General features: G+C 50.2%; 31 protein-coding genes. 6 read left to right on the top strand and 25 right to left on the bottom strand.

The window, feature by feature from the left end:
- Positions 1-238: 238 nt before the first annotated feature.
- The 11 genes from ACUNV4_RS29080 to ACUNV4_RS29030 form a co-directional block, all read right to left on the bottom strand.
- Positions 239-1,462 (bottom strand): hypothetical protein, encoded by a 1,224-nt coding sequence (locus ACUNV4_RS29080; protein ID WP_430882182.1) that lies wholly within the window; start codon positions 1,460-1,462, stop codon positions 239-241.
- 133 nt (positions 1,463-1,595) lie between these two features.
- The gene (locus ACUNV4_RS29075) at positions 1,596-2,831 is read right to left on the bottom strand and encodes a glycosyltransferase family 4 protein (protein WP_430882181.1); all 1,236 of its coding nucleotides are present in this window, start codon (positions 2,829-2,831) and stop codon (positions 1,596-1,598) included.
- Positions 2,815-3,783: a GDP-L-fucose synthase gene (gene fcl / locus ACUNV4_RS29070; protein WP_430882180.1), complete on the bottom strand. Its 969-nt coding sequence runs from the start codon at positions 3,781-3,783 to the stop codon at positions 2,815-2,817. The genes ACUNV4_RS29075 and fcl overlap by 17 nt, the downstream gene beginning before the upstream one ends.
- Positions 3,784-3,791: 8 nt before the next feature.
- Complete coding sequence (gmd, locus tag ACUNV4_RS29065; RefSeq protein WP_430882179.1) at positions 3,792-4,913, bottom strand: GDP-mannose 4,6-dehydratase; 1,122 nt, start codon at positions 4,911-4,913, stop codon at positions 3,792-3,794.
- Positions 4,914-4,937: 24 nt separating this feature from the next.
- Positions 4,938-5,288, bottom strand: coding sequence for a MarR family EPS-associated transcriptional regulator (locus ACUNV4_RS29060; protein ID WP_430882178.1), 351 nt, complete (start codon positions 5,286-5,288; stop codon positions 4,938-4,940).
- 250 nt (positions 5,289-5,538) lie between these two features.
- The gene (gene rfaH / locus ACUNV4_RS29055; RefSeq protein WP_430882177.1) at positions 5,539-6,039 is read right to left on the bottom strand and encodes a transcription/translation regulatory transformer protein RfaH; all 501 of its coding nucleotides are present in this window, start codon (positions 6,037-6,039) and stop codon (positions 5,539-5,541) included.
- A gap of 205 nt (positions 6,040-6,244) precedes the next feature.
- Positions 6,245-7,285: an MraY family glycosyltransferase gene (locus tag ACUNV4_RS29050; RefSeq protein ID WP_430882176.1), complete on the bottom strand. Its 1,041-nt coding sequence runs from the start codon at positions 7,283-7,285 to the stop codon at positions 6,245-6,247.
- A gap of 1,635 nt (positions 7,286-8,920) precedes the next feature.
- Positions 8,921-11,032 carry a calcium-binding protein gene (locus ACUNV4_RS29045; RefSeq protein ID WP_430882175.1) on the bottom strand — a complete coding sequence of 704 codons (2,112 nt, stop codon included), beginning with the start codon at positions 11,030-11,032 and terminating at the stop codon, positions 8,921-8,923.
- 264 nt (positions 11,033-11,296) lie between these two features.
- A complete protein-coding gene (locus ACUNV4_RS29040) occupies positions 11,297-13,408 on the bottom strand; it encodes a hypothetical protein (protein ID WP_430882174.1) in 2,112 nt (703 codons plus the stop codon).
- A gap of 479 nt (positions 13,409-13,887) precedes the next feature.
- On the bottom strand, positions 13,888-15,192 hold the full coding sequence (locus ACUNV4_RS29035; protein ID WP_430882173.1) for a glycosyltransferase 87 family protein: 1,305 nt from the start codon (positions 15,190-15,192) through the stop codon (positions 13,888-13,890).
- Between the two features lie 127 nt (positions 15,193-15,319).
- Positions 15,320-16,369 carry a glycosyltransferase family 2 protein gene (locus ACUNV4_RS29030; RefSeq protein WP_430882172.1) on the bottom strand — a complete coding sequence of 350 codons (1,050 nt, stop codon included), beginning with the start codon at positions 16,367-16,369 and terminating at the stop codon, positions 15,320-15,322.
- Between the two features lie 300 nt (positions 16,370-16,669).
- On the opposite strand from ACUNV4_RS29030, the gene ACUNV4_RS29025 reads away from it, so the two are divergent.
- Together ACUNV4_RS29025 and ACUNV4_RS29020 are read left to right on the top strand one after the other, a co-directional pair.
- Positions 16,670-17,563: a ChbG/HpnK family deacetylase gene (locus tag ACUNV4_RS29025; protein WP_430882171.1), complete on the top strand. Its 894-nt coding sequence runs from the start codon at positions 16,670-16,672 to the stop codon at positions 17,561-17,563.
- A complete protein-coding gene (locus ACUNV4_RS29020; RefSeq protein ID WP_430882170.1) occupies positions 17,505-18,002 on the top strand; it encodes a GtrA family protein in 498 nt (165 codons plus the stop codon). The genes ACUNV4_RS29025 and ACUNV4_RS29020 overlap by 59 nt, the downstream gene beginning before the upstream one ends.
- Before the next feature lie 66 nt (positions 18,003-18,068).
- Here the strand turns inward: ACUNV4_RS29020 and ACUNV4_RS29015 are convergent, their stop codons facing one another.
- The 6 genes from ACUNV4_RS29015 to ACUNV4_RS28990 all read right to left on the bottom strand — a co-directional run bounded on the left by ACUNV4_RS29015 (position 18,069) and on the right by ACUNV4_RS28990 (position 25,065).
- A complete protein-coding gene (locus ACUNV4_RS29015) occupies positions 18,069-19,748 on the bottom strand; it encodes a 6-pyruvoyl-tetrahydropterin synthase-related protein (RefSeq protein WP_430882169.1) in 1,680 nt (559 codons plus the stop codon).
- Positions 19,749-19,856: 108 nt separating this feature from the next.
- The gene (locus tag ACUNV4_RS29010) at positions 19,857-21,026 is read right to left on the bottom strand and encodes a glycosyltransferase family 2 protein (protein WP_430882168.1); all 1,170 of its coding nucleotides are present in this window, start codon (positions 21,024-21,026) and stop codon (positions 19,857-19,859) included.
- A 7-nt stretch (positions 21,027-21,033) separates the two neighbouring features.
- Positions 21,034-22,200, bottom strand: coding sequence for a glycosyltransferase (locus ACUNV4_RS29005; protein WP_430882167.1), 1,167 nt, complete (start codon positions 22,198-22,200; stop codon positions 21,034-21,036).
- A gap of 4 nt (positions 22,201-22,204) precedes the next feature.
- Positions 22,205-23,554, bottom strand: a complete 1,350-nt coding sequence (locus ACUNV4_RS29000; RefSeq protein WP_430882166.1) for an NAD(P)/FAD-dependent oxidoreductase — start codon at positions 23,552-23,554, stop codon at positions 22,205-22,207.
- Positions 23,555-23,556: 2 nt separating this feature from the next.
- Entirely contained in the window at positions 23,557-23,970 is a 414-nt protein-coding gene (locus ACUNV4_RS28995; protein ID WP_430882165.1) for a GtrA family protein, read from the bottom strand.
- Between the two features lie 933 nt (positions 23,971-24,903).
- Entirely contained in the window at positions 24,904-25,065 is a 162-nt protein-coding gene (locus ACUNV4_RS28990) for a transposase (RefSeq protein ID WP_430882164.1), read from the bottom strand.
- A 404-nt stretch (positions 25,066-25,469) separates the two neighbouring features.
- Between ACUNV4_RS28990 and ACUNV4_RS28985 the strand changes: the two genes are divergently transcribed.
- The gene (locus ACUNV4_RS28985; RefSeq protein ID WP_430882163.1) at positions 25,470-26,582 is read left to right on the top strand and encodes a glycosyltransferase family 4 protein; all 1,113 of its coding nucleotides are present in this window, start codon (positions 25,470-25,472) and stop codon (positions 26,580-26,582) included.
- 970 nt (positions 26,583-27,552) lie between these two features.
- On the opposite strand, the gene ACUNV4_RS28980 is transcribed toward ACUNV4_RS28985, so the two are convergent.
- From ACUNV4_RS28980 to ACUNV4_RS28970, 3 genes are read right to left on the bottom strand one after another with little or no spacing between them, the layout of a single operon-like run.
- A complete protein-coding gene (locus ACUNV4_RS28980) occupies positions 27,553-28,815 on the bottom strand; it encodes a glycosyltransferase family 4 protein (RefSeq protein WP_430882162.1) in 1,263 nt (420 codons plus the stop codon).
- Between the two features lie 3 nt (positions 28,816-28,818).
- The gene (locus ACUNV4_RS28975) at positions 28,819-29,943 is read right to left on the bottom strand and encodes a DegT/DnrJ/EryC1/StrS family aminotransferase (RefSeq protein ID WP_430882161.1); all 1,125 of its coding nucleotides are present in this window, start codon (positions 29,941-29,943) and stop codon (positions 28,819-28,821) included.
- 16 nt (positions 29,944-29,959) lie between these two features.
- Positions 29,960-31,000, bottom strand: a complete 1,041-nt coding sequence (locus tag ACUNV4_RS28970; protein WP_430882183.1) for a Gfo/Idh/MocA family protein — start codon at positions 30,998-31,000, stop codon at positions 29,960-29,962.
- A gap of 1,612 nt (positions 31,001-32,612) precedes the next feature.
- On the opposite strand from ACUNV4_RS28970, the gene ACUNV4_RS28965 reads away from it, so the two are divergent.
- Positions 32,613-34,973 carry a hypothetical protein gene (locus ACUNV4_RS28965; protein ID WP_430882160.1) on the top strand — a complete coding sequence of 787 codons (2,361 nt, stop codon included), beginning with the start codon at positions 32,613-32,615 and terminating at the stop codon, positions 34,971-34,973.
- Positions 34,974-35,306: 333 nt separating this feature from the next.
- Here the strand turns inward: ACUNV4_RS28965 and ACUNV4_RS28960 are convergent, their stop codons facing one another.
- From ACUNV4_RS28960 to ACUNV4_RS28945, 4 genes are all read right to left on the bottom strand, one after another.
- Positions 35,307-35,474, bottom strand: a complete 168-nt coding sequence (locus ACUNV4_RS28960) for a transposase (RefSeq protein ID WP_430882159.1) — start codon at positions 35,472-35,474, stop codon at positions 35,307-35,309.
- Between the two features lie 412 nt (positions 35,475-35,886).
- Complete coding sequence (locus ACUNV4_RS28955) at positions 35,887-37,380, bottom strand: hypothetical protein (protein ID WP_430882158.1); 1,494 nt, start codon at positions 37,378-37,380, stop codon at positions 35,887-35,889.
- Positions 37,381-38,231: 851 nt separating this feature from the next.
- A complete protein-coding gene (locus ACUNV4_RS28950) occupies positions 38,232-39,620 on the bottom strand; it encodes a hypothetical protein (protein WP_430882157.1) in 1,389 nt (462 codons plus the stop codon).
- A gap of 700 nt (positions 39,621-40,320) precedes the next feature.
- The gene (locus tag ACUNV4_RS28945) at positions 40,321-41,442 is read right to left on the bottom strand and encodes a glycosyltransferase family 4 protein (protein WP_430882156.1); all 1,122 of its coding nucleotides are present in this window, start codon (positions 41,440-41,442) and stop codon (positions 40,321-40,323) included.
- 1,312 nt (positions 41,443-42,754) lie between these two features.
- Here ACUNV4_RS28945 and ACUNV4_RS28940 point away from each other — a divergent pair.
- Positions 42,755-44,089 carry a lipopolysaccharide biosynthesis protein gene (locus tag ACUNV4_RS28940; RefSeq protein WP_430882155.1) on the top strand — a complete coding sequence of 445 codons (1,335 nt, stop codon included), beginning with the start codon at positions 42,755-42,757 and terminating at the stop codon, positions 44,087-44,089.
- A 52-nt stretch (positions 44,090-44,141) separates the two neighbouring features.
- Here the strand turns inward: ACUNV4_RS28940 and ACUNV4_RS28935 are convergent, their stop codons facing one another.
- A complete protein-coding gene (locus ACUNV4_RS28935; RefSeq protein ID WP_430882154.1) occupies positions 44,142-44,795 on the bottom strand; it encodes an acetyltransferase in 654 nt (217 codons plus the stop codon).
- 1,522 nt (positions 44,796-46,317) lie between these two features.
- On the opposite strand from ACUNV4_RS28935, the gene ACUNV4_RS28930 reads away from it, so the two are divergent.
- Positions 46,318-47,064 carry a DnaJ domain-containing protein gene (locus ACUNV4_RS28930; protein ID WP_430882153.1) on the top strand — a complete coding sequence of 249 codons (747 nt, stop codon included), beginning with the start codon at positions 46,318-46,320 and terminating at the stop codon, positions 47,062-47,064.
- Positions 47,065-47,188: the final 124 nt, after the last annotated feature.

The raw sequence follows: 47,188 nt of genomic DNA, 5'->3' as shown, positions 1-47,188 counted from the left end.
AAAGCTGCAATTTCCTGAAGACGATTAGCGCCAGAACCACTAGTTTTATAGGCTCAAACGAGTTATACAGGTCGAACGATTTAGGCGGAGCTGGGCGCAGGAAGTCGACCACGTTCGGGCAGGCAGCAAGTGCGGATGATGCACTGATGATAGACTACATGCGCCAGAACGCCAGCCCCATGTCGTGAACGGTTACCACCAAAGCAACTCGCTATAGAACTATAAATGTGTATTTCACTCAGCGAAACATCACCTTGAAACCCGTCAATCTCAATAACAGGGCCATAATAACAATACTCATTATCAGCTCAAGCTGACTCTTGGGTAGACCGTGGGCCGGCAAGCCGGCGTAAAAACTAAACGAAGAAGTAATTATATATGGATACCTAACTGAGAATTCACCCACTAAGATCATCATAATCATAACCAGAATAAAACTAGGGAAGAACCATTCGCTTCCAAACCCAAGTGCGACTTCTGACGGAAATGAAGCTGGAATTCCTGCCCCGAGTTCGGTGATGAAATACTGCTCCCTAAATACAAACGCACCCACGAGTGGACCTGAAGAAACAAAATTAGGCTTATTGGACCAAAAAACTCTGGGAATATAACCGTAGAAACCCCCGAATATCACTGTCCTAAGGGATGGGATTGTATCTCTCTCGCCATAATCATATATTCTTGCATCCTTCGCAGGGGATAGGCCATAGCCAGCTTCGTTATTATTTAGCTGCTCTATAATCAGTGATATGCCACTCTGCTCGCCTTTGCCTTTGCGAACCTCCGAAATTACGGACATCAACTGTACCAAAACTACCAATACGACTATGCTTCTCCCTGCTAGAAATAATTTGCCTTTCAGATCCTTCACACGCATGAATCTAAAGATCAAAATCGTGAGTATCGGCACTACAAAAACACCTCTACTGCTAGACATAAATCCGATAACCATTATCACCAGCAATGAAAGCATCGCTAGAACCACATGTGGATTCGACCTAGTTATTTTTGAAAAAGAGAAAACTATAACAGCGTGAAGCGTATATATTTTCAAAGCATAGTTGAGCGCATTCAACCATAACCCCCCCCCCCTAGATCGCTTCTGGCTTTCAAACGAATCAACGCCAGCCTGCGAGATCCAAAACACAATAATCACCATTAGAACTACCGTAGCCAGATAAAAATATCGCCTACCTTTTTTATCGAATCTAGCGTTATCAATACCTGAAGCATAATAACGGTCGATCCTGATTCTCCTCTTTCGAAAATACAAAGTCACCAGAAGCAGAGTGAAAAACCAACCAAACATTATCATGCCCACTAAATCGCCATTCCCCCCAGAAAAATCTGTGAATAGTGTAGCTATGATTATATTTGGGGCGAGAAATATTAAAGGCGAACTCCACCGCAACATAGACATAATGAAAAACACGCCTACTAGAGTCCATATTATGTTCAACATGACTAGTCTCGATTTCGGCCGACCGACTTAAAACAAAATTTTTCTGTAGCCCCAACAGCGCAGTTTAGCATCCGCGAATCACGAAATAAATATCACCACACATGTTATTGTCTATGCAAAAGCACCTAAGCGTTCAGCCACGAATTATATTTACCCATTGCTGCAGACCTTTATCACGATCGTAAAGAGTTTCGAATATCGAACGAGCGTAATACTCCTGCTCTTTTTTGTACTCTGAATCTTCTGACAGAAGCACAATTGAATTAGCTAAGCTGGCGTAATTACCTATTTCTACCGAGTTTCCACAATTATTAGTTAGAACCGTTGTGGCGATTTCTCCATCCGAGGCACCAATAAATATTGAGCTTCTACCGACAGCCGCTATTCCGTAAAACTTACTAGGAACAATCAAACCTTCCAGTTTCGGATTCAACGATACCAAATGCACATCAGCAGCACTCAGGCTTTCGCTCAGCTGTTCTCGCGGCTGATAAGGTCGAAATGCTATGGAACTTAAACCACGTCGGTTCGCTTCATTCTCCACAACCTCGCGCTGCGCACCGCCCCCGATAAAGAGAAATACAATATCGTCACGATGAGAAAGAATCTCTGCGGCGCCAAGAATCGTGTCGAATTCATGCACTCGCCCAAGATTGCCGGAATACCCAACCACGAACTTCCCGTCCAGCCCCCACTCACTTCGTAGCTTGTTCTCTTCTCTGGGTACCGGCTTGAGAGCCTGACCATCAGCCCAATTGGGTATGACTCGTATATTGATATCATCACCCGCCTCCTCACGAATGAATTGCTCCATTCGTGTACCCAGCACAACATTCATGTAGGCCGCTCGAAGAGTTGTGTTTCTTATACGCTTCAACAGAGCCAGAACTGGACCTCGCATGAACTTCACCCCAAGCTCTGCGGCAACTTCCGGGAAAACATCCTGCAGCCAGTTGACGAGCAATGCACCTCGTAGCTTAGTGACAATCGCAGCAACTACTGAAATGAGCGGGGGATCTGTCTTCGCAACCACTATCGTGTTCTTGTCCGTTCGGTCAAATAGCGTCCAGGCCGCTGTTACATAGAACGTCAAATAGTCGATTGCCCTTCCGGCAAGGTTTCCTCTACCAAAACGACTCGTCCAGACTCGGTGAACCAGCACTCCATTTACAGTCTCTGACTTGGAAAGCCGGGCTGTGGAATCATCGTATCTTAGCCTACTGGTCACAATCTCGACCTGGTATCCCTCGCGCACCAGGTCGAAGGCAAGATCACTCAATAGCTGACTGGTCGCCGAATGGTCGGGATAAAAGAATCTGTTGATGAACAGTACTTTCTTCTCAGGTGCTGATTCAGCTTCTTGCATCATTCAGATTTCGCAAATACCAGGCATATGCATCAGTCAAGCCCTGTTTGAGGTCAATGTCAGCTCGCCAATCCAGTTCACTCAAACGGCTTACATCCATCAGCTTTCTCATCGTGCCATCGGGTTTCGACGTATCGAAGACCAACGAGCCCTTGAAACCCGTCACATCAGCAATAGTCTCAGCCAGCTCACGAATCGTGCAATCGACACCTGTGCCAACATTCACATGACTTAGCATGGGCTCCGTGCTGGCCTTGTAGGTTTGCAGCGGCAGTTCCATCACATGCACGCTGGCAGCCGCCATGTCATCCACATGGAGAAACTCCCTCATGGGCTTGCCACTACCCCAGATGACAACCTCGCTCGACTGATTGATTACCGCCTCGTGAAAGCGGCGCAACATGCCCGGTATCACGTGGCTGTTTTCAGGATGAAAATTGTCGTTCGGGCCATAAAGATTGGTCGGCATCACGCTCCGATAGTCTCTACCATATTGCCGGTTGTAGCTCTCACACAATTTGATGCCAGCAATCTTGGCGATCGCGTAGGGCTCATTGGTCGGCTCCAAAATCCCTGTCAGCAATGCATTCTCGCGCATCGGCTGCTCTGCATTCTTCGGATAGATACAACTGGAACCTAGAAACAGCAATTTCTGTACATCAAACAGGTGAGCGGCATGTATCACATTGGCCTCCACCATCAGATTCTCGTAGATGAATTCTGCCGGGTAGCTATTGTTAGCCTGAATGCCACCTACCTTTGCCGCAGCCAGATAGACCTCTTCAATCTTCCTGTCCGCGAAAAATGTCTGTACTGCTGATGAATCCAGCAAATCCAGCTCAGACCGTGTAGCTGTAACAACATTTACGTAACCCAGCTTCTGCAACCGCCGGACTATCGCCGAACCTACCATCCCCTTGTGGCCAGCAACAAAAATATTCTTCTCGTGACTCATGGACTCTCTCAATTCTCCACCGACAAGGGAATGTCGAGCCCGTTCGCTTTGAGAAATGCGTGTCTCTGAGCCACCTTCAGATCTTCCGCAACCATCTCGGCACACATCTCCTGCGCCGTTATCTCAGGCACCCAACCCAGCTTTGTCTTGGCCTTCGCAGGATCTCCCAGTAGCGTCTCTACTTCGGCCGCTCTAAAATAACGCGGATCAACCTGCATGATCACATCGCCTTCCTTCAGCGCTGGCGCCTTGTTACCTTCGACTCTTGCAACGACTGCCTTCTCATCCTTGCCCTCACCCTCGAAACGTAGCGTCACACCCAACTCTGCGGCGGACCACTGGATGAACTCACGCACCGAATACTGCACCCCTGTGGCTATCACGAAGTCCTCTGCCACGTCCTGCTGCAACATCATCCACTGCATACGCACATAGTCTTTCGCATGCCCCCAATCCCGAAGAGCATCTATATTGCCCATGAATAAACACTTTTCCAGACCCTGCGCAATATTCGTCAATCCGCGAGTGATCTTTCGCGTAACGAAAGTCTCACCACGCCTCGGAGATTCATGATTGAACAATACGCCATTGCAGGCATACATCCCGTAGGCCTCACGGTAATTCACCGTAATCCAATACGCATACATCTTGGCAACCGCATAAGGGCTTCTGGGATAGAAGGGCGTTGTTTCCTTTTGCGGCGTCTCCTGTACCAACCCATACAGCTCAGAGGTGGATGCCTGGTAGAAACGTGTCTTTTTCTCGAGCCCTAGAAACCGAATACCTTCCAGCAATCTCAGCGTCCCAAGCGCATCCACATCTGCCGTATACTCCGGCGCCTCAAAGCTGACGGCCACATGGCTTTGTGCACCGAGATTGTAGACCTCATCAGGCCGCACCTGACTCAGGATTCGAGTCAAGTTCGATGAATCCGACAAGTCTCCATAATGCAGCTGGAATCGCTGATTACTGGTATGCGGATCTTCATAAATATGATCAACCCTTTGAGTATTCAAAGAGGAGGCACGCCTCTTGATACCGTGCACTTCGTAGCCCTTCTCCAGCAACAACTCAGCGAGATAGGACCCATCTTGCCCTGTGATACCAGTGATTAACGCGACTTTATTCATTGTTTGCTACTTCCCATTCGCACATCATTTCTCAATAGTCTCCTGCTGAAGCTGCTTGATTTCACTCCGCAGTAAGTCAAACGCTCTCTGTTTTTCGTTCAAGAAAGCCACAGCCAGTCGCAGCTTTTCTTCCATTCCACGTTGCGTCACTGTGTAACTGTAGGCAATCTTGTTGTTCTCATTCTTGTAGTTATGGCTCTTGATCAATCCTTCCCTCAACAAGGCCTGAACGCAGTAGTTCGCCTTGCCCAGACTCATTCCCAATTGCCTGGATATCTCCCTCTGACTTAACGAGGGATTGGCCTCAATAGCCCTCAATACGTTGAACTGGGCCTCCAACCTTGCGGATAAGCACTTGGATTGTCGACTAACCATGCGGATACAGCACCTCGCAGGGGTTTTCACAGTGAGATGTACACGACGAGAAACTGAATCACTCCGTTGCCTCGAATAGCGGAAAACACACGCTACCGCCCTTCCGTTGCACAAGCTAACCGGACAGGCTGTTGGGATATCACTGCTGACCTACTTCAATCAAAAGGTCTTTCGCCAAATAGTCTTACTGCGTTCAAATAATGAACACAGCGGCTATTAGGCCACGATCACACTGCCAAACACAAGCACATCAACTGACTTTCTTGATCAGATTCGGCGATACACTCACTTGCGTTTCATTGCCCAACACATTCAACAACAAGACGACGCGCTCCTGACTATTACGCGCCTTGAATATCGCCTTCATGCCTGCCAAGGGACCGCTGATCAATTGCACGTCTTCGCCAGGCACAAATACCGTAGCCGGATCAATAGCACCGTTACCGCGCTCCTGCTCCTGCCTCAGCGAATTCAACAATTTCTCCGGAAATGCCTGGAGTGTGGCACCAAGACGAACGAGCCGAATAACGCCACGTGTCGACCGAATGGGCGCTGTGTTCTGACGCTCCAGATCCAGTTTGATGAAAAGATAACCCGGGAACAGTGGCTCGCATGCCGGGCTCAATATCCCCTTTCGCGATTGCCGAGTACACAACATGGGAAGAAAAGTCTCAAAACTCTGGTTCGACAGGTTCTGAACGGCGATTACCTCATGCCTCACTTTTGTCTGCAGTACATACCACTGAGACATGAATTCCCTCCCAAGTACGAGCCGAAACAGCTGTATGAACGTGTTGAATAATCGCCGCGATTCAGCAATACAGACAATCAGGAATCTGTTACGCCATTTGCCCTGACTTATCGGTTGATGGCACTCATGGAGTGTGCTGCCCAGACGATGACACGGCTATGACGATCAGCAACTGCGAAACCTCTACAAAACCGAGTGCGAACATCTAGTCCGCCTCAAGCACCCCACCCGTTGCAGCTTTGAAATATCGCTTGCCGATAACAAAGTGCACTAAAACCAAGGCCACAAACGCCCAGAACAACCAGGTCTCGTTATCCGCATTGGAGCCGTTGATGGTGCCTACCAAAACCAGAGCAGAATGCATGGCCAACATCGCCAGTACAGTCGAGTTCACTGTCAACTGCCGATTTCTCAACCGATGATGCAAATGGTCCCTACCCGCTTGAAAGGGAGAACGCTTTTCAAGAACTCGCCCCATCATGACCACCACCGTGTCCATTAACGGTAATCCGAACATCCAGCCAGCGGCCACGGGTGAAAGCGATCTAGCGCTTCCCTGAGTCATCTCAACCAGATACCAGACCAGAATCAATCCGAGCATCATGCTGCCGGAATCTCCCATAAATACGGCGGCTTTACGTCTTACCACTCGGCTGTTGTAGAAGAGAAAGGCCAGCAAGCTTCCAGTGACAACAAACAGTGTCAGTGCCGTGCTCGTATCGCCGTGCACGAGGGCCAGGACCCCCATGGAAGACAGAGTCATCGAAAGCAGTGAACCGGACAACCCATCCAGCCCATCGATCATGTTGATGGCATTGATCACTCCCACCGTACAGACAACGGTGAACAGCACCGACGCAACGTATCCGAATTCGACGTCTGTGCCCCCTAGTACCGCGCCAACAGATTCAATGCGCACATCACCCAGCACCACCATCAGCAGGGCAACAGCAATCTGGAAACACAATCGGCACCTGGCGGACAAATCCTTGAGATCGTCTACCACCCCCAGAACGACCAGAAGCAGACAGAGCGCCAGCAATAGCGGCGGCATCAGTTGTCCTTGAGTAAGCACTTCACCCACAGCCAGGGTCAGGAAGATGGCAATACCCCCCACCAGAGGCACCTCTCCGACATGTCGTTTTCGGGAATCCGGCTTGTCAGTCAATCCATGCTCTATGGCAAGTCTGCCCAGGAAGGGAATGACCGCCACGCAAAACACTGTCGTAAAGGCAACAATCAGCATCTGTAATCCCATATTTCAAAGACTTCCCTTGTCGTTCAAGGCCCCTGAATGAGGCCAATGGCGTACCGGTCACTTGTGGATGACCGAGGCTTCTTGCACTGCAAAATACAAAATCAGAAAACTATACAAACGACCAATCTCGATCGGTACGCTCGCTCGACACGCAGGGAGAAAGCTGAATATCTCTATTCAGATTCCATCAACACGTGAAAAAAATCAAACTCAAGTCGAAACAAAGTCTTATGCCCACAAGGACTTTGCAACACGATCTGAATTAATTGCTGGCGAGGGTAGCGAGGCCTACCCACAGCATCAAGGTAGGCATTCTTACCTATCAAAAATGGCGTTGCCGAAGCGGGTGAAAGATGTTGCCAGATATAACTATCCTTAGGTAGCAACTTTTTCTCGAATCGTGTAGCCCCCCCCCCACACAGCAGCAGCTCTGTCCATCCCAGGGCAGAGTCCTTGGGGAGCGTTGGTAACGAAAAGGAAGGTCAACACCTCCTCGAGATTCTGCAGCGATTCGGAAGGTTTGAGCTCATGTCATCAACTACGCCAGCCGGATGAGCTCAAGGCCAGCAGCAAGACTGCACAGTAGCCTTTGATGAGGGACTGAATGAACATGCTAGAGCATCCAGTGTTCAGAATATCCGATCAGGTTCCTCACTCCTCAGCCAGCCCCATGGCCAATGCGCCAAGCACTCTGACTCTTCAATGATGAGAACTGATATCAGCAAGTAAGATGATTGTCTCATTCACGCTGATGGCAGTGATACATTCTGAAACAACCGACTATCGCAGCGAATTCGACCAGAACAAGGTTGTACACATGAACAATTCATTGACCGTCCAGCGAGCCAGCGTGGACGTGCAGGAAAGCTACCGGACCCAGAAGAGATTTGAGCCGCACCCAAATGATACGAACGACAACCAGAAAACCACGAGATAAGCTGCTGGATAATACATGAAGTCAGAACACCAGAACATGGAAAACCAGCTACGCCCAAACCTCTCCGAGCTCATATGCATGCAGTGCATCAGTACCATCGCAGTGGCAACAAATTGCTGAATCCCTGTTCACGAACGTAAATAGACAACAAGTGGATAGCCTGTCGTTTTTAACAAGTACAGATCAAAGCAGCTACTTGTGCCATTTCAGATAAACACTTATTTAGGCCATGTCAAATTGGAAAGATTGTTGTGAAACACATCACACTCTTGATTGTGTTCCCTGGATTGCCACGATTGCCTTTCGCTATCAATCGATCCTCATCACCCTGGCAATCAGATTCGCAAACACCCGAGGGCTGACATAACCACTTCAGGCCAAGCCGTCAGCCGCACTTCCAGTTCCCACACCAACCCGCCATGGGAATCGCTCAGTAAACCCTCCCACTGCCGTGTCGCGCAGCGTTCGGCCGCCGACTGGAAAACCTGCCTGTCCAGCAGCCGGCGGGGGCTTTCCACAGAGGACACCGGTGGCTGCTCCCCTGAGGAGATTTTGCACAGGTCCCCAGCTATGGCGGAGCCGGTCAGCTCCAGTAGGGTTGCACCGAGACGACGTTGTTGCGATGAGAAGCCGTGAGATATCCCAGTTGCTGCTGAAGTCTATTCAGGCGCAGTAACAACAGACTTCTACGGCACCCCAGCCACGATTTCACAGTCTGGACCCGCAAAGTCCGAACCCCCTACACCACCGTCACATTCATCGGGGCCGCCCGGTCCGCCATACATCTTGTCGTTCTGCTGATCGCCCTTCAATATGTCCACACCGGTGTTGCCTCCCATGGTGTCATTCGACAGACCTCCGGACAGAAAGTCATCGCCTGAGCCTCCCGACATATTGTCTATACCGGGCCCGCCATAGAGCATGTCATTGCCCGCATACCCCTTGAGAATGTCGTTTCCATCACCGCCTACCAGCGTATCTTCGCCGTTATCGCCATTCAGTCGGTCGTTACCGGCAGAGCCCATCAGCACGTCATCGCCCGCACTGCCGAAGAGCACATCGTCACCGGCCTCTCCGTCGATATCATCGTCGCCGCCATTGCCCACCAGCCGGTCGTTGCCGCTGCCACCGCGAATCGTGTCGTTATGCGCCCCTCCGGTCACGAAATCGGCACCCGGCCCGGCATCTATCCAGTCCTGACCGTTGGCACCGTAGACTTCGTCATTCCCTTGCAAGGCGCACACGGTATCGTCGCCGCCCAGGGCCCTGATCACATCATTGCCGGGCGTGCCGAGTATCACGTCATTCCCCGGTGTGGGAGATTGTCCCATCGACAAGTCGACCGTTACTGTCAGCCCGTTGCACAGGTTCGCATTGCCGCCGCTGACGCCGACAACATTGCCAACCATACTGAGTTGATAGTTGCCCGTCGCATCGTATCCCGAGCTATCGTCGTAGACGATCAAGGTGTAACGACCAAGCACATTGAGCGTCCGTGTGAAACTCGCTGTCAAATAGCCCTCTGTTCCCGTTATATACGCGCCATCGGGGCCAAAAAGCTCCACACGGGGATACAGGGGACCTTCGTCCAGATCGGCAACGGTTACCGCAATGTTGACTCCGGCATTCACCGGCTCGAATGCATAGGTATCCAGGTCCCCCAGATCGATGAAACCCGTTTTGCTCTGGCCACCACTGATGCCATTGCCTTCATTGGCATCCGGAATTTTCGCCACATACAGGTCGAAGTTGCCGGTCTCAGCGCTTCCGGAACTGTCATCATAGGCAATGACCGTGTAATTACCTGCCACCTGCGCGCGCCGATAGAGGCCCGCAACCAGATAGCCTTCCCCTCCTGTCAGATAAGCCCCATCTGGGCCGAACAATTCAACGCGCGGGTAGAAAGGCGAACTGACCAGATCGTTGGAATCGGTCTCCGCCATTCTCACATACAGACTATCCCCAGCGTTCAGCGCGATATTGAATGACTCCAGTTCGGCTTTTTCCATGAACCCGCTGGTTTCGGTGACACTCTGCAGGAAACCGCCATCGGCAGTCCCCGGCGCTTTCGCAAAGTGAAGACTGTAATTACCGGTGGCATCGCTACCGGCACTGTCATCGAAGACCACCAAGGTATAGGAACCGGACACCAGCGCACGCCGGTAGAGGCGTGCGGCCTCATACCCCTCACTGCCCGTCAGGTATTCACCATTCGGCGCGTACAGCTCGATTCTTGGATAGAAAGGCGATGAAACAAATTCGTTGGAATCCAGATCTGCAACCGCCGCATAGAAACTCTCTCCAGCATCCAGATCAACGACATACGAATCCACGTCGCCCAGATCGATGCGATCTGTGATGACCCCATCATCAGACAGACTACCGCCCTCGTCCGCACCGGGTGCAACTGCGAAGTAGAAGTCATAGGTTCCGATTTCGTCCTGGCCCGAACTGTCGTCGAATATGCGTATCTCATACTCACCCGACACAGTGGCACGCCGATGCGCAGTGCCCACCAGATAGCCTTCACCGCCGGTCAGATAGGCCCCCGAAGGATCATACAACTCGATTCTGGGATAGAAGGGGTCGGAGACAAACTCTGTACTTTCGGTTTCCGCGACCCGCAATAGAAGACTGTCTCCCGCGTCCAGATCGATTTCATAGACATCAATCTCTCCGATGACGGAGATTGACGCGGAAATGAGTCCATCACCACCATTGAGCGTCACGGCCGCCGAGGTGAGTGGCCAGAAAGACAGGATTCCGTAAAGGGCGAAAACGTACCAACGGACAGTCAACTTTTTTGATGAGCCAGCGTCCATCTGCATACTCCTTTTCACGTTGCGAGAGTTCTCAGAGTTGCAGTCTCGCATAAATCGTAACCACAAATAAAATGGTACTTGTTACTGCGGGACAAAAAGGTCATCAGGCAATGTGATGTTCACAAGCCGTCCCCGGAAAATTTGCAGAATCGACGCAATGCTGCGCTGGATTCGGAAAGTGCCATTGATGACAGGGGCAGAACAGTCCGAGAGTCGATAGTCACAGGCCTTTGGCAGGAGTCAGGGCACTCCTGCCACGATTTCACAATCTGGACCCGCAAAGTCCGAACCCCCTACACCACCGTCACATTCATCGGGTCCGCCCGGTCCGCCATACATCTTGTCGTTCTGCTGATCGCCCTTCAATATGTCCACTCCGGTGTTGCCTCCCATGGTGTCATTCGACAGACCTCCGGACAGAAAGTCATCGCCTGAGCCTCCCGACATATTGTCTATACCGGGCCCGCCATAGAGCATGTCATTGCCCGCATACCCCTTGAGAATGTCGTTTCCATCACCGCCTACCAGCGTATCTTCGCCGTTATCGCCATTCAGTCGGTCGTTACCGGCAGAGCCCATCAGCACGTCATCGCCCGCACTGCCGAAGAGCACATCGTCACCGGCCTCTCCGTCGATATCATCGTCGCCGCCATTGCCCACCAGCCGGTCGTTGCCGCTGCCACCGCGAATCGTGTCGTTATGCGCCCCTCCGGTCACGAAATCGGCACCCGGCCCGGCATCTATCCAGTCCTGACCGTTGGCACCGTAGACTTCGTCATTCCCTTGCAAGGCGCACACGGTATCGTCTCCGCCCAGGGCCCTGATCACATCATTGCCGGGCGTGCCGAGTATCACGTCATTCCCCGGTGTGGGAGACTGCCCCATCGACAAGTCGACCGTTACTGTCAGCCCGTTGCACAAGGCTGTAGTGCCGCCATCATTGATACCGACCACGTTTCCAACCAGACTGAGCTGGTAATTGCCTGTCGCGTCATCTCCGGTGCTGTCGTCATAGACAATCAATGTGTAGCGGCCGACAACGTTCAGTGTGCTCGTGAAACTGGCCGTCAACGAGCCTTCCGCCCCGGTCACATAGGCTCCGTCAGGCCCGAACAATTCAACACGTGGACGAAGTGGACCATCGTCCAGATCGGCTACGGTTACTGCAATGTTGACACCGGCGTTCAGTGGTTGAAATGCATAGGTATCCAGGTCCCCCAGATCGATGAAATCTGCCAGAGTCTGCCCACCACTGATCCCGTTGCCTTCATTGGCGCCAGGCATCCTGGCCGCATAGAAATCGAAATTACCGGTTTCGCCATCTCCGGTACTGTCATCATAGGCAATCACCGTGTAATTGCCGGTGACAACGGCGCGGCGGTACAGGCTTGCCACCACCGAATCCTCCCCGCCAGCCAGATAGGAACCATCTGGACCAAAGAGCTCGACTCGAGGCCTGAAAGGCGAATTGAACAGTTCATTGGTATCCGTCTCTGCGACTCTGACATACAGACTGTCTCCGCCATTCAGAAACACATTGAATACCTCCAATTCGGCTCTCTCCATGAAGCCGCTGGTTTCCGTCACGTCCTGCAAAAAGCCACCATCAGCCACTCCCGGCGCTTTCGCAAAATGAAGGCTGTAGTTGCCAGTTGCATCGTTGCCGGTACTATCGTCATAGACCACTATGGTGTACGAGCCGGAAACCTGGGCACGACGGTAGACTCTGGCAGCCAGGCTGCCCTCCCCACCGCTCAGCAACTCCCCATTGGGTGCAAACAGCTCGATTCTGGGCCGCAAAGGCGATGACACCAGATCATCGGTGTCCAGATCTGCCATGCTGACGTAGAGACTGTCACCAGCATCCAGCTCGACAACATAGGAGTCCAGATCACCAAGATCTATCTGGTCAGTAATCACACCATCGTCAGGCAGACTCCCGCCTTCGTCTGCACCGGGGGCCACTACAAAATACAGATCGTATGAGCCGGTTTCGTCATTGCCACTACTATCATCGAATACACGTATCTCGTAGTCGCCAGACACAACAGCGCGCCTGAAGAGACTGCCTACCAACGAACCTTCGCCAGAGGCGATAAGGGTGCCTGAAGGATCATATAGCTCGACCCGTGGCCGAAACGGCGAGGAGACAAACTCTGTGCTTTCGGTGTCTGCAACATTTACAAACAGACTGTCTCCCGCGTCGAGATTGATGTCATACGTATCGATCTCACCAACGACAGATATCGACGAGGATAGCTGTCCATCGCCTCCCGTCAGAGTCATCGCAGAGGATATGCCTGGCCAGGCCAGCAGCATGAACAGAAGGTAGCGACAAGCAATTGATTGCAACGTTGTTATCCCATGCATCTGAGTTTTCCAATTGCCACCGCAAGTACCGGATTTCTGCAGTCTCTCACAAATCAGACGAATTTTTGCAACTGAAGCAACTGAAGCAACTGACGAGTAAATCTACGAGTCAAACATTTCGCACTGGCCCTGTCATCTCCATACGCGTCCGGTTCAATTATCTTGACCGAGCCGAGAGCGGTGCCGATGATCTGCATAGCTTTGATGGACTAACCAACAGTAGAGTGCAGTATATTTTCATCGATGATTGAGGGCACGACATCAATTGTTCGGTATCTGAAGCCCTCTGGGATAGCTATCGAGATTTGACTGTCAACCAGACTATCTGAAGGCAGAAGATGATGTAAGAATTTGTTTGCTCTTCCGTAAAATGCACCGAGCGCATTCACCCTGTAGTTTGCGTTGACAGGGAATTGCAGATGACATACCGATGCATCACCCCGTAGAGCGAACGATGCGCCCTACCTGTCAAACACATGCAGTGTAAAACGCGTCTTGCGCACATGCTCGGCAAACAAGACCAATAAAACCAGTAGTTGCAGCCACACAAAGTGAAATTGCAACAGCACTTGCTCAAACCAAGTCTCACCTGTCAGGAAGGGAACCAGGTGTCGATCCACCACTGCACCAAAAGCGGCTTGCCCGTTCACGATCGTCAGCAAGGGGACTGACAGCATCAACCAGGATGTCAGCGACGCTCTATCCCGGCTGATGACATAGACCGCCCAGGCAACGGGAAAGACAAGAAAGACGGCGCTGTAAAAACGGTGGTATACAACAAGGAGCCCCACCATGGCGATGATGGACAATTCTCTGAGAAAGGTTTCCCGAGAATCATCCTGTCCAACGGGTTTCGAAAACAACGTTCTGGCAAGAATGGGCAGGCAGATTGCGTACCCTGCCAGGCTGGCCCAGGTGGTGGACTTGAAAGCTGCGAAGAAACCGGCTTCCAGATGTGTCAACAGCTTCAGACTGGGGTTGAGTGCATTGATCTTGTTGAAATTATTCTCCTCCGAGGCCACGACTTCAGCCCACACCACCCACCACTCCGGGACCCGTAGCGTCAGAAGCGCAACGCATACCAGGATGATGAGCCCGCTGAGTACCAGAGAAGCAATAGCCAGCACTTTTCTGCCTCTGCAGAACAGGTAGATGCTGAACAGTCCGGCACTGGTCGGCTTCAATGTCATGGCAAGACCGAGCATGACAACCGAGGCGACACGCCTCTTTACAGACCAGACCCACAGCACCGACAACAACACAAGCAGCAACACCATATTGTCGAGCTGACCCTGTCTGATGCCCATGCGCGCTGGCCCCAGCAGCAGGCAAGCAACGATCAACATGGCCCCGTAGTAGGAATCCCAGCGCAACTTGGTCAGCTTCAGCAATACGGCGATGGACAGAAGAATACTGACGATATTCATCGCCAACCAGATCATCGAGGCTGTGTGATGCTCGATCAAGCCTATGGGAGTCAGCACGCCAAAAACGCCCGGAAGCGTAATCTGAACACCCATTCTGTTTGGAACGATGGGCCCGAGCACATCATGCAGTGGCGCCGCGAAGTACGGATTGCCCCCCTCCATGAACAGGCGCGTGCCGGCATAGAGGGTATTGAAGTCCATCATGCTCTGGTGCAGAGCGTTACTGATGCCGTTGAACCAGGTCAACAGCAATGCAACTACTGCCAGAAACAGCAGAATGCAGATTCTGAAGGGACCCGCGTGTACCAGTGCTCCATTCCGGACAACAGACGAAGTCATGGCACAACGAAGCTTTTCATGGTGATCAATTTGGCTATTCATTTACGACACGAGCAGTTCAGAGCAGTAATTCCGGAGCGGCGCATACCTGTGACAAGCATCTTCAACGCCTGGCCTTGACGATTCGTCAGGCAGTCTCCCTGCAAGAACGACGACTGAACTCGGTTGCTTCTGCTTCATCGACATTCTCCGCATGAGCTTCAAACTCTTCGACCGTATCCACCAGATAAACAGGCCTATTCTTCGATTCAATGAACAACCTGCCCAGGTACTCACCAATGATGCCGAGGGAGATGAGTTGAATCCCGCCGAAAAACAGTACAGTCACCATCAGTGAAGACCAACCATCGACCGGGTTCCCGAACACCAGTTTGCGGAAAACGATATTGGCAATGAACAGAAAACTGAATAGCGAGATGAACGCACCAATATACGTCCAGACACGCAGTGGTAGCGAGGAGAAACCGATTACGCCGTCCAGCGCGAAATTCCAAAGCTTCCAGTAGTTCCAGCTGGTATTGCCTGCTGCGCGCGGCGCTCGGTGGTAGGGGACCGCCTTGGTTTTGAAACCAACCCAGGAAAACATGCCCTTCATGAATCGGTTCTTTTCTTCCAGACTGAGTACCGCATCGATCACCTTGCGATCCATCAGGCGAAAGTCACCCACGTTCTCCGGAATCTTGTCGCGAGAAAGCTTGTTGAATATGTAGTAGAAAAGGACCGATGTATTTCGCTTCATCGGGGTGTCGCAGCCTCTGCTCTCACGAACTCCGTACACCATGTCATGGCCGTTTTTCCATTCGACAATGAACTGATCGATCACTTCGATCGGATCCTGCAGATCGACATCTATCGGCACAGCCGCATCACCCTTGGACATGGCGAGCCCGGCTGTCATCGCAGCCTCTTTACCAAAGTTTCTGGACAAGTCGACCAAACGCATTGGACAACTCGATGGGAAGGCCTTGATGACTGACAGCGTATTATCGCTGCTGCCATCATTGACAAAGACGAGCTCGAAGTGTGTATCACTTCTCCGCACCATGGCGTTGACCTGCGCCATGAACAAGCCGATCGCAGCCTCCTCGTTATAAACGGGGACGATGAGAGATACCAGAGGCGACCGTAAGCGACTGCTGATCGTCGTGGCTTGATTGATTGAGCGTCTACCCGTCATTGACAACGTTATTTCTCAATATTGTGGATTGCTTTGAACCTGTCCTGCACATTCACAATCTGTAACCAGATTCTCTCATAACCAGACTTGGCAGGTGAGCAGAATTGGTGTAAACGTACTACGAAGGACACTAACTGTGATACTGCTTGCACTACTAGTTTGCCGATACTGGACTATTGTCTAGTATGAGCGTGCGCCTGAAAGCGATCATTGCCTGAAGTGGTAAAATTTCCCTATTTGGCGAGCGCTAGCGCGGTATGCAACAGCCGTGTATTTCGACTTTATCCGGAGAGTGTCAGCTTGAATCCCAGCAAACGCTGCACCATTCTGTGTGCGGATGATTTCGGACTGACGTCGGAAGTGTCGCGAGCCATTGAAGAACTGGCACGAAGCAGAAAGCTCTCAGCCACCAGCGTCATGACCAACCTGCCCGACTGGGACGAGTGCCGAACTCAACTGCCGACTCTTCGAAATGACATCGCTGTCGGCCTGCACTTGAACCTCACAACCGGTGAGCCACTGTCATCCTTGCGCAGGCAATTACCCGAGGGTCGCTTTCAATCTCTGAACACTGTACTGCTGACATCACTGGCCAGACGGTGGAATGAAGCGCTGCTGCGCGAGGAAATCCAGGCGCAACTCCAACGATTCGAAGAAGCGGCCGGCAACCCGCCCGACCATGTTGACGGTCACCAGCACGTTCACATATTTCCGGTTGTGCGTCCGATATTCCTGCAATGCCTGCAGGAGCGTTACGGGAATCACCCGATACTGTTCCGCAACCCATCTCCCGATTGGCGCGCTGTCGTGAATTCGCCGGGTTCAAGGCTCAAATCGACGCTGATAAAGGCGCTGTCAACCGGAACCGGCAATGCGGCAGCGGCGGCGGGATTCCATACAAACGACTCCTTCGCCGGGTTTTCTTCCTTTCATACCGAAGTACCGTTCGAAAAAGAACTGAAACAGGCACTCACGTCAGGACAGGGGCTGCATATGGTGATGTGCCATCCGGGCTACATTGATGACCAGATCGCTCTGTATGATTCCGTGGTAGAACGACGCGAGGATGAAAGAGCCGCCATGATGGCCATGCCTCTGGAACATGACATCTGGTACCCGGTGCGAGACACGACGAATGGCACTATTGCGTGGGATGACGTTTGCAGCGATAGCCGTGGTAGCAAGCAGTCATGACAATGAGCCCCTCAGCCGTATCAGCGATGAAGACAGTCTCATGAATCTCACCCCGCGTGCGCGCCACATGGCAGCGTTTCTATCTTGCGGACTGCTGGCCACCGCTACGGATATCCTGATCTATCAGCTGTTGCACGGTGTTCTGCAGACGCCGCCCTCAATCTCTCGATTGTTCAGCGTTGGGCTTGCCATGGTAGTGGGATGGTTGGCACATCGCAGGTTCACATTCGAGATCAAGACTCCGCCTGTCCTGCGTGAATTCATCACCTATGCCGGCGTGGCCTGGATTTCCGTCAGTGTCAATTATGTGTGCTTTCTGTTTGCCCTGTACCTGATTCCGAGCTTACCCGGCTCGGTCGCCATCATTTTCTCATCGGCGGTAGCCATGGTCGTGTCCTACCTGGGCATGCGCTTCGGCGTCTTTCGCAATGCCAACTGACATCTCGCAAGCTTGTGATAGCTCGTTAGCTCGTTAGCTCGTTAGCTTTCGGGGCAAACCTACGGTTTACGACTCGATGGTCTGCGTTCGCCCACCCTGCTTTCCACGCGATATCAGCATCAGAGATATCAGGATAACAATGCCAGCCATCAGGCTTATGCGATTTCCCCACGTCACTGCCTGAAACTCGTCTCGAACCAGCAAGACGCTATTCGTGTTCTGTAGCGGTACATAGGTAACCAATCCTTCCGTGTTCTGTACGGAACCACTTGCATTATTACCGTCAGCAGTCGCCAGCCGCCAATGGCCGAAGTACTGCCGGGCAAACTGATACTCGTGACCCGCCTCAAACAGCGCGGTAACTTCCATCGTGTTTTCTGTCCATTGGATAACCGAGTAATCGACATCGACATCACTCGTCACCTTCTCGAAATCCAATGGCTCTTTACTATCAGGCAGGAGTTTAGCCAGTTCTGACAGACGGTACTCCGGAGCGTCATGTGAGCGTTGAATGCTGGCCAGATTGCCCTTTGTGGTAAATCCGTTCTGCGCACGACTGCCACCGACTACCGATGCCAGAACCAGCCAGACCAGGACCACTACCAGCATCACGCTTCTGATCACGCCCGCCCCCTTGTTCAGACGATGGCTCACGCGATCGAATACGAAGGCCATGGCTATGCAGGCAAAGAACGTCAGCGCCGTAGTGTAACGCCACGGAAACTGCATGCGTTCCAAGGGAGAGAACAAGCGGTATACAGGCGCGCTCACCTCAAACAGCATGAACGTACAAACCAGAGCGCAGGCGGTGAAGAACATGGGGAGTATCCTGTCCTTGCCTGACAACCACACGACCACCAGCCATCCGAGCAATGAGATGACTGCCGAGACGAGAATGGCTGCCAACGCCAGCAACGCAATCTGTGGGACCGGACTGACCGGTCGCTTGAACAGGAAGCTGTCGTACACCACGAAAAGGTCCCACCCTGCACTGGCAGAGTTCTCCACCAGCAGAGCCGGCAGGATATAGAAGCAGGACAGAGCAAGCCCCAGAAACGTGGCAATCGAGTACACCAGGAGCCACCTGATACGTTCAAGGCTGCGCAGCGCATCGAGCAAGCGGAAGGAGAACGAAAACGGCAGGATGATCATGGCAACCAACGGGTGTGTCAGCACTATCAGCGCCGTACTGAGTGCAGTGATCACGAATACACGACGAACCGACTGACCCAGGTGTACACCCACCAGAAACAGATAAGGTATGACCGAAATACTCGCCAGCTCGGCAATGTCCCCCCGAAGGTACAGATCAATCACGATTCTGTATGGCACTACCAGGAAGACGATGACCGCAAACAGGCTCGCCCCTCTTGACAGATAAGCCCTGCAGAACAGGAAGGTTCCCAGCGCACCGATCACGGCCATCAGCAACGCATTGACAGCCATCACGTAGTGTCCGTGAGTCAGCGGGTCGATGAACAGGCTGACTGCGGAGGCCAGATAATATGACGCAGGTGGGTAATAGTAGAACGATGGACCACCCAGGCCGCCAGACATCTCCGCGAGCCAGCGTGGGTACAAGTCACCACCTTTGAGCTGCGTGGAGAAGTGATACAACCACTTCAGGTGATAAGAAGCATCATGTCCACGCGGGTAGCCGGAAACGAGTAGCGGTACGTGGGTGATTACACTCAGGAGCACCATGACCAGTATGAAACGAAGCCAGTCAGCAGGGCGATCAGACACCGACTGTTGCAATGAGATCAATTGGCGCCAGAACGATCTCGCAGGTTCCTGAGGCGCGGTGCCTCGATCAGCTGACATCATTTACGCAAGTCATATCCATTTTTCCACTCATGTCACTTCTTCCTGTTCCTTCCGACTCTTGCCTGATCCTGACGCCCGCTCCGAATTGCTGATGGAGCTACCCGTTTCCCGACCTTTCGACCTGTTCTCAGAGCTCTTCGCTGCCCTGCCGGACGAACTCTGACCAGACTCGATGCCAGGCTCAAGGCCTGTTTCAAGAGCCGTGCTTTCCGCGACACTCAATGCGGATTTTTCTCTGTCAGCACTCGATTCGTTTGCCGGTGGCACACCAACCTCATCGGCAACGATATACAAGGGCCTTGCCTTCCCTTCTTCGTAAATCCTTCCGATGTACTCACCGATCATCCCCAGAGACATCAACTGCACACCACTGAACAGCATGATGGACACTACAATGGTGGGATAGCCGGGCACATCAATACCGAACACCAGAGTCTCGAACACCAGAATGGCGGCGTAGATGAAACTGATCACGGATATGACCAGGCCCAGGTATGACCATACCCTCAGAGGGAGCGTCGAGAAGGAGACCAGACCGTCGGTGGCAAACCTCAACAAGGTGGCTGCGTTGAACCGGGACTCCCCGGCTTCCCTTGGCGGAATATGAAACGGAACCCCAATGGCACGAAAACCGATCCACGAATACAGGCCTTTGGTAAAGCGAGCGCGCTCCGGCATGCTGTTCAGTGCATCGACAGCCTTTCTATCCAACAGACGATAGTCCCCTGCCCCTTCCGGCAGATGAGTGCCTGACAGGCGTTCGAAAACCTTGTAGAAGGCGCGAGAGGAAGAACGCCTCAGAAGACTATCGGCATCCCGATCCACTCGCTGCCCATAGACCATCTGGTAACCGTCCTTCCAGAGACCGACAAACTGTTGAATCAATTCAGGAGGATGTTGCAGGTCTGCGTCCATGATCACGACTGCGTCACCGGTAGCTCGCTGCAGACCGGCGGCTATGGCAATCTCCTTGCCGAAATTGCGACTGAAGCTCAACAGCCCGACACGCGCTTCCGCTGCGTGCAAGTCCTCAATTTGTCCGACGGTGTCGTCCTTTGAACCGTCGTCGACGAAAATGATATTCCAGCTCAACCCCAGGCCTTCCAGAACCGGTACCAACGCCTTCATCAGCGGCTTGATATTCGCCGACTCATTGTATGCGGGCACTACCACGGTCAGTTGGGATTGAGTTGTCATGAAGGCCTCACACGATAGCGACTGGTGCCGATTTGCTGGGTTTTGACAGGGAAAATCCGAGGCGATTCCAGGTGTAGTACGAGTGCAGGAAGTAGTTGCCTACCGCAGCGAAGGCGACACCAACCATGTACACCAGATACAGAGTTGCGAGGCCTTCTCGCATGAAAGGGAAATTGGTCAGCAGCATCTGCACGACCGACAGTTGCACCACAAGACCGTAGCAACACACCAGTTGGTACAACAGCAGACCCATGAAGAAGTTTCGACCACGAAAAGTCATGGGCGTGAAGGTAAAGAAGTTGTTGGCAAAGTACGTCCACACGATGGCCAGTTCCACACCCAGGACGACCGCCAACGGGATGGACATGCCCAGACCCTGTGCCAGCGCAAAGCCGAAGAAATTGACCAGCGATCCACTGATCCCCACAAGTCCGAACTTCACGAACTGGTTCGGTACCAGCCAACCGAAGCGCAGATCCACCAACGCCAACAAGTATTCCAGCGCAACCGACGCATTGAGCTTGGTTTCACCGTGGATACGGTTGCGAAATTCATAGCCGACTTCGCAGACACGAGGCGATTCTCCACGCGCCAGAAATTCAAGCAGGATCTTGAAACCCTGCGGGTTCACCTTGTCGATGGTCTGCTGAAAGTAGTGACGCGACACGGCAAAGTAGCCACTCATTGGATCGAGTACCAGCTCACCCATCATCACATTCGCCAACCAGCGGGCCCCACTGCTGACCAATTTGCGATTGGCAGACCAGTCGCCGTAGCCTCCGCCTTCGGCTTCTCGACTACCAACACAGATATCGTAGTCTTCACCTGCAATTCGCTTGAACATGGTAGGCAGGATCGTTTCGTCGTGCTGCAGATCCGCATCCATCACAGCCAGGCAATTACCCCGAGACTCGAGCATGCCCGTGGTCACGGCGCTGGACAGCCCTTTGCGATCCAGCCTGCGAATCACCTGTACACGCTTGTCTTTCAGACCGAGTTGCTCGACTACCTTCCAGGTCAGATCTGGACTGTCGTCATCGACCACGATGATCTCGTAGTCTATTCCGTTCAGAACATCTGCCAATCGGCCCAGCAGCAACTGAATGTTCTCCGACTCGTTGTAGGTCGGAATGATGACGCTGAGGTCGCAGGATTGAGCGGCCGGTTGAGTCACGCTCTCAGCTCTCCTTGTAGGCCAGTGATTCTTCCAGCAGATCAGCCATCCTCACGCCGTCTCGAACCGCATAGTTGGTGCCTCTGTCCATGGGAAAAATCTGCGAAAAATTACATAGAAAAACGCCGGGGCATGGCGTTTGATAGTCGACAATCTTGTTCTCGAATCCCACATCGACGATATGTTGTGCGTTCTTGAACCGGAAGACGTGGCTTTCAATGACTGAATCCCGCTCGAAAGCCGGGAACATCTCCCCCAACGCCTTGAACCAGTGCTCCCGCAGTTCATCCTCGGATTGATTCATGTAAGGGTGTTCGCCAGGGATGTAGTCTCCGATGTAGTAGACGTGTTTTCCGTCGAACTTTTCCGTGCCAATCAGACTGGTCAGGCTCAGAAAGACGACGAATGGCGAGTTGGGTGTATTGATGTTGTGCCAGTAGTAGTCACTGATGGGCTTGTCTGTCGCGAACAGCAACACAGCCGCATCCAGATAGTCGATGGAATTGAGCCTTTCGAAGTATTCCGGCGCGTCTGCCTTGAAATCACCGAGCAACCGGTCTGCGACATTGCACGGAACGGTCATCAATACCTGGTCGAACTCGCGGGTCTGTTCACCGACGGTAATGGACACCGTGCCATCTGCTTCGTTTCTGCTCAGCTTAGACACGGGCGACGAGGTTTCGATGCTTCCACCTGCGCTGTTGATGCGCTTTTCCAGCTCGTTGCTCAGTGTGATGAAACCGCCCTCGATATAGCCCAGCGCTTCACCACCGAGTTGCTTGTCGCGGCTTTCCACTCGCTGCTTGATACGGCCCCAGAGCCAGCACATTGTGACCTTGTCGTAGTAGCGATCGAATTTGCCACGCATCAGTGGCTCCCAGATGACATCCACCACCTGTTGGCCGGCGAATTTCCTGAGCCAGTCCATCGCACTGATCTTTGTCAGCCCATCCCAGTTGCGCACCTTCTGCAGATACAAGACCGAGACGCCCGCACGAATACGGTTGATGAAACTCAGAGGCTTGAATCGAATGAGATCCAGTGGGCTTTCCATTGGATACAGCACACCATCGTAATAGGTGGATACTGACGACTTGTGGTACGTCAGCTGATCGCGCAATCCCAGCTCATCCAGCGCCTTGAGCATGTACTCGTCTGTCTTGTACAGGAAGTGGTACGCCTTCTCCACCGGTTGGCCGAGCAATTCGCAGCCTCCCGCCAAACCACCAACGGTATCACCCGCCTCCAACACCGTGACGGTTGCCCCTTTCTGCGAAAGCTTCCAGGCCGCGGTCAAACCCGTAAAACCACCGCCCACGATGGCAACGCGAGTGCCGGTCATTGACTTTTGCATGTTCACTCTTTGAAGGAAATTCTGGAATTCAGGAAAAATTGGAAGAAGAATACGGCTGGCAGCGATAGCAGTTTACCGACCGTTCCACCGAATCCGGTGTAGGTGACCACTAGCCAGATGATTAGTGCGCCCAGACCATAGCCCAGTGCAACGATTGTCGAGAACGACAGCAGGCGGCTCAGGATTCGGTCGGTAGTGCGGAAATTGAAGACTGCGTTGCACGTGAAGCTGTACAGCGCCGATACCGGTATCGATATGGAGTGCGCGACCAACGCGGAAGTACCGAGCCATTCGTATAGCAGGATGAACAGACCGACGTCGATTGCTGATGCGACGCCACCGATGAGAAAATACATCAGCAGCTTGTTGTTCAGTACCGATTGTTTCCAATCGACAGTTTCTTGCCCGGTATTCACTAAATATATGATCCTTTGTTACAACGTTGCCGAGTGTGAAGCCAGCATTCGTTGTTTGCAGCGCCACTGTCATCCAACAGTGGAGTATTCCTTTTTGAGGACGCAAATTGTATAGAATAATGACTTCAAAAGCCTGCCTGCGAACGCACACTTCCATGAAGTTTGTTCAGCACAAGCGACAAGTACGGATCTGCCATCTTGACAAAAGCTACAGAAGTTGTTGCCAGAGCAAGAATTCAGACGCAGTTCTCCCTCTTCGCAATACTCGAAGCTTGCATACTTCCAATCGTGGAAGACGTTACCAAAACGTCCCCCAGCTTGACTTGCGCTGCATTTGAACCTTGCAGTAGCACCCTCCACGCGTCAGAGTGGTAATTTGCCCCTGCAAAAGCAAACAATTTTACCGATGGCGGTTTCATTCATGGATGAGACAAACTCAGGCATCGAGGTATGGATGACTACAGGGTGACATCAGTTGGATTGTAAAAGCACATGATTAGTGTCTGAACAAAAGCTATCGAGCCAGACTAGCCATAAAATCCAAGCGGCCTTGCAGACGCATAGGCGGTAAAATTATCGAATAGCTACCACGAGCAATCGTAGCTTTGCATGCTGTCATGAGTGCTTGCAGGCGCGATATACAATCTCGAAGCAGCAAGCACATGCAGAGGTGGACCCCAATCATTGGACAGCCCAGGAAAAGACCGGAACTCGATCGTATGGATTCGCCAAAGTTGTTGTTGCACAAAGACTTCAAGTAATCCCTGAATTTGGCACTAACAGACGCGAGCATTTGCATGGCTATATCCTGATTTTGCAGCAATTTGAGCGCCGGTTGATGCTACTGGACAAGGACTTATCGATGTAGTCAGCAGGTTGGGAAGTGACGAGGGACTTGTGCAGGGATATCCACGTCACCGATGGAGTGGAAGTTCATGTCGGCAAGGCGCCCAAGTGACGGAAACCACTAGCGCGATTCTTCAGGGTCCCGGCTGTGCGGCTGACACCTTCGCTGATCGCGTTCGTCGGCCACAAGTCGCTGTAGGCAATCACTGCATCGAGACGCTTTCGCACTGTCAAGACAAACCGATGCATCGATTCGATTTCAACTACCCGATACCGCTACGAAATCGTTGCGAAAAGCGGATTCAACCGAGAAAAAGGTGCAAGCAGTGTCCCGAGATGAAGGGCAACTACGTTGATTGGCACCGCTCTGATAAGTAGCACCTATGCACGGCGCGCTGCAATTTTGAGACTAAACCAACCATCTCTGTGCATATCACTGATCAAGCAACCTGCCTTCACGTACGTGGCGAACTCTCTTCCAGATATAAAACAGGCGGTCCATCCCCCGACTTTTGGCTCACCACACGCTTATCTCCATAAATAAATCTTGTACACTACTGGATTGAGCAGGTAGCAATACGACACAACGGTGAGAATGCGTGATTAATGTAACTATGCTGGTTTTCAACAGTGTATATAGAGACAGCCGAGTATTGAAGGAAGCAGAAAGCCTTGAAAAGAACGATTGTGAAGTTACAATTCTTGGGCTCGAAGACTCTCGTGAAATTCCTTCTCGAAATTTCTCATTCGATATTTCACTGATTCACCTGAAATCACGAAAGTATCGTTCTAAAATATTCCTGCCATTGAAGTTTGCAGAATTGATATTCAGAAACTACCAATTCCTGATGCAACAGGACGTACATGTTATTCACTGCCACGACATCAGTCCGATGTTCGTTGCCTGGCTGGTATCTCTAAGAAAGAAGATACCTATCGTGTACGATTCACACGAACTGGAATACGACCGAAACTTATCAAGCAAGGCTCTTAAATTATTCAACCGCTACTATGAAAAGTTATTAATCGGGAAGGCGTCTCAAATAATTGTTTCAGAAGGCGCATTTAGAGCAGAGGTAATGCATGACGTGCACAGGCTACATGCGCCAGTAACCTACGTCAGAAATTGTCCACCACGAGTCACGGACAAAGACCTCATCCAGATCAACCTCAAGGAAAAACTTGGAGTCCCTGAAAACTCACGAATCTTGCTTTATGTTGGAAACATAGGGCCTGGTAGAGGAACGATTCAAACACTGGAATCGCTCTTACACCTTCCGAAAGAAGTCATATTGGTAGTAATAGGCACTGTTCAAGATAATGGTGTATTCAATAAAACGAAAAATGAACTTGGACTTGACGATCGTGTATTTGCAATCGGACCATTTCCGTACAAGGAATTGATAAGATATACAACTTCTGCTGACATAGGCTTGTGTCTTTATGAAAACACATGTTTGAGTTACTACCACTCTACCCCAACAAAATTGTTCGACTATATTGCTGCTGGAGTGCCGCCATTAACCAGCAACTTTCCAGCGATGAGCGAAATAGTCGAGAACAGCCCGGATGGGGAGATTGGTGTTACAGTTAGTCCCGAGAACCCAGTCGACATCGCCCAAGGAATAAAGATAATTCTTGACTGGGACAACGAGAAACTAGGCATCGTCAAAGGGAGAATGAAAAAACTCCATCTTTCTCAATTCAACTGGGATGAGCAAGAGAAGAATCTGATTTCTGTCTATGAAAATTTTCGCGATCAATAGCTTCGACCGTCAGAGAAAGGTGAGCCAACCTGAATATTTCACCACACTGGACAATACAGTGTTGTTCCTTCGACCTGATTGGTTGTCGTGATTTTGTACCTTGTTTATACCATTCTGCAACCCATCAATCATCCACGACCTACCTTCCTCAATAGGCAGTCAGCTCGTTCCGCTGGTCTATGAACATGTTGCCTGAGGTCATTGAATGGCGGGTAGAAAGTCGATTTTCTTAAGGCATACGCTGCTGAGTCGAAGCTCGATTCGGCGCGTGTTTCTCAGTACCACCGTACCGATGTTGATCACGCGTTGACTCAGGGTTCATACTCGAATTTTGGCAAGAGAAGTACCTAAGCATTTGACCTGTCTGATGCCTACCAGAGCACAACCGAGCTCGACAGAAAACGACGAAAATTATTGAACAAATAGGAAGTTCGACTACAACTTGCCACTGAAACAGAGATAACTGACGTGATTCAACCGGTTTGGGGATGTTCAGTATAACCGTTCACGACATCAGGCGTGCGCTCTCAGGCACCTAACCAACCGTCAGTGCATCAGCCGGCTGCCCTCTCTTGGGACGATATCATTTGACGATCCGCCAGATGCAAGGCTATCTGCAGATGCACGGCAATTTCGCTTCAGCATCGGGCCAACTCCCAGACACAAGACAAGAAAACACAGGCACTGACCGAGCCCTTTCGTCAAACTGGAAATTATGTGCGCAGTCGACCCGTGGCTCATACCGATGAAAAACAGAATTTTCACACTAGAACGACATAGAGCAAGCTAGAGCGGTAAAGGTCAATCAAATTCGGTACTGATTGATTATTTCGTCCCTATGGCAGCCAACCTTTGAAAACCCTGTAAGCCCTAGCGATGGACACTAAAGATCATCACTCACATTTACCGCCTCCACTTTCAGACATCGAAGTAATCAACGCCCAAAGCAAGCGCTAAAGGTCGATTTCTATCAATTGTATTTACGCAAATAATTGCTAGAGAGACGTTCCAGATAATCACTGAAACTGCCATAAACAGCATTCGCCGTAAACGTGGATGCAAACACAGATCTGGAAGCCTCGCACATCGACTCTCGGAGAACGGTATCATCCTTCAGTCGCATGACACAACGCACAAGCTCATCTCCATCGTCGTACAGCATTCCGCAGTTGTGCTCCCTGATGACATCCGCAGGTACTCCATCGAGAAAACTCAGAATCGGCAGACCGGCGTTCATGTACTCAAATATTTTATTTGAAAGACTTATCTGATAGTCACGCCGACGCTCAATAGGTAACAGGCCTGCAGTAGCCCTGCTCTTCAATTGGGCAAGGGCCGGTTGCGACAACTTTCCAGGCCAGACAATGTTCGACAGATCTGTCGTTCTAGATTTCAGGCTTTCCAGTTGGTCACCATCGCCACACATTACGAATGCGACATCCGGTGCCACCGACTGCAGCTGCCTCGCAGCCGATATGACAGGGTCAATAGCATTGGCGACGGTCGAATTCATCCGGCCAGCAAAATAGAATATATATTGAAAGCTCTCCGAAAGAAATGCCTTGATGGTATCAGTGCCTGTAGCACCTTCCGAACACGGCGGCTGTTCATAACCAATGTAGAAATAGCTATCCTCAGGCCCTTTGCTTCTGCTAGCGTACTTAAGCAGATGGTCACGATAATGAGATGTTATTCCGACCAAGCCTGTCGCGTTTGAAGCGGCATAGGTGATCTCGCGCTTCATCATGCTCAGAACAGGTGCCGCTAGCAGCCTTTTTCCAAGTGAAAGCTCGTCTGAAATGATGTCGGGCCACAGATCGCGTGCGTCTACCACTGCCGGCACATTGAATTGCCTGGCAACCTTCACCGAAGCTGCAGCTAGAGCAGGCGTCGGCATGGAACAAACAATGATGTCAGGCCGCTCCTGTGTTTTGGCAGCCACTCTACGAAATTTACTGGCGAGAATCCAATTGTTTATCAGCCTCGCCAGTGATACTCGCTTGGTGTAAACGACCGGCGAGTGAAGCAGCCTGACATGATAATTTTCAGCTATATCGATTGCTGCATCGCCCCCAAAACGATTCTCCAGATTCTGGTGATCGAAGTCCGAGCACCAGCGCGTTACTTTGTGACCTCTCTTGACAAGAGCTTCGGCCAGCATGTGCATGCGGTAGGCACGGAAGCCCTCATCCGCAGGCAAAGGATCTTCCAGTTTGACAAGCCAAACATGCATGTTCTAGATTTCAGCACTCGACGCTTTCAAAGCATCCACAATGTAGTCCAGCTCTGTATCCTCCATCTCCGGAAAAATGGGTAGTGACAGTATTTTTCCCTGGTTTTCGGTCGCATTGGGGAAGGCGCCTGCCGAATTACCCAAATATGCATATGCCTTGCAGTTGGGCAAAGCCAGCGGATAGTTAATTACTGTCGCGATACCTTTCTTAGTCAAGAAATCCTTTACCGCATCTCTGTTTTCTACCTTGATGACATAAAGATGATAGACATGTGACCGTTCCGGCAACAGAGCAGGTGTGACAACTGAACTGACATCTGCCAATGCATCGTCGTACTGTTTGGCCAGTTCTACACGACGTTTTGTCCAGGCTTCCAGTCGTGGAATCTTGACAGACAGAATGGCTGCTTGAATTCCGTCCATTCGGCTATTGATGCCTTCCAACTGATGATCGCCCTTGCCGCCATGACGACAATATAGTGCCATCCAATCAGCCAGCTCAGAATCGTTGGTCACGATGGCACCTGCATCCCCCATGGCGCCCAGGTTCTTGCCAGGATAGAATGAGTAGGTAGCAATATCCCCGAAAGTTCCGACTTGTTGCCCACGAAAGGTAGCCAAATGCGCTTGTGCGCAATCCTCGATAATGCGTAGATTATGCTTTTTGGCCAGAGGCATCAGGGCATTCATGTCCACGGGCTGACCAAACAAATGCACTGGAATGATGCATTTTGTTTTGGGAGTGATCTTGCGAGCCACATCTTCCAGATCCATCAAAAAGCTGTCAGGCTGCGTATCACAGAAAACCACTTTAGCCCCTGTCTGCGAAATCGTCTCTGCAGTAGAGATCCATGTGTGAGCCGTAGTAATGACCTCATCACCTGGACCCACGCCCAGCGCACGTAAAGCCACATAGATTGCGTCGGTACCATTCGCGCACGAGACGCAATGCTTCACGCCAATCAATGCAGCAAAGCTTTCTTCGAACTGTTCAACCTGACTGCCTCGAACAAATGCTGATTGGGCAATCACCGAAGAAATTGCGTTATCGATTTCGGATTTGAGGGATTGATACTGTCGGTACAAATCGTTGAACGGAACTGAGTCCACGGTTTCGATCCTTGTCATTCTTTTTTATTGTCCGTCAATAGCCGAGTCGACTGCGATGAGGAATGAATCGCAGCGGTACTTCCCTACGAGTTTCGATCGACTCGTAGATTGCGTTGATAAGCTCCAGACTACGCCTCCCAGCCAACCCGTCGACCAGAGCCCGAGTGTCTTCGCGAATAGACCGAACAACCTGTTCGTAATACGCCTTGTGTCCGTACCCGTATACGTTAGGGGGGTTGACAGAGAATTCTTCCAGCACCGTATCGTCGCCAACTTCTGGATTGGCAAAATTCCAAATTTTCATCTCGTTAACCGCAAACCCGCCAATTTCGACCGATCCGCTCTCGCCGATAATTGAAAGGGAACCTTCCAGATCCTTGGGGCGTGTCGCTGTAGTAGCCTCGATGATGCCCAATGCGCCATTGGTAAAGCGCAGAATTACAGCTGCCGTATCTTCTGTTTCTATGTCGACCAGCGCGGTGCTGCTAATGGCTGAAACGGATTCCACATCACCCATCATCCACTGCAACAAGTCCACATGATGACTTGCCTGATTTGCGAGCACGCCACCGTCCTGCGCCCAAGTGCCTCTCCAGTCATCCTGATCATAGTACTGCTGAGTACGACACCATCTTACTCGAACGGTGCCCATCACCAGCTTCCCAAATCTACCTGCCTTCAGAGCCTCTCTCAGCTTGACTACAGGGACATTGAATCGATTCTGCTTGACTACAAACAGCTTGCATCTGTTGCGGTCGCAAGCCTCGATCATTCGATCAGCATCATCCAATCTGAGAGCCATGGGCTTCTCGACGATCAGGTGTTTTCCATAGGGTGCCAACTCGATAACATGGCGAGCGTGATTGCCACTTTCGGTCAGTACGGTGACAACGTCGACTTGCTCCTTCTGCATCATTTCATGCATGTCAAAGTAAGCGGGAACGCCGTGCAGCTCAGCAACCGCCTTGGCGCGTTCTGGTTTCAAGTCGCATACGGCAACTAGCTCCATCCCATCGATTTGTTTCTTGCCCAACAACTCAGAGTGCCGTTGCGAAATCCTGCCGCATCCGACCAAAGCTACCTTTAGCAAGCCAGTCTCCCTATATTACAAATGTGATGATGATCAATCGCCTGCACTCGATCAATTCACAGAAAGTTGATTTACGCAGAAAATGTGTATATTCAGCTTGCAAATGGCCTTTCTCAACCATTGATGTTGACTGAAATCAGTGCGCAAGCATATCACATCACATGTGGATTCGAGAGCTAGGTCAGGGCCCAGAAGTCACTCCCGCGGCATGGTTGAAAGTGGTAGCTAAGCAAAATTGAAAAAGGTGTCGTTTCTGGTGATTGATAGTTGCCAGACCACCAAGTTACCATCAGCAGGCTGATGAAACTCGATAGCAAGACGCTCTCGATCTCGAGAGCCAATTCGATTCGCACCATCGGGAAGTGCCTGATTCGAGAGCAATTGCTGTCAGCGCCCCTTGGTGAGGATCCAACTGGACTTCACCCAGTTTCGTGGACACCCTGTTGGAGCGATAGTTAGTGTTCAAAAATGCCCCATCAAAAACCTGAAAAGCTAGAGAGCACGGCGTAATGTCACCGCAGAGTACAAATAGAATGGGCTAGATCGGGTGACTCGAAGTGAGAAGTCTTCCAACGAAGCCAGCCGGGGTCTGGGCTTGCCCGAAACAGCAGTCAAACGCTGAATGAAGCTGGCCGAGTAAAGTGGCAAGGGTAGACTGGTTACGCACGAGGCCGGAGCAAAGCGTTCAGGCGGTTGTGGGCTGAGAACCGCGCACTGTCGCAGGAGCGCGAACACATGGGAAAGGCGGCCTCGTCGCCAATGAGTCGACATGGGACTCCCCCTGCCGCGTCGGACCGTCCACGTGATGAGGGCCGGTTGCATGTTGTCGCTCCCATGATAGATCCGTTCAATCCAGAAGTGATCAGTTTGGCCTGCGGTGAGCAGATCAATCAAAACCTGACGCTGATAGCACTGGAGGTCGCTATCGCGATGCACGGCGCCTCTCAAGCGGCTGATACACCATTCAGACCGAAGTAGTACTTATAACTTGAGAACCCTGACAAGCATGGCATCGTAGGCGGCATGAGTCGTAAGGATAACAAGGTGCAGAAAGCTTTTTCGCGACTTCGAAAAAGAGCATATAAACCGTCACCACTATGCGAATCCTGCCGAGGCTGTACTGCGGATATTCGAATATGTGGATGTATCCTACGTTCGAACCTGGCTGCACTCAAGCAGTAGCCACCACAGACCTGTCTACTACCACCATGTTATTACAATGGTGGCACTGCCTGTCTATTTTCATGTGCCCATGTAGCTGGTAACGGCTAGAGTCAAGGTTCAGCGTCAGGCTGTGTAGGCAACACTGTGTGCCAATGCACCGCTTTACTTATTTTGAGCGCCCCATCACAAGCCAGCATTCAGGTTCGCCTCCATTCCTGTAGATAGTTCACGCCAACACTCTTTATTTTTTTTGGACACAGCCAGCAGATATGTCAAGCGAGCAAGCCTTTTTGACAACCAGGTTCATGTATTCCCTACCTTCACGACGATACGGTTCAAGAAAATCGGAAAACAAGACGAAGTAAGCTTACAACAATAAAAAAACGCATTGCGACCTTCCCGGTTGGATTTGCGGGGCAAATAAAAACAAAAAATGGCCAAATCAAAATCGTTCGCTGTCTTGACAGCAATCTCGTCGACGCTTGCGCTCCAAGCTTGTTCAGAAGGTATCAACTCGGCAGAAGAGGCAATTGAAAATGCTTCTGCAGAAGTTACTGATCTTCCCGAAATCTCCATTGGAGCAGCAAATCCAACCAACGCTGAAACCACGCCCCCTGCCACCATATCGAACTACATAGTCAACAACATAACTCTTTTGCCATCCTCTCCCCCACCATCAATCACAGATGAGGAAACGCAGCCCGATTCGACGCCTATTGGTGCACCCGACGTTGACACGCCAGCAGAAATTGACCCCGAAGTAGTTACAGATACACCGTCAGAAATTGACCCGGAAGTAGACACTGACGTACCGTCAGAAGCCGCCCCTGAAGCAGCTCCCGATACACTGACAGAAATCGAACCGGAAGTAGACACTGACGTACCGTCAGAAGCCGCCCCTGAAGCATCTCCCGATACACCGACAGAAATCGATTCTGAAGTGGATACCGACGCACAAACAGAAACGGATCCCGAAGTACCTACAGAACCAGCAATTGAAACAGATGTAGACGAGGTTTTAGCGCCGCCCCCTCCAAAGACAGACTCTGAGTCAGAGGCTGATACACCGCCAGTCACCGACGAGTCCGAATCGGCTAGTGTAGACTACACACCAGTAATTGAATCTCCTGCAATGGGTGAACTTGTGCCATTTGGAAGCACGATAAGTTTTGCATGGTCTATTCCAGCTACGCTACTTGGAGGAGCGGTAACCGGATTTGATATCACGATGGTAACTTCGCCTGAAGGCGATGTGTTCTATAGAAACAACCTGGTTAGCGTGTCAAATTGCAGCGATAGCGGACTGTGCACCTACGAGCTAGACAGTGCAGATGTGCCAGTTCCTGAAGGCGATAACGTTTGGTATATCTCATCGGTAGGAGAACACTCAGGTACCAATCTTGCCAAGAGCTCTTTCACACTAGACGTAAATCCTGTAGTGGAGACCACAGAAGGTTTGCGCATACTTTCGCCAGCTTCCGACCATGTTGCTGACTCACCCTCAGTCTATTTTTCATGGGAAGATCCGAGCAATTCGGATGCTGTTTACGATTTGCACGTTTACAGTGATGCTGCAAGAACCCAGAAAATTGTGGGAACAAATGGTGTCATTTTCGATACTGCAGGCATACGAACAGCAACGAGTCATACTTTCACGGATGACCCATCAGACGGAACTACGAGGTACGGACTATTAGTGCAGTGGCCAGACGCCACATATAATGCCGAGTTTAGAAAAGAAGTACTTTTCGAATACACAGCTTACAAACCATCCTTAAAGACAACAGGACGACTGAATAACGATATCGCTTTTACCAACAATGCAAACGATATAGCAAAGGCATTCGAGTACGAAGACAAGTTCTATAGCTACTTAGATTCCATCGAGTCGTATGTAGATTCGGTATATAAAAACCATAACGAAGCCAAGTTGTACGAGACAGGTTATTCAGGAGTCAACGGCGCTCGTTTCTACCACCTGTATGACGAAATGTTTTCACTGGGCAAGGTTATTCGTCTGACTCATATTGAAAAACCGGCACATTACGAGGACTACAAGACACTTGCTCTGAAAACATTACGTGAGCATTACGCAATATTTGTCGGCCACACAGGGCTAGAGAATGCACCGAATCGAGGAAGCAGTATATTCTACGCCGCAACTGACAGATGGCGATTTCTTGATGCTTCTCGAGCCCTTGCCTGGATGGCATATTTGATGGACAGCATTCTCTATGCGGACAGCAGCTATGCAGAAGAATTCTCGGGCTACGCTGATAGACTCAAAACAATAATGGAGCCATATCTTGATTCCGGAGTTGCACCCAATAGAAATGCACACATGGCAGCGCACACTGCATTAGCTGGGCTCATGTTGGGAAGAATTGGTGGATACATGGCAGAGGTTCAGGACAGAGTTGTAACTTCATTGAGAGATATCACAGCAGCAAAGGTAGATCCTTGGGACCTGACAGACATCAGCCATGCGGCACAGTCAGAACAAGCAATGTTTTATGTCTACGAATCCAACCGGAGAGGCTTGAGTTTGCCTGAATTATCTTCCATCGATAATAGCCTGATTACTGCGCTTGCACGCGGTGCGGCAACGAGAATGAACAATAGCAACTATAGCGCCAGTGTATCTCCCTACACTGAGAGCTATGGCGAGCTGGTTAAATTCAGCAGCGCAATTGCTTCGCATATCGCATTGCCTTCTGAATATGGAAATTCCAATCGCTCATGGATAACCACTGCTCACATAGCGTATGGGTATGCAATAGACAGCAGCCAATAATAGCCTAACCTTTGTAACAGACTTCTTATCTGCGTCTATGGTAAGTGGTGTTCCTCTAGTTGATTGACTCATGGTCAAGATCAGAAACACCGCTTACCAGGATAAGCGTCCGACTTGAACAGCATTGACCAACGCAACAACAAGAGATCAAGCGGCCGCGGATAACGCCAACTTTATTTCACACTTTCTCGGCGATCGCCTCAGACTGTTTGTAATGCCTCTTCGTCCCGTTCATAAAGCTCGTCCATGGTCAAGTATCGGCGAGTACCCCATTTTTGCTACTCGTCACATGCCTGAGTCTGGGGCGCTACCAGCATCAGTGCCGGTTGACCGTCAGGAAAGGGCTGAAACTACCTGCGTTCGATGTAGAATTTCAAGCACCAGTCTCACCAGCGGGTTGTTAGATACGATACGCGTCCAGTGATTAACCAGGAATCGATAGTAGGTCAATGGGTCGTCGATTTTTCTCTCGAACAGCTCTGCTGCCTTGGGTAACTGCATATCGCTTTATGTCTGAGAGACTTCGCGTGGTTTTTTCTGAGCCGTCTCAAGACTTTCTTGCGAGTAAATCGCCTAGAGCATGCAGGCCACTTCATCCTCTGAGCGCGCCCTGCAATCACTACATTGATAACAGCGATACAAAATCACGCTCAACGAGAAACTCCACTCGGGAATATCTACCGCGCTCAAGCAGCATAGCTCGCTCTTTGACTTCCTGAGCGCTGCAAAACAACCGACCCCAGCACCTATCCCTACCGCGGTGGTCACTCCAAATTGCACCTTAAACTAAATCAATTGCTTACACCATTTTTTATTGAACTCGGAATGCCCCGATGCGTTTTTCTGAACGGGACTAGCTTATAATTACTTCAGACTATACACATCGCTTATCGATAGAAGAAACTTCTACAGTCTACTCACTATTTTTCCATCGATATATCATGACATTGAATAGCTCAGGATTCTCCACCGTCGTGATGTACTCAGCCCCTGGCAACTCATCCAACAAATAGCCTTCTCGTGTAAATAGATAATCAGGACTATAAATATTCATCACCTTATTGAAGCTTTCATCATTCAATACACTTCTGAAGATTGGCATCGCATCTACAGGTCTCAATGCAGAAATCACAGACAGCCACCCTCCCAACGTATTTCCGAGCAATGCTACTCGAGCCTCGGGCTCAATAAACTCAAACTGCCTTTCAAATACCAGTAGCCCCTGCCTTCCTTCTCGCCCTTCAATCTGAATTTTCTGAAACATCCTTACATCAATTATACAATATAGTGTCAGAACAACGATTATCACACCTGCACGAAGATTTTCACGCTTCCAACCAGACAACCACGCTAAAGTGCAACAAATGGCGACCGAGGAGATGAACAACTGATACCGCACCTGGTTTTGCATCAACGCAATCATTCCGCCGTAACTCAGCATGAATATGGTGGAAATATAAAGAAATTTCCAATCTCTATGATGCCGTTTAAAGAACAGCAACATCAAGGCGATAAACCCCACATTGGTTACCAGAAACAGTGGCGACTCTACAGAGGGTATAAATTGTATCTGTAGCGCATGCAGAAACTTGCCGAATATAAATTCCAGAGTAATCCGAGGTACTTCGTCGGATAACTGCCAGATCGAATTCGTCACACCAGGGGCTGTTGAGACGATGAGATCCTTTATAGTGGGCGGAAACGATGTAGGAAACCATATTCCCTTCAACACACTCGCAACAACAACCGACCCCGTGGCCAGCACTGGCATGACCCAAACACGACACACCGTCAAACCATAAATACTATAGAAAACGCCAACTATCACATATAAAGGGTGCGACAACGACCCGATAAACAAGGCCGACAATAACAAGACTCTCTTGATGCGCCCCCCCTCGTCAGTCACACACGCGTATAACACTGCAGCACTAAGCAGACCGAAAAATGTTTCTTGCAAAAAATTCCCCGCCAACCAAACGTTGATCGGTGTCAGCAGGTATACAATCACACCTACCAAACCCCAAGCTACATTGGTCAAGAATGCCAACGTTAGTCCGGTGAAGAGAGCCGCCAACAGAAAGAACAGCAGATTTGTATACTTCCACGCGTAGAACGCGCCTGTAAACTGAGCTACTTGCGCATTAATGTACAAGAGTGGCCCGTTGTGAGCGAAATAGGTGTCAATATCTGGAGTACCAGCACGAAGTACGTCTCCGGGAAAAACAGTATTTGTCAACGGTGGGAGACCGCTAGCCAACGTTTCAGTGTCAGCCATATACCAGAATTGATCACTGCCACGCACACCATCTACAAAGTAGACATACGCCGCGCAAACGAATAGAACCACGAAAAAAGTCAACAGCGGCAAAAGGAAGAAACTGCGTTGCAACGGAATTGATTTCACTAAGTAGTTACCGAGTCTTTAAGTGTACTTTCGACGCTGTGATGAGACAGCCGTCAGCCTGATCAATGATACAGAAGTTTGCCTGTTGCCGCTGACAGCTGCACCCTGTAGCACGACTCAGCATATGCTTGAATTACCACCACAAGATTACGCCATTATGGCTTTTGATAAGTCAGCATTCAGCATCAGCTCCAGATTCTTCTGCACTGTCTGTACGCGATGCCGACGGTTAGAACATTTATAAAACTATTCACAGTCCTGAAGTGTGCTTTCCAATATAGCTGCTTAATCGAAATACCATAAATGGCAGGGGCCTGTCATGTATGCGTGAAAGCTTATCAGCCTTCTCCAAGCATCACGAATACGCAAACAAGAGACAATGATCGCAACAGATATGTGACCCTAATGATACGAGAGAAACCTGACAAGCAGGCTCACAGTCGATATTCAGAAAAGCACACCGTTCAGTATGCTGAGCTAACTGAATTCATCAGCGACAGTCAGAATAAACAAAATAGCAAGAAAGCATAACTTAAACGCAAATACGTAGAGACGTAACAATGAACTGCTTTAGTACGAGAAACCTGTACGTATTTCTCTCAGAGCGAAAGATGAGAAATGCTTATTCCTTCAATAGAGTTACAGCTGTCCAAACACCTTGTACCGAATGACGACGGTAGATTGCCCACACGATCAGCTACCTTCTCCATCTCAATCATAAGACTTACTTCAACGATATGCCCTCATTCAGTGTGCCAAGAAACTATCGGTAGAACTATTCTTGTGTTCAGGACTGAACCAACTACCCTGGACCCGACAGACTAACCGAGTCGAGCTTGCATACCACTCTATCACTTGTGCGCAGGAGCGAGTCGTGACCTACGATGCCGACGTCGTTTAGTTGAACGAGTCCCTTTATTGAATAATTGTGAATTTACACGTGATTGGTGGTACCAGTTACCAAACAAGCCAAGAGAAAACCACAATGGCGACCAGGTAAAAAAGGCAGAAAACATACCCATCGTCAGAACCGCAAAGATGCAAAGCAGCCTGAACAAACCATAAGTCTGATTTCCATAGATCGATGAATGTCGGGCAATGAATGAGTGTGATATTTCCAGATAGATAGATACCAATATACAAAGAAATATAACAAACCCGACCACCCCAAGGTGCGTAAGAACCGACAGTGTGCTGTGCACGTAGGTGCCTTCGCCGGTTGTTAAAAGATGCACTTGAGTATTACCAAATATCGGGCTGTGCGCAAAGTGCAACATGAAGTTCCGACTGAATAGTTCGCTTCTACCTGTAACAGACGTTACTTCCCCGGTTCCAAAACCAGTAATTCGCAATGCGTCAGCATCGATTCCGAGTATTTGCAGCACTGTTCCACCTAGTACGACAACAAGAACAAGCCCTATGAGACTGGCAAACAATAGCTTGAATACCATCCCGCTGAGAAGAATATTGAGGATACTCGTACGCCGGACTCGCGTCCCGGATGCGGGAGCGGCGAAAATTACGGCGAAATAGATGAACAAGATGCCAATTGGCACGACAAACCCCTTGTTACTTCCCAGCAACTGAGATGTGAACGCAAATATCCCACAGGCTGCCATCAGAATAAGCGAGGGTATTAGTAACAACCTGGCCCCATCTCGCTTCGACGTTACAGCGATCACGCAGACAAGTGCGGCAAGAGCCAGAAATTGCAATGAGAAATAATCACCTACTCGCTGGTAACCCACTAATTCTTCGGTACGGAACACATCGCTAGATACATTCTCCCGGTTCGCGAAGAATACCAGCAGCGCGAATACGAGTACGAGTATTCCGTAAAGGGTCGTCATAAGGTACAAAACAGCCGAAGATTGAGTGTCCTTTCTCAGATCATAGATTGCAGACAAGGCTTGAGAAACCATTAGCCCCATTATGAAAGTCAGCAGCACCCCGGAAGTCGTACTGAGCATATGCCGCCTGACTTCCCACGTGGTGCCGGATTCCACGTACAACTTCGTAGCAAAGTAAATGAAAAAAGTGGCCAAAAAAATGGCAGGGATGCGCCACATCAAGAAATTGCTGAGATTTCCAGAGATCACAATCAAAATTCCGTATACAGCCATGCCTGCAAACAGAAACACGAATCCGTGCGATCCTTCTATATTTATTGTGTTCAGATAAACGAATAGCGAGAAAAATACGAGTATGGCGTAAGACGACATAGCTCTGGCAAAATTCATGATTACATCCTTTGGAGAGTCGAAATTATCGCTTGTCGTGAACCGTATTTCTTGCCATCAAGATTTGATTTGCAGCAATCGAGTGGGCTTTGAGTTTCGAGCACGACGGCGCACAAGAGCAGATTAAACCTCATTACAGGTGGCTGTAAAATTACGCTACGCCCCTGCCTCTCAAACTGTGGTGCTAACTCAACCAGTTTGGTTGCTTGAAAAACAACCTCACCGATAGTATGCAAGGTTGGCATGGGCGGCCCTGCAAATCATCCCCATACTGTTAGCGCCCACCGTCCGCACCTTGTCGACGTCGCGACGAAACAATCTTTTTAACGCATTACATTGCAGACAAGCAATGCAATATTTTGCATAATTTGCATAATTTGCAGTGTAAAATCACTACGCCTCCTAATTGAAATTGTAATGCATATCACACCGTTTTGTTGATGAACCAACAAGGGCATCAAAGCCGAAAATACATGAAATGCGAACTCTGTTGCGAACTGGCCCTGACGTGTGACGTAGCACCATAACGAACTCAATTCGCATGCTGATAGGACCTAGCCTAAACGGAGATCACTACCGAACCAACAAATTTACGATCATGTTAACGCAGCTCGCTTGAGGCACTACTTCCAATTGTCATACCAAGCCGGCCTGACAAACTACTCATGCACTAGCTGTTTACGCAACCATGCCTTGAAACTCAAAGCAGACTTTTGTAAAGATCTAACAACTTGGTTCTCTCAGCGGCCCATGAGTATTTTTCCCTTACCGCCTGCTTTCCACGGACAGCCATTGCCTTGAACCGATCTGGATCTTCTTTCAGCTCTTGCACTGCCGCACACAAAGCAGGCATATCTTCAGGATCAACCGCGATTCCACATTCGTCATCACTAACGATGGACTGCCAAAGCGGGAAATTCGAGCACAATACCGGTAAACCAAATTGCATGTATTCGAACAACTTTATGGGTAGTGCTTCGTCGTACCCGTAGCCAGGCAACAAGATAACCAACCCGATTGCCGGCTGTCGACAATACTCAAATTCAACTTCTTCCTTGGTCAGCATGCCGAGATAGTCAACATACTGCCATCCCGGCATTACTTCGAGCTCTTCAATAGTTACTCCTCGCAGGGGTCCCATCAGACAGAAACGAGTCTGCGTCGCACCAGCAAGTTCGATCATCTGGCGCAACCCCCTCGAGTCAGAAATACCCCCAGCGTAACAGAGTCTCAACGCACCAATCCTATCTGAACAATCATCATTGCAGGGAACAGGCTGTTTCGAACCCTCAATGACTGGATAGTTACGCAACAACACCACGTCTCGTCCACCAGCCGACTTGAATCGATCCAGAATGGTTTGAGTTGTGCAAACACAGGCAGCCAGACGTCGCGCTAATACACCTTCCAGGTAGGCAGAAATACGAGCGATATACCGTTGCAAACGAGGCCTTATCCAAGGCTTGAACATGATGTCGTTAGGCAAGTCTTCGTGAACATCGTAGATCACTTTCTTGCCAAACAGGCTCAAGATAAGACCAATACCAAACAGCTCCGGATCGTGATAGTGATAGATGTCCGCCTTGAGTCGCCAAGCCGTCAGCAATGCTTTCGGCTGGGCGAAGACTATCCTCTTGACACGGCCTGTATATCCGCCAAGATCAATCAGCTGAACATTCTGATCCTGCTCGTCATCCAAGCCATCGTTAACGATCAGCGTCACTCGATAACCCGCCTCTACAAGACTCAGACATTCCTTGTAGAAGATTCGACCATCTTTGCGTCTGTGTACTGTTGTGATCTGACAAATATGGTGTTTCATGCGCAGACTGACTCATACTGCCGTACACTGGAATGCCTGCCGAGGCCAGAACCAGATGGCGTTTTGATAGTTTTCAAAAAAAAGACTGTGGAGTTGTAAAGCCTAAGCATGATCCCGAAAGGCACATGAATCGAGCCATGCGCCGACTGCACTACTAAACGCTTCATACATCTCCTGTAAAACTGTTCTCGCCTGCTAAATCAGAACGAGTAACGATAATTTGCAACGATAGGCACTCTCAACCAGCGCCTCTCTCGAACGAGGCACCTGATGGGCCTCCGAATCCGAATTCAATAACGCATGACTTACAACTTGCGTAGCAACCTCGCCATCGCCCCGCAGCAAACGCAACGTTGAATTGTAACTGAAAAGTACCAGCTGGCGTGACTGTGCCTATGACCCGCTAGCGCTCTTTTCAGTAGGGCTTCACAAAGGACAAACGCGGCAGTGAGGACAGCACTTGTGATTGGTGAGACCACTGAAGCACGTAGACCAGCTTCCTCGCCAATCGAGAGATCGACTCAAGCTGCTAACACGCTGAGCCAGGGCCGAGGCTAACCCGTACTGCACATAAGAGTTCTCGAGCCATGAGCCAAGTATGAGATTCAAAGCTTCAAGAACCAGTTGAAGCTCACTCGATCCTTCTCCGACATTGATGCCTTTCTGCTCGAAATTTCTCGACTTTGATCTATTCTATCGGCCATCATTTCATGCAAGCTACATGAACCGTTACCCACGACCTGTTGTGTTATGCCCTGTCCCAGCGAACACGCCTGCTCCAATCGATCCAAGCCGATAACAAAAGCCACAACATATAGCTACCGAACGACGTCATTTTCTATAATCGATTCTTATTCCCACATACGAGCATTGGGCCCACTGATTTGCATGCATAAAAATTTGAAACGCGAATTAAGAACTCCAAGCCAAAGTGCTTGTTACTACAATCTTGGCACATTGATATTCCAGAAAACCTGGCCAACCGTATATTCTCCAACTCCCCTGCTCATCAACTGTGGCAATTCGACAAGAATGATGATCATTGCTTTTCAGCACTCGACATCCTCGCCCCTATAGCACTACAAGCTGTCAGAGATTGCAAAACGAGTAAGTCGCTGGATCGGTGGCATCGAGCCCCACCCAACTGCCAAGAAAATATAGTTTAAAGCACTTGAGAAACACGGATTGCCATGTTCGACACAATCGTATAAAATTCGACCCGCTCACGCCAGTAGCGCCCCCAGCATTCACTGAAAAATTTCCAGAGCTCACTGACTGTGGACTGATTGGATCCAATCGGCATTGGAGGTTATTGCGCGTATTGCTCCGACGTCTTGATACGCGCATCGCCAAAATTTTACAATCAATGTTAAGAAGCTTTAAGCATGGCTCCTACCGACAACAAGTCGCCATACTAGTATCGGGTACAGCTGCTGCTCAGGTTCTGCCAATCGCCGCAAGCCCGATACTGACACGATTGTACGAGCCTGAAGATTTCGGCGTATTAGCGATTTTTGCCTCTGTGGCAAGTATTCTTATCAGCGTTTCATCAGCACAGTATGATCAGGCCATCACACTGCCTGAAAAAGATGAAGATGCAGCAACCATAGTATCTCTCTGTATCAGAATTTGTGGCATTTTCAGCCTTCTATTGCTGCTTCTGGTTTTACTGTTCAATCATACTCTGGCGCAGTGGATCGGACACCCAGAAATCGCTTCCTGGCTTTACTTGATACCTTTTTCCGTATTTGCGTCCGGGCTCTTCTCTACTTTCACTTTCTGGTGTAATAGACGCGCGGCTTATGGACACATTGCAAAACAGACTTTTCAGCTCAGTGCTGTGACAGTAACATCCAGCATTGCTCTTGGCTTTGCCTCAATTGCCGGCGGCCAGATTATTGGCGTCACGCTGGGCCGAATAAGCTCGGCCTTTTGCATGATGCGCGTCGTATACAAAACGGACAAGAAAATTCTGATACTGGGATTCAGAACCAAGGTGTTGCCATTGGCAAAGCGCTACATTGCCCACCCTACATACTTTACACCATCTCGACTGATCAATACGTTTGCACTGCAGATACCAGTGCTTATGATATCCAATCTGTTTCTTATCTCAACCGTTGGCTTTTTCTCGATAGCGTACAAGCTAGTTGCATTACCAACATCCATTATTGCCAACGCAATTGGCAATGTCTACAGACAAAAAATTTCGGAGTCATATAACGAACACGGTCATTATCGACATATATACAAACGGACGCTGCTGATCACTATATTGGCCTCCATAATACCTTTCACGGCGCTATACCTGTTTGCTCCATTTCTGTTCGCTGTAGTGTTCGGCGAGGAATGGCGAGTGGCAGGTGACTATGCACAAATACTGGTAGTCTCAACTTTCTTCTCTTTCATCACCACTCCTCTCAACAAGGGCGCAATTGTGGTTGGAGCGAAACGCTACGACCTTGCATGGAACATCGGTAGATTTTCATGCTTCTCCGCATTGTGGCTACTGGGATACAGCTTCAAGCTGTCGATAGACGTTGTACTGTGGATTTTTGTTTGTGCAAACATCTGCCTGTATCTGATAGATGCAGTTTATCAATACAAATTGTCTGGAGGCTCAAGCAATAATCCTAACCCCGCATAACTCCCCTCCCTGTCACACACCGTAGACTTCGACTTCACGTGAAAAACCAAGCTCACGCCAATTTCTTCTTTGCAACAGCTGGTACGCCAGCATACAAGGTGTAAGGCTCCGTCGATTTCGTGACACAAGACCCCGCGGCAATAACCCCGCCATCGCCCAGAACCAGAGGATTGCCTGCACTACCGTTCAGGATATTCGCCCCCGTCCCCACAAAGACTCCCTCGCCCATTGTCACGTTGCCTGAGACATGAACCCCGGGCGATATTGTTGTGTAATCACCGATCACGACATCATGCCCTACCGTACAGTCCAGATTGACATGCACGTGTTCACCAATTTCGATATCGACGGTAAGAATATTTCCAGCACATATTATGCTGCCGCTCCCCATTCGCACCCTGCTACTGACCGCCACGCTAGAATGCACCAGAACCGGTGATGAAAGGCCTCGTTCAATCAACCTCGCCGCAATGGCTTTTCTGGTAGCAGGACTACCCACTCCGATCGCAAAACTGGCCTGGGAGTTCATCGATACAGCCTCCTCAAAGCTCATTACTGGACGGCTATCAGGCCAGTCGGCAGGCTGCGGTTGATTGTCGTCGATAAAGCCTATTACTTTGAAAGGAGAATTTGCCGAACTGTCAATCAACCATGCAACCTCTCTGGCAAAACCACCGGCACCGAAAACAAACACTGATGAGCCCATACGCTTGGTTCCTCGATAACAAACATCAAAATGCGAACGCTGCCTTGACTGGCAGATCCGTCAACAAATACGCGCGAACCTGTCGAGGAACGCCTAAGCGGCAGTAGACCGAATGTGCGTCGCTTGAGTCGCGGGAAATCAACAACAGCTTCTGCTTGACGTTGCAACTCCAATTGACCACACAGCAAGCCACCCTTACCCGATTCAACCGCGTAATAGTCAATCGATCTTCACTTGGTCACCAGACTATCGTCGCAGACAACACCAATCAAGCATCTTATGCATGTTCGGTTGAGGTATAGACGGCGCGAAAGGTCGCCACCCCATACTCTGACTTTCGCCCATCTACCATTTTCGGACCCCGGATCAGGCTCGAGCGAAATATTTTTTTACTGGTCTGGCAATGAAGACAATCTAGCCCGAATAGCGAAACGACGTCTTTTCCTTGCCTTGAACTTTATCTGGCAAGGTAGAACATTGCACCGGCTTTCATCCAATCATCTGAGTCGATTGGCCGGGTCCTCGAAGATAAAGTATCGCGTCCTGACTAAAAGTAGACCAGCGCGTGACTGGCACCACCAGCACAGTCATGTCTGCGAACTTCACTGGAACAGTTGGACATTTCCAGCTATCAGATACGCGTCATCTCGCGCATCCGAGAATCACCGCGCACTATTACCTGACCATGCGGACTCTAGCGTCTCAAAAAATATCCGATCTTTTTTGCTGAAAAGCATAGGCCCAGTATCACGGCTACTACGACCCCGAACGCAACCGCGTTATGTACGGGCATGGATGCCAGATCCAGTAAAATCAAAGCACACAAACCACCTATCAGGACGGCCAGAGCCATGCGACGGCCATATTTCCAACGATGCCGGCTCATGGAAACCGCTGGCCTGGCAAAGGGATTCACGCTCTCGGAGAAAAAGACGAATGCAAGGTAGGTCAACGTGCACAACACGATCACAGGTATCATACAATCACCTCTTTAGAGATTTATTGTGAACTAAATCACATATTTTACCTTCTGTGATGTCGAATTGTCAGACTATTTCTTTACCTACTGTTACCGAAACCTGAGCACGCCCCATAGCCTCGCACGTCGAACACCACACGATCTAAACTAGATGATGCTGCGCCGAATTGGTACCGCTAATTCGGGTCAATTCTTGACAAGGGTGTTATTGTATGTTTTACAAACTCGACGCAAGTATCGTGCTTGTGCAGCGATAGACTCCAAAACTTCGCAACGGTACCGTCTTCAAACCAGGTTAGCTTGCAGAGAAGGGCTTCCGAACTGAAATGATCCGCGTGTATCGGGCTGTTTCAAAGCCAACCAAGCACAAACGATCAACTTTTCCCAGCGGCTGCCTTACTCCACACCATGCGTGGTCTACTATCGAGGTAAATCGCTGGAGCAAGAGGCTATCAACGCCACACAGCACCCGAATCCTGTACGTCAGCGGGAGTGATATCCTCTACCCCTTTCACGACCTGTCTGCAGAGAGATACCTGACAAGTGAGTTTATTGTTCTTCATCGCCTTGGTGGTCGTTGGCTGGCTACTTTACAACGTCCACTTGAAGAAATTTCTGCAGCAAAGCGGCCCAGGCAAGTTGAAGCTTGCCCTGATCCTGCTAGGGCTCATATTCTTGCTGATGGCTGTGACAGGAAGAGCTCCCGCACTCTTCGCCCTTATTGGTGCGGCAATGACCCAGCTCTTCAGAGTAGCCCCATTACTGATACGTTTCGCACCAGCGCTGCGCAATTTGTGGGGAACCAGCTCAGCGGGTGCGAACGGCCGCAATGCGAACGCAGGCGTCTCCAGGGTGGCAACGGCTACCATAGACATGACACTCGATCATGGCTCCGGGACCATGGACGGACTCGTGAAATGCGGACCTTGCACGGGTAGACACCTGAGCCAACTATCGATCAACGAGCTGAGATCGGTATACGCCCATTGCCAACAGCACGATATCGATGCACTGCGCCTGGTCCAGACGTATGTCAGCCGCACTCATGCAGAAGAATGGCAAGATGAAGATGCGCAACAAAATGGCAATGAATCCCCCAGAGGTTCAACAGCGGCAATGTCGGTAGACGAAGCCAGGCAAATTCTGGGAGTCAGCGCATCTGCGGGAAAACAAGACATTGTGCAAGCGCATCGGTCTCTGATGAGTCGTTTGCATCCCGACAAAGGGGGTAGTACCTACCTTGCGGCGAAAGTGAATACAGCCAAGAAACTCCTGTTGGACAAATTGTAGGAGATATAGTCAATAGTAGTGTCCAGCCAGTTGAATCAAGCGACGCTCTGGTTGACCTCCTGCACTTCAACGCCGTCGTTGAATTTGATTCCGGTGAGGACCTTGGCCAGGTAGTCAAAGCCCC

The sequence above is a fragment of the Granulosicoccus sp. 3-233 genome, assembly GCF_052681095.1.
Note: the sequence above shows the minus strand (reverse complement) of the source record. Positions and strands in the feature narration are given on the sequence as shown.

Excerpts from the sequence above, each read along its gene's own strand:
- ACUNV4_RS28945 (WP_430882156.1), bottom strand. The coding sequence starts at position 41,442 with ATGAAACACCATATTTGTCAGATCACAACAGTACACAGACGCAAAGAT.
- rfaH (WP_430882177.1), bottom strand. The coding sequence starts at position 6,039 with ATGTCTCAGTGGTATGTACTGCAGACAAAAGTGAGGCATGAGGTAATC.
- ACUNV4_RS29050 (WP_430882176.1), bottom strand. The coding sequence starts at position 7,285 with ATGCTGATTGTTGCCTTTACGACAGTGTTTTGCGTGGCGGTCATTCCC.
- ACUNV4_RS29030 (WP_430882172.1), bottom strand. The coding sequence starts at position 16,369 with ATGACGGGTAGACGCTCAATCAATCAAGCCACGACGATCAGCAGTCGC.
- ACUNV4_RS28975 (WP_430882161.1), bottom strand. The coding sequence starts at position 29,943 with ATGACAAGGATCGAAACCGTGGACTCAGTTCCGTTCAACGATTTGTAC.
- ACUNV4_RS29010 (WP_430882168.1), bottom strand. The coding sequence starts at position 21,026 with ATGACAACTCAATCCCAACTGACCGTGGTAGTGCCCGCATACAATGAG.
- ACUNV4_RS29060 (WP_430882178.1), bottom strand. The coding sequence starts at position 5,288 with ATGGTTAGTCGACAATCCAAGTGCTTATCCGCAAGGTTGGAGGCCCAG.
- ACUNV4_RS28960 (WP_430882159.1), bottom strand. The coding sequence starts at position 35,474 with ATGCAGTTACCCAAGGCAGCAGAGCTGTTCGAGAGAAAAATCGACGAC.
- fcl (WP_430882180.1), bottom strand. The coding sequence starts at position 3,783 with ATGAGTCACGAGAAGAATATTTTTGTTGCTGGCCACAAGGGGATGGTA.
- ACUNV4_RS29020 (WP_430882170.1), top strand. The coding sequence starts at position 17,505 with ATGGCACTATTGCGTGGGATGACGTTTGCAGCGATAGCCGTGGTAGCA.
- ACUNV4_RS29080 (WP_430882182.1), bottom strand. The coding sequence starts at position 1,462 with ATGTTGAACATAATATGGACTCTAGTAGGCGTGTTTTTCATTATGTCT.
- ACUNV4_RS28950 (WP_430882157.1), bottom strand. The coding sequence starts at position 39,620 with ATGAATTTTGCCAGAGCTATGTCGTCTTACGCCATACTCGTATTTTTC.
- ACUNV4_RS28965 (WP_430882160.1), top strand. The coding sequence starts at position 32,613 with ATGGCCAAATCAAAATCGTTCGCTGTCTTGACAGCAATCTCGTCGACG.
- ACUNV4_RS29035 (WP_430882173.1), bottom strand. The coding sequence starts at position 15,192 with ATGACTTCGTCTGTTGTCCGGAATGGAGCACTGGTACACGCGGGTCCC.
- ACUNV4_RS29000 (WP_430882166.1), bottom strand. The coding sequence starts at position 23,554 with ATGCAAAAGTCAATGACCGGCACTCGCGTTGCCATCGTGGGCGGTGGT.
- gmd (WP_430882179.1), bottom strand. The coding sequence starts at position 4,913 with ATGAATAAAGTCGCGTTAATCACTGGTATCACAGGGCAAGATGGGTCC.
- ACUNV4_RS28935 (WP_430882154.1), bottom strand. The coding sequence starts at position 44,795 with ATGGGCTCATCAGTGTTTGTTTTCGGTGCCGGTGGTTTTGCCAGAGAG.
- ACUNV4_RS29075 (WP_430882181.1), bottom strand. The coding sequence starts at position 2,831 with ATGATGCAAGAAGCTGAATCAGCACCTGAGAAGAAAGTACTGTTCATC.
- ACUNV4_RS28980 (WP_430882162.1), bottom strand. The coding sequence starts at position 28,815 with ATGCATGTTTGGCTTGTCAAACTGGAAGATCCTTTGCCTGCGGATGAG.
- ACUNV4_RS28990 (WP_430882164.1), bottom strand. The coding sequence starts at position 25,065 with ATGCATCGGTTTGTCTTGACAGTGCGAAAGCGTCTCGATGCAGTGATT.